The sequence below is a fragment of the Flavobacterium sp. genome, from assembly GCF_036405015.1.
GTDB lineage: Bacteria > Bacteroidota > Bacteroidia > Flavobacteriales > Flavobacteriaceae > Flavobacterium.
Genome location: NZ_DASWYK010000222.1, coordinates 1 through 57671, shown reverse-complemented (window position 1 = coordinate 57671; position 57671 = coordinate 1). Strand labels below are relative to the sequence as shown.

Sequence of the window (57671 nt, the reverse complement as noted above, 5' to 3'; positions counted from 1 at the left end):
CCAGTAGTAAAAGGTTTTAAGACTGAAACTGAACGTTTTGCTGGTGCTGATGAAACTTATTGTATTGAAGCGTTAATGCAGGATGGAAAAGCTTTGCAGGCGGGAACTTCACATTTTTTAGGTCAGAATTTTGCAAAAGCTTTCGATGTTAAGTTTGCTAATGCTGAAGGAAAACAAGAACATGTTTGGGGAACTTCATGGGGAGTTTCGACTCGTTTAATGGGAGCTCTTATTATGACACACTCTGATGATCAGGGGTTGGTGTTGCCTCCAAACTTGGCGCCAATACAAGTCGTTATTGTTCCAATTCATAAAACAGATGAGCAATTGGCTCAAATTACAGCTGCAGTTAATGAATTGACTGCTAAATTGAGAAAATTAAAAATCTCAGTAAAATATGATGACAGAACGACGCAAAAGCCAGGATTTAAATTTGCTGAATGGGAATTAAAAGGTGTTCCTGTGAGAATTGCTGTTGGTCCAAAAGATTTAGAAAATGGAACTTTCGAAGTAGCAAGACGTGATAATTTGACAAAAGAAGTGGTTTCGAATGAAAATATCGTTGATCACATAAATAATCTTTTGGAAAAGATTCAAGCTGATTTATTTGACAAAGCTTTGACTTATCGAAATACTCATATTACAGAAGTGAATAGTTTTGAGGAATTTAAAGAAGTTTTAGAAGGTAAAGGAGGTTTTATTTCTGCTCACTGGGATGGAACTGCTGCTACAGAAGAAAAAATAAAAGACTTGACAAAAGCGACTATTCGTTGCATTCCTTTGGATGCTGTAGAAGAGGCGGGAACCTGCGTGTTTACTGGGAATCCTTCAGCTAAAAGAGTGCTTTTTGCAAAGGCTTATTAAAAAAAATAAAAAAAAATCGCTTGGTCTATTGTGTAACTAAAAATTAGATGTATCTTTGCATCCGCATTAGAGAAGCACGGTCCGTTCGTCTATCGGTTAGGACGCCAGGTTTTCATCCTGGTAAGGGGGGTTCGATTCCCCCACGGACTACAAGTTATATTACATATTGAAAAGTTTCCAAACTTAGGAGAATTTAGGTCCGTTCGTCTAGGGGTTAGGACGCCAGGTTTTCATCCTGGTAACAGGGGTTCGATTCCCCTACGGACTACAAAAAATTAGTTGTGAATAAGTTTTATAAAACAAAAATTGGTGTCTCGGTTTTTGTTTTATTAGTTAAAACCAAAGTGATTATTTTTTATATAATTGTGGGAGGTTTTTCTTTTTTAACTAGTATTTATAATAATTATTACATCTAAAATTAAAAGAAATGGCAAATCATAAGTCAGCATTAAAAAGAATCAGAAGTAACGAAAAGAAAAGAGTTCTTAATAGATACCAACATAAAACTACTCGTAACGCTATTAAAGCATTAAGATTAGCTACTGACAAATCTGATGCAGCTGCAAAATTATCAACTGTAATCTCTATGATTGATAAATTAGCTAAAAAGAATATCATTCATGATAATAAAGCTTCTAACTTGAAGTCTAAATTAACTAAACATGTTGCTAAATTGTAATTAAAACAATTAGCTAAAAATATAAAAGTCCTCTTATGAGGACTTTTTTTGTTTTATCATTTAAGAGACTTTAATTCTGAAAAAAAATCCAAATTCCAAAACTTTAATTGTTTTTGAAATTTGGATTTTTCTTTTCAGAATAGAAATTCTGAAATACAGTGTGTTGAAATTATTGTTCTATCTTTTTTTTAAGATATTCGAGCATGGGCAATGTTATAGGTTTTGATAAAAAATCGATGATAATTGGATATTTTTTCGCCTTTGCTAGATCATCAGGATCAATAGTGGAAGATAAAACAATTACTGGGGCAGAATTAAATTCATTGTAGTCTGAGGAAGTAAAATGATCTAAAAATTCCCAGCCTCCCATTATTGGCATATTTAGGTCTAAAAAAATGAGTTCTGGTTTTCTTTTGTTTTTGTCATTTGTGTATTTTAAGGTGTTGAAATGATGGAGTGCTTCTTCACCGTTTTGAGCTGTAATTACTTCATGAGAAAATGAAGATTTAGAGATTACTTTTTTGCATAACATCAATGTGATGGGGTCATCGTCAATGCATAAAATCTGCTCGAGCATAATAATTAATTTTTAAATGTTATTGTAAATGTAGTTCCTTTGTTGACTTCGCTTTCTATAGAAATTATTCCTCCCATTGTTTCTACTTGCGATTTTACTAGATAAAGTCCTAATCCCTTGCTGTCAGGATAGTTGTGGAATCTTTGGTATAATCCAAATACTTTATCTCTGTTTCTTTCTAAATCAATTCCAATTCCATTGTCTTTGAAAGTTAGTATTGTTTTGTTTTCTATTTTTTCTGCTGTTATGGATATTTTTAATTTTCTATTTTCTGATTTATACTTAATTGAATTGGTCAGTAAGTTCAATAAAATACTTTCAAGATAAGCCTTGTTTGTAATGAGTTCTGGAACTTTGTCAAATTTGAGTTTAATTATAGGTTTGTGTAACTCTATTTGAAAAGAAAGCTGACTGAATACATTTTCAAAAACTTCTTTTAAAGAGACTTCTTCTTTTTGCATGGAAGGGTTGTCTTTGATAATGATGACTTTTACTAAATCGTTGATGGTTTCGTTTAATAAATGTGTTGATTTGGTGAAACCTGTCAGGATTTCCTTGAGTTCGTCGTTTTCTAGTGAAATGTCTTCCATTAAATTTAAAAGACCAATTAAATTAGATAATGGAGCTCTAAGATTGTGCGAGGTAATGTATGAGAATTGCTTTAAATCTTTGTTGTTTTGAGTTAATTCTCGAATAAGATGTTCTTTTTCTGTTTCTAGTTTTTTCTCATCCGTAATATCTCTCTGAATAGAGATCCAATGAGAAATTACTCCTTCATTGCTAAAAATCGGAATCATGGAAAAACGAACCCAGTATTCCTCTTGGTTTTTAGTGTAAGTGATTGTTTCTATTAAACATTCTTCTTCGTTTTTTATGGCTCTCAGTAGTTTTTTCAGTTCCTCAGAATCCGATTTTGGGCCTTTAAATATGTTAGGTGATTTTCCTATTATTTCACCAGATTCATAGCCTGACATTGAAGAAAACGCAGGATTTACATAAACTATTTTTGGAATTTTCCCATCAGATGAATTCGCTTCGGTAATTAAAATTGAATCTTTAGATTGGGTAATTACAGTTTCTAACAGTTTTAAGCGTTGTTCTTCTTCTTTTTGTTTTGTAATATCCTGTATGGCACCAATCATTCTAATGGCTCTTCCTTTTTCATCTTTCAATAGAAAACCTCTGTCCAGAACATATTTGTATGTTCCGTCTGCGCATCTAAAACGGTATTGATCTTGCCATTTTTCCGTTTTTTGTTCAATAAAAGAATATAGTTTTATTGACATTCGGATGCTGTCTTCTGGGTGAATTTTGTCAAACCACCATTTAGAAGTTTTTCCAACTTCTTCACGGTTGTAACCAAAAACACTTTCAATTCCTTTGTTCCAGTTAATGCTGTCTTCTTGAATTTTCCAATCCCAGATAGTATCGCTGGTGGCTTTTGCTACTATGTCGTATTTCTCATTGGATTCTTTTATTTCTTCGTTGGTTTTGTTTAACTTTTCAAAAATTGTAATACTTCTTTTCTCGTTTTTTGAAAGTATAAAACTGAAAACTAAAACCGTAGTCAGAATGAATAAAATGTCTTTAATTAAAGACAATTTTGGGTATTCTGAAGGAGAAAAGTAGGTTGTGAATAATTTATGACATAAGACCGCCATAATTATCGAGATGATTGTATAAATAAGAGTAATTTGGAGAGTTTTACTTTTCATCACTTCAAATATAGTTAATTTAACTATAACTAAACGTATGTTAATATCATTTTGAGGCCTATATTTTGTTGTTTTATATTAACTAATTGATTGTATATACGCAAACTATGACAGAAACATTTTTTTTTAGAAAATAAAGTGTACCTTTGCGCCCATTAAAAATCACAGATGGAATCTATTAGAAACATTGCAATTATTGCCCACGTCGATCACGGTAAAACAACTTTGGTTGATAAAATTATGTATCACTGTCAGTTATTTCGTGAAAATGAAAACACAGGTGATTTAATTCTTGATAATAACGATTTAGAGCGTGAAAGAGGTATTACGATTACTTCTAAAAACGTTTCAGTTCAATATAAAGGAACAAAAATCAATATTATTGACACTCCAGGCCACGCGGATTTTGGAGGTGAAGTAGAGCGTGTATTAAACATGGCCGATGGTGTATGTTTGTTAGTGGATGCTTTTGAAGGACCAATGCCACAAACACGTTTCGTGTTACAAAAAGCTATTGATTTAGGTTTGAAACCTTGTGTAGTTATCAACAAAGTTGATAAAGAAAACTGTACTCCTGAAGAAGTTCACGAGAAAGTTTTTGACTTAATGTTTGAATTAGGTGCTACTGAAGAGCAGTTAGATTTCCCAGCGGTTTACGGTTCTGCTAAAAACAACTGGATGTCTGATGACTGGAAAGTTCAAACACAAAACATTGAGCCATTATTAGACATGGTTATTGCTAATGTGCCGGCTCCAAAAGTATCTGAAGGAACTCCACAAATGTTGATTACTTCTTTAGATTTCTCTTCTTTTACAGGTCGTATCGCTATCGGACGTCTTGAAAGAGGTACTTTAAAAGAAGGAATGCCAATTTCTTTGGTAAAAAGAGATGGAAAAATCATCAAATCTAGAATTAAAGAATTACATACTTTCGAAGGTTTAGGCCGTAGAAAAGTTGAAGAAGTTGTTGCTGGAGATATTTGTGCTGTTGTAGGAATTGAAGGTTTTGAAATTGGTGATACTATCGCTGACTTCGAAAATCCAGAAGCTTTACAAACTATCGCTATTGATGAGCCAACAATGAGTATGTTGTTTACAATTAACGATTCTCCTTTCTTTGGTAAAGAAGGTAAATTTGTTACTTCTAGACACATCCGTGAAAGATTGACAAAAGAGTTGGAGAAAAACTTAGCGATGAAAGTTGGTGAAACTGATTCTGCTGATAAATTCATGGTTTTTGGTCGTGGTGTACTTCACTTGTCAGTTCTTATTGAAACAATGAGAAGAGAAGGGTACGAGCTTCAAATTGGTCAGCCACAAGTTATCATCAAAGAAGTTGATGGTGTGAAATGTGAGCCAATTGAGGAATTAACTATCGACTTACCAGAAAACCTTTCAGGTAGAGCGGTTGAATTCGTAACTATCCGTAAAGGTGAAATGCTTTCTATGGAAGGTAAAGGTGAGCGTATGATTATTAAATTCAACATTCCATCTCGTGGAATTATCGGTTTAAGAAATCAATTGCTTACTGCTACTGCTGGTGAAGCTATTATGGCACACCGTTTCATTGGTTATGAGCCATACAAAGGAGAAATTCCTGGACGTAACAACGGTTCATTAATCTCTATGGAAAACGGAAAAGCAATTCCTTACTCTATCGATAAATTACAAGATCGTGGTAAATTCTTCGTTGATCCTAATGAGGATATCTATGAAGGTCAAGTAATTGGAGAAAATACTCGTAGCGACGATATGACTGTTAACGTTACTAAAACGAAAAAACTTTCTAACGTACGTTCTTCTGGAGCTGATGATAAAGCTAGAATTATTCCAGCTATCAAATTCTCATTAGAGGAAGCTTTAGAGTACATCCAAAAAGACGAGTATGTTGAAGTTACTCCAAAATCTCTTCGTTTAAGAAAGATTTACTTAAGTGAAACTGATAGAAAAAGATACAAAATCTAATTAGTTTAATTTTCAATATAAAAATCCCAAATTCCATATGGAGTTTGGGATTTTTTTTGAGACGTATTTTGAAATTTGGATTTTTAAAAATTGAATTTTGAAAAATGTTATCTTTTCAAACTGAAGTGTCCTTTTACTTCTCGACCATCTTCTAGTTTTATAGTGTACCAATAATCATCTGCAGGCATTGGACTTCCAGTATAAGTTCCGTCCCAGCCATTGCTTGTTGAACTAATTTGCTTGATTAATTTACCAAATCGATCAAAAATAAGGATTTTGGCACCAGAATTTAAGGTTTCATTTGCGCCTTGTATATTCCAATAATCATTGTGACCATCATTATTTGGAGTGAAAAATTTTGGAATTCCAAGTACAGCAATCGTTTTTGAAATTTTTCCACAGTTGTTTTTATCATTCACATAAAGTTCGTGTATACCCGGACGAACATTTTCAAGAAGATTTGAGTCTTGGAAAGGACCATTTGCGTCATCAATACTATATTCATAACTTCCCGTTCCAGAAACATTTACTTCGACAGTGTTGAAATCTGATAAGTCTGAGATAGAAACAGAATTGAGATGGGCAATATCTGAAGCTGATACGTTGATAGTTCTGATTCTGCTACAACTATTTTCTTCTTTGGTAAAAACTTCTACTGTATATTTCCCCTCTTCATTAACTTCTATTGTTTCACTAATTTCTCCAGGAATTACATTTCCATCTTTTGACCAGATGTAAGTGTAGGTATTTGCAGGTATATTTCCAATTCCGGCATCAAGTTTAACAAAAAAGGACGGTAGATTTGAACAAACTAATGCATCAGAACTTTTGTCACTGTTAATATCAATATCGGGTTTTGAATTTACTTTAAGACTAATAAAAGCTCCCAGTCCAAAGCATGCGTTGTCCAAATTGCTATCTACACGTACCCAAATATTTTGTTGTGTTGGAATCGTATTTCTGAAATTGGAAGGATTTGTAATTGTATTTGTTTCTGATAAAGCATCTGCTTCATTGGTATAATATTTTATAGAATAATTTGAGCCTGCTAAAGGAAGCATAGCCTCAATTTCGGTAGAGATACTGCTAAAGTCAAAAGCGGTAAATCCATCAGTATCGCTGCTGATATTTTCTATAAAATCATCGCAAACAGCAAAATTTCGTTTAAAAGATGGATCAATTTGTGTTGTTGAAACAATCAGATTCAACTGGGCAACTGAAAAGCATCCGTTAGCATTTTCAACTCTTGTCCAAATACTTTTATTCCCACTGAAAAAAGCGAGTGGATTTGAAATTAATGTTGTAGCATCTTTCGTATTGGCACCATTCAAAGTTGTGTAGTAGGAGAAAGTCTCATGTATTGAATTTGTCGAAACAAAAGTGTTTTTTTCGGTAAGATTAAAATAAGAAATACCATCAGTATCATCGTCACACTGAACGATTGTGACTGGTGAATTTAAAACTGGCAGAGTTAAAATATTTAAACTTACAGAATTGGCAGAAGTTAATCCACAAGCATTATTGTTTCTGTTTAAGAGTACACGATATTGGTTTCCATTTATGCTATTGCTTGTTTTTTGAATCGTTAAAGCTGTAGTCTTAGTTCCAGAATAAACAGCATTTTCTGGCAATGCATTCCAAATAGTTCCACCATCGTTGGAGAATTGCCATTGAAAACTATCAGCATTAGATTCGACTATGAAAGTTGCTTTTTCCAATTCGCAAACCGTTTGATTTTCGGGTTGTTTGGTAATAATAATTGGAGTTGCAACAATATAATTGCCATTTGGTGTAGTATAACCATCGGTTCGGCTGGTTACAACTCCAAAAGAATTGACAAGTATTGGTAAACCTCCTAATTGACCATCAAAATTCGGGTCAGTAAATCCAGCTTCAATAACATCGTTACAACCATCATCATCACTGTCAATTTCAGTGTAGTTTTTTATGTCATCATTATCTGAATCTAGAACAGTGTATTTTAAAACACCGCTGTCAGGGCTAGTTTCTAAAGAATCTGACAAGCCGTTGATTCCAAAATCTGTTGCGTCAATTATTCCATTTAGATTAATGTCAAGAGCGTTGCTTCCTGATTCGGTCAAATCATATATTCCGTCATTATCACTATCTAAATCAAGATAATTTGGTATACCATCATTATCAGTATCTAAAGGAGTAGCTCCTAAAACAAACATATCATCTAGACCGTCCAGATTAGTATCAGTATTCGATAAGGGTTTTGCTTTTAATTGTGCTTCAATTAAATCCGGAATTCCATCATTATCTGAATCTAAATCTAACTGATCCGGAATCCCGTCGCCATCTGTATCTTTTGGAACGCAGGTCGCAATAAGTTTAAACGTTGATTTGCTTCCAGCAGTATCAAGAAGATTTTTATGAGTAATTTTAAATGATTGTGTTTGATAAGATTGAAACTTGAAAGTCCCAGTTCCAGCTGCTAAAGGAACATTCCCATTCAGTCGAAAACGGATTTCGAAAGAAGAAAATTCAGTAACTCCGCTTTCGTATATTCCGTCGTAATTGGTGTCAATTAATAACTGATTGTCAGGATTTAGAACTGTAAAAGTTTTATTAACATCAGAATTAATAATGTATTCAGCATCTGGATTTAATAATTCATCTGTATTTGCAGCAGCATTATATTCTAAACGAAGATTTATAGGTTTTGCAAAATTTGCAGTATAACTTACCGAAGAAGTTTTTCCAGGCATAATTTCAGTCACAAAACTACCATCTGCTTTTCCTATAAAAGGAGCAGGAGCAGAAAGTGAAGAATTAGTAACGATTGCAGAAAAAGAATTGTTATAAGTTCCAACTTTAACTAAACCTGAAGTTGAATTGGAAAGATTTACAGCCTGATCACCATAAGATTCAGTGCAGTTTGTTATGCCATCATTATCATAATCAATGTCTATATTGTCGTTTACAAGATCATTGTCAAGATTAATCGCGCATTCGCTTACTGGAATTTTGTCTGAAAAAATATTGGTAACACAACCAGAAATACTGCCTCTTACCTGATAAAAACCAGGTTGTGAAGGACTATAATTGTTTTTAGTTTCTCCTGGAATTAGAACATCATCTTTATACCACTGAAAAGTGTCATAAGAAGAAAGAGTATTTATTTTTAAAGATACATTCGGAATGCACGAAGAATTTTCCAGTGTAATTTTACTGCTGACAATTTCTGGTTTTAAATCGAAACCAGAATAATAGCCTCCGTATGTTGCATAACCATTGGTTCCAAAGTATGAAACGTATATTTGTTTAGTAGATTTTACGGCTATATTTCCAGATAAGTCAGGTATCGTATAACGTACAAACTCAGTTGTTCCCTGAATCTCTAAAGGATCTACTTCGACAGGGGCGTTGTTTAATAAGACTGAAGCTCCTTTCTCGGTTACAATGTTTAGAAATCCATTAAAAGTACTGTTCCCAATAGATTGAATCTGAGGAATGTTGTCGACTGTATTCGGTGTTGCACAATTTATTGGAGGTACAAAGAATAAATTTTGATTGGCAGGATTTGTGGTTCCTCCAATACTCTGATAGGCAAAAACATTTGCAGAAGTTTTTACATATAAACTACCATTGCTAAAATTACTCCCATCAAGAGCTATATATTCTCCGCTATTCAATGTTTTGTATGAAACAGAAGAGCCGTTGAGAAAAACTTCTGTATTGTCATAATGAGCTACCAATAAAACACGTTCCAGTTCATCTGTACCAAGTCCTTGTATGAAAATATATTCCTTTCCTGTTTTTTCTAAAGAAACGATTTGGTCAAAACCAACATCCCTTCCTATTGGAGAAACCCCATTTCGTGTAGGTTGTGTTAGTGTACTGTTGCTTCCTCCAAAGGATCCTGAATTAACTACAACTGATTTGTCTGAGGAGACTAAAGCCCCGATCATTTTTGAACTATTTGAAACAAGCTGGCCATCATTGTAATTTTTTAAAGCCAGTACGTAAGATTCATTTTTATTTAGAGTAACTGTTATGGGGCCCGAAACAAGTGTTCCATCTAAAAGTTTTGTATCATTCTGAATATTCGAGATCGTAATTTTTGTTCCGTTTTCTGTAGCCATTATAGAGGCAAAATTTAGCAATGTTTCATCGTAAAGAGGATTTAACATTGCACCCAATCTAAAAATGGTACCAAGAGCGCTGTTTCCTTTAGAAACTAATCCTCCTGACTGATTGAATACTTTATCACTTTTACCTGCATTAACTCGTGCGCTTACATAAATTAAATCTTCGGCTTCGATAATATATCCACGATTCGATACAATTCCAGTTTTGGAAAGCGGTGTGAATAATTGCGTGTCAAGTCCTGTTGCAATGTAAAAGCGATAAGGGTTACTATTATTTACAGTTCCGTTTACAACATTTCCGCCATTGGCTATAATTTTAAAATTTACATCGGTTAGGCTAGGGGTGGAGATGTATAGATATTGATCTTCTGCAAATCCTGCTACAGAAATAAGAGGCGGTATATAATGCGTTTTGCTAAATTGCGAGAAACAATTTAGAGCACAAAAGAGAAAAAAAATAAAGAGTACTATTTTTTTCATTGGCTTGTTAAACGGCTGTTACAGATAAGAATCGTCTAAAACCAAAAATAGGATTATTTTGCGTTACTTTTAAGTTTAATTTTCTTTTCTTCTTAAATATTTGAAGTGTTGTAAATTTTTTCAAGTTTTGCCTATTTAAACTTTAATCGAAATATTGTAGAAAGATATTATCGTTTTAAACTAAAGTGCCCTCTTACTTTTTTTCCATCTGTAAAAATTAAAGTAAACCAATAATCATCTGAAGGTAATTGCTGGCCGTTGAAAGTTCCAGTCCAACCCATACTATTTTGGGTCATTTGTTTTAGCAGCTTTCCATAACGGTCAAAAATACTTATGGTGTAATCTGGAAGTAAGTCAGAATTTTTAATAACCCATAAATCATTGTATCCATCACCATTTGGAGTAAAAAATCTCGGATAATCTAAAACATAAACTAAGAAAACATTAGACAAACCGCAGCCATTTTTATCTCTTGCGACAGCATTGTATGTTCCGCTAGTGACGTTTGTAAATAAAGGATTATCCTGAAAAACAACTCCATCTAATGAGAATTCATAATTTCCTGTTCCTGTATATTCGAGCAAAACAGAGTTATCGTTTCCAGAAAAATCTTTAACAACAGCATTTGTAATTACAGCAGGTTCAGACGAAATTATTTTGAAATTTTTGGTTTTTTCGCATCCATTAGCATCCTTCACGGTTACTGAATAATCTCCCGATGAAGTAATAACAATAGAATTTGTCATTTCTCCCGTACTCCATAAATAGCTGCTAAATTCTGTTGCAACCGATAAAGTTATGGTGCTGTTTTTACATAGATATTCTGATTCGTCTTCAAAGTTTGGCGGATCGAAAGTATTTACAACTAGAGGTACCGGAACAACATCATAACAATCTGGACCGTTAACAACTCTGGCATAAATAGTTTGGTTGTACGGAATTGTATTTTGAAAGATATTCGGCAATACATTTGTTTCTGTAAGAGCATCATTTGCTGTTAAAAAATAATGAACTGTTAATCCATTAGGTAAACCAGCAGTAATTTTTGGAGTAACTTCATCATTCAAATTGAATTGATATAAACCATCTTGGTTTTCATCTCCATCACAAGTAGTTGTTGGTGTTGGATCTGTAATAGATGTTGTTGCAATTTGTAAGGTTACATCAGCTGTTGTAAAACAACGAAATTCATTTTCTAAACGAGCATAAACGATTTGATTGTTAGAAGTATTAATGTAATTCTCTGGTGTGACAATTTTATTGGTTTTAGTCTGAGCATTTCCTAAAGTTAGATAATAACCTTCAGTAGTAATATTTGCAGCATTGTTCTTTACAATGTTATCGGCTTTTGTCAAATTAAAAATAGAGATTCCGTCATTGTTATCATCACATTGTAAAAGAGTTGTATTTGAAGAAAGAATTTCAGAAGCGTAATCAATTTTTATTTCTCCAGATGATTGACAAGTGCCGCCAATAACAGTAGCTTCCACGATATATGTTCCAGCATCTGCGACTGTATAAGTTGAGTTTGTACTTAAGATTACAGTAGGATTGTCTTTTTTAAACCATCTAAAAGTATATTGAGAAGAGGATAAGTTACTGTTTAGCAAGATTGTTTCTCCAAAACACGCCGGATTGTTTGCGGCAATTGTACGATCTTCGCCCAATATAATTTTTGAGGCAAAACTACCAGCCTCAAGAAATATAGCCGATTCCAGATTTCTATTTTTATCATCTGCAATTACCAATTTTACGTGGTATTTTTTTCCGGCAATTACATTAGACTGGGCTGTCATTACAACAGTTTGTCCGGCATAATTTACAGGACTGTTGGTCGTGTTATAACCATTGAAATAAGTAGGATTGGAAGCATTACAACCTGTGTAAGGAAGACCTCCAGGCACCGTACCAGCTTGAATTTGAGGATGAATATTTACAGATGAAACAGCTGTGGTAGTGTTAGGAATGACTGCCAAATTGGTATAAGGATCAGAAGTTCCCGCTTCTTTAATCAAAAAAGCAAAACCATCAGAATACAAACAAGGATAACCATATTGATATTCATTTGATGCAAAAAGATAATTGAAACTTAATGAATTTGCCGAAGCAATAAAATCAAATTCTAGAACTGTTGCATTGACAGATTGCGTTCCAACAGCTTGATCAAGATCGCTGTCTCCTAGCCAGTTTGGACTGTCACTGCTGGTTAATTCACTTACAAAAGGTCCAACAGCAGTTTGCGCTGTTGATGTTGCCAATACAATTCCTTCTGCAAAAGGAAAATTGCTTCCATTTCTGTTAAAATAAGCAAAACTCTGTTTTCCAGGTCTAAAAGTGTCTCCTTTTCCTGTCGCATTTGAACCCACAGCACACGAAGTGTTAATTAGAACATCTTCAATAAGTTGCTGTGGTGTTTTTTGATCGTCAATGGTAATAACTTGTGCATTAACGCTAATAGATGCGTAACTTAAAGATAATAAAATGAAAAGCCTTTTAAAATAAATCATAGTATAACAAATATACTATAAATCTCTATTTTTTAATAGTTTGTAAGAAAAATAAACAAAAAGAAAAGTCCACGTTAAAACGATTAAAATTGCAGTATAACTTACACTGTAATCAATTTCTGTTTGGATTCCAATTTGAGAACCTATGTTTTTAATTACAGATAATCTGGGTGCAGGATTAACAATCAAATTTGACATAGATTCCAAAGGTAAAAACTGTGTTATTTTTTCGTCTGTGTCGCTATCAGGAAAAATTTGAAATGCTAGATAACCTCTTATAAAGCTTTCAATGATAGTCCAAACTAAAAGAAAACCTAAAGCAAATGCTGATCTTTTTACAAAAATTCCTAAAAATAAACACAATGAAAAGAAGCCTGTTAGTTTTACAAAAAAAGCTAAAAGATAATCCAAGTCAGTAAATATAATGCCAATTTCAGTGTATGAAGAAAAGAATAATCCTAAGATAAGACTCATTACAAATACAAAAACCGTTGATAGAAGTGCAAATAACACAACTGTCAAAAACTTAGATAGAATAAATTCTTTTTTACTTAAACCGTCTATTAAATTTTGTTTTAAAGTTCCATAACTATATTCATTAGCCATCATAGAAACAATTACAATGGCAAGGAAAAATTTAAGTATAGCAGCAACATAAGTATTGAAATGCCAGATAAAAGGAAAGTTAAATATTCCCATTTCGGCAAAATGAAGTTTGAAAGGACCAAGGTCAAATTTAATCGAGGCAATAAGCGCAATAAAAGACAGTAAAATAAAATACGTTAAGGTTAAAATACGACTGGCTTTATTCATCCAGATTTTTTGTAATTCTATAGAGATAAGTCTTTTCATGGCTTAGTTGTTTTTTGGATTGGTATTTTGGGTTAATTCTAAAAATTGAGCTTCCAGACTATTTTTACGTTTAACCAAATGACTTAAAACAATATTTTTAGAAAATAAAAACTGGTTTAAATCTGAAGCTGATAAGTCTGATTTTAAATAAACCAAAACTTTTCCGTCTTCTTCTTTAATTTGTTCAACAGCATCATGAATACTTAAAACTGATTTTAGAGCGTTATTATCATTCGAAGAAATTTCAAAGAAACCTTCATTTGCAGACATTCCGTTTACAGAACCAGAATATAAAACTTCTCCTTTTCTTAAAACAATGACCTCAGAACATACTTTTTCAACTTCGTCTAACAAATGAGAAGCCAGCAAAATTGTAGTTCCCTGCGAAGCAATTTTTTTAATGATATCTCGAATCTGGTGAATTCCCTGCGGATCTAAACCATTAGTAGGTTCGTCTAAAATTAAAATTTCAGGATCATTCAAAAGAGCAGATGCAATAGCCAAACGTTGTTTCATTCCTAAAGAAAAAGTACTGAATTTGCTGTCTTTTCTTTCGCTTAAACCAACCAATTCTAATTTTTCATTAACCTTAGCATAGTTAATGTTTTTAATTTTACAAACCAGTTTCAGGTTTTGCTCAGCTGTCATATAAGGATAAAAGTTTGGACGTTCAATAATAGCACCAACTTTTTTTAAGGCTTCATGTGTTTCTACCTTGCCATCAAACCAGCGATAATTACCAGAAGATTTGTTTACAACATTTAGTACAATTCCTAATGTTGTCGATTTTCCGCTGCCGTTTGGGCCAAGAATGCCATAAACTCGACCTTTTTGTATACTGAAAGATACATTTTTTAAAGCCTGAATCCGGCCGTATCTTTTGTTTAGATTCTCAATGGTTAATATGGTTTCCAAATTTTTCTGGTTTTAGTTTTAAGTATGACGAATCAATTTGATTTTTGTTACTTTAATTTCTAACATTAAATCGTATTGACGTAAATTTGTAATAAAGATATTTAAAATGAGCGAGCCTTTAATGGTTTTAAAAAAACCTTCTTATCCTTTAACACAACCACTTTTAAGTTATTTGGAGCGATACGAACGTATTTCTAAAGTTTCCGTGTTTTATGATGACTTGCTTCGTTTTTCAGGTTCCATAAATGTTTATGATAAACATGATAATGATACTCTTTGGATTCGGGTTTATTACAGCGAATTTGAAAGAAATGAAATTGATTTAAATTTAAAAAGAATTTATTCTCTTTTGCATTCTGATGGTAACAGCGAGATTATCCAATTTCTAAATATCGACGCCATTGATTATTGTACTTTCGGAAATTCAAAACCGTTCAGAATCAAAGTTCGAAATATTCTGAATGATAATTACGTTCACTTTTATATCAAAAAAGCCGATGCATCACGAATTTACGGATTGGAACTAGAAGATATTTTATCACCAGATAAAATCAATTTTTTGGTTTATAATGATACTTTGATCGAAGAACATATTATCGGAATTCCAGGCGATGTTTTTATGGATACTTTGTTAGAAAGTTGTTCTGAAATGGAAAAAGCACAGATTGCGAAAGAATTTGTTAAGTTTAACGAACGCTGTATGATTCGTCTTTTAGGAGATATGAGAGCGTACAATTATGTAATTGTCCCAATTCACGATTTTGATCAGGTGGTTTATAAAATTCGCCCAATCGATTTTGATCAGCAATGTTATGAAGGTAATTTTAAAGTGTATCGTCCGCAGTTTTTCAAGGAAAATTTCCCAATGATCAAGCTCATAAAAGAAAAACTAGAAGAACGTTCTATTATTCAGTATAAAGATGAAGAAAGAGCGATTCTAGCTAAACGTATCCATTCTGCAGAAAACAGAATTAAAAAGCTTTTGAATATCATGTGCCACGATACCATTTCAACAGAAGAACATCTAAATCAACTGAAAATGGAATTGTACCGATATACCAATGATATGAAATTTAAAAACGCCAAATCAATGGGACATATTATGCACGCGGCATTTGAGTTTATTACCCGTAATTTTAAAAACACAAACCTAGTTTAAAAAACACTTTCACTATATAAGTCATATAAGATTATTTAAGGAAAACTTCTTAAATTTACTTACATGACTTATATGGTTTTAAAAAAAGAACAATCTATGAAAAAATTTTTCTTAGTAGCAGTTTCTATAGTTTTATTAGCTTGTCAGAAACAATCGGGTTCTGATCTAAAGGAACTTTATTCACTTCCAAAGAAATTAAAAGAAGTTTCGGGAATAACCTATTTTCCTGAAAACAATTTGCTTTATACTTTAGAAGATAGTGGAAATAAAAATGCGATTTACGCTATTGATTCAAAAGGAAAACTTGCGAAAACAATTACGATATCGAATGCTACAAATGTAGATTGGGAAGACATCACAAAAGATAAAGCGGGAAATATTTATATTGGTGATTTTGGAAACAATGATAACAAAAGAAGAGATTTATGTATTTATAAAGTCGCCAAAAATCAGTTGAATAATGATTTGGCTAAAGCCGAGTATAAAATCTCATTTTCTTATCCAGAACAGAAAGAATTTCCTCCAAAGAAAAAAGAATTGTTTTTTGATGTCGAAAGTTTCTTCGAAATGAACGGTTATTTTTATCTTTTTACAAAAAACAGAAGTAAAGGTTTTGATGGAACAGTTTTTATCTACAAAATAAAAAATGCTGCCGGTACTCAAAAAGCAGTAAAAATTGGAGAATTCAAAACATGCAACAATTACAATCATTGTGTACTGACAAGCGCTTCCTTAAGTCCTGACGGTAAAAAAGTAGCTTTATTAAGTCATGATAAAGTGCTGCTATTTAAAGATTTTAAAGGAGATTTATTTCATAAAGGAACTCAAACCGAAATAAACTTGAATCATTTTTCTCAAAAAGAATCGATCGTTTTTAAAGACAACAACACTTTACTGATTGCCGATGAAAAAACAAATAAAATAGGAGGAAAGGTTTATGAATTTAAGCTTTAATTAGAGGTTTTAAGATGCTAAGTTACTAAGGTTCTAAGTTTTTGAACAAGTTGAAAATAATAGCCACGAATTAGAATTTAAGTTTTTTGTAAAAAATAATTCGTGAATTCGTGGCTGAAAAAAAACTTAGAATCTTAGTCCCTCAGAATCTTTAAAAACTGTAAGCCGCTCCAAAAATCACCCTTCCAATTTCGTCAGGAGATTTAAAATAGGAGATTCTGGCAGTTAAAACATTTACAGCATTTAACCAAAGTCCTCCACCATAATCGTGGTGCCATTTTCTTGAATTTTCTCCGTCAAGCCAAATTCTTCCATAATCGAAACCTCCTAAAATACCATAAGTAAAAGGAGCAATCGTTTTTCTGATTCTGCCAAGACTTAAACGTAAATCTGAACTTTGTGAGAAATAGGAGTTTCCTAAAAATCTTTCGTTTCTAAAACCACGCAAATCAGTATCACCTCCTAAAGAAGAACCCTGATAGAATTCATAATTATTGTTTAGAATAGTTTTTCCTTTAAGATAAGTTGCCAAAACCAATTTACCTTCTTTATCAATTCGATGTGTAAAACCTAAAATACTTTCAAGAGTCGGGAAGTTTTTATTGGTTTCATCCAAATTTGTTGTCCAAGTTCCAGCCAGCATAAAATACATTCCTAGAGTTGGTTTTGCAGCAAAATCTGAATTTTTGAAAACATACTTCACTTTTAAACTTCCATAATTCTGGCTATTAAATACATCAGGATTTACAATGTTTGGAGTGTCAATAAATCGATTATCTGTTTCTTCAACTGTCATTCTCTGGAAAATTGGCTGAATGCTAAATTCACTTCCATATCTTCCAACATGTCGAATAGCTCCAGAAGCATTGAATTTTCTAATTCGAACACGATTGTAATCCATGCTAAGATCATCATCATATTGAGATTCATTTCCATAACCAAAATAATTCATGGCAAAGTTTGGAGTAGTATAAAGTGATTCAACATCAATAACCCATCTACCAAGTAAACCTGGGAAATGTGCAGCATAATTAAATTCTAAACCACCAGTAGCAAAATAATAAAAAGCATTAAAAATATGTCTTTGCGTGTACGGATTCTGTTTGAAATTATTTACTGTATAATTTAAATTGACTCCCATTTTGACACCATCATCAGGATTAAAACCAATGTCTGGAAGACCTGAAATGACATTGTATTTAGGTTTTTCATAATTGTACGTGTTAACATCATAATCATCCGTTAACTGCGTCTGAGTTTTAGAATCTAAATTATAAGTGTTTTCTTTTGATTTAAAATCGTACACAATAACCTTTCTTCCGTTTTCAATATTATAAGTGTCATTATTCTGACCACCAATTAAACGAACTTTAATTCTTGATTTCTGATTGCCTTTTACTTCAAAAGTATCATTATCGTCTAAACCATAAATCCATAAATTTCTAGTTTTTGCATCGGTGACCGTTTTGGTATATAGTAATTCATCACCTTCTTTTTTAGATCTGAATACCTGAATTTCAATGCTCTTTTTCGCATTATGGTTTAGAACAAATTTGTCTTTCTTGTCTGTTCCTGCAATCATTACCGTTTTGCTTAAAACATCAGCATAAATAGCGGCATATTTTTGAAGTTCTTTTTTTCTGTTTTTTAATTTTCGAATGATTTCCTGAACCGTTTCGTCCTGAACTTCTTTAGGCATATTCTTGAAAGAATTTTCAATATCGCTGTCAGATAAATTCTCCTGAATGTATTTTGCTTGTTCAATCCAGTCTTTTTGATCGGTAGTTTTTAAGAAAGCCAAATCCTGAGGATAAGGTTCTCTGCTCAGCCATTTTACATTGCCAATTTTATCTTTAAAAGTTCTCATATGACGCAATGCTGGAATATTCATTAAAATAGAAAGCAAAGCACCATCATATTTTACAAAGGCCTGATCTCTGTCGCGCGGAATCGGTTTGTAGATTACTTTTCCGTCCTTTTTAAATTCGGCCCAGCGCCATTGATCACTATGTCTATCCCAATCTCCAATTAAGATATCAAACAAACGGGCTTTTATATATTCTTTTTCGTCAATCGAGTATTTTTCGTCTTTATGAAGATTAAGCATCACATCGTCTGTACCAATAATATTACTTGGATTACCAAAGTTTTTTCCATCTAAATGATTGTCAGCAGGTCTTTCCTCAATCATATACAATTGATCTCCAAATCCCGCATTAAATTCGCCTAAACCATTTTGTTTCGGAATGTAATATAAAATCGGATTGGTATGCAACAATCCAATTTTGTTAGACATACCGTCGATTGCATACGGTGCATATGGGTGAGAAGTAGTATAAAAGTCAAACAAGAAACTTTCAGCATACGTATCTTCAAAATCATTCACAACATATTGATCTTTAAATGCAACAGATTGTAAAAAGACGGTTGCACTTTTTTTCATACCACGCATTACAAATTCGCGACCTTTTGGATCAGACATTCTTAAAGAAACAGATTGATGTCCGCCACCTCCACGAATTGGAGTTAGACCACCTTTTAAAGTATCGATAGTGGCTACAGTAGCTTCAATTGGCATGCTGTAATATTTTCGGTAATGTTTACCGAATAAAAAACTATGAAGCCAGCTTTTATCTGTCATTTTTGGTGAATAGATAGAAGTTGTAATTTTTGATGGAAATTTATTCGGAATATCAGATGCCCAGTTAATTTCTTTGGCTTTTATAATTTCACGTTCAAAAAGAAGTTTCTCTTTATTGTTTTCATTTCCATAGAATGAAACTTTAGCATCACCGCTTTTAAATAAAGTTAAAGTAGCATAACCATTTCCTCCGTATGAAAAGTCATTTTCGTTTACAGCTCTTGCCGCTTCAGATTTAGAGCCTGCGCCACTGATAATCTGTTGAATATTTTCATTGCTGATGTACTGTAGATTATGATCATGTCCAGAAACGACAATGACATTTTTCTGCTTTTGCAAAAGCGTTTTAATTCGCTTAGCATAAATGGTGTATTGTTTATTCTGAATATCCTGCGGACTTACACCAGATGTTTTTCTCAATAAATTGATAAAAGAACCAATTATCGGAAGAGGAATTTTCTTTTCCAACGGAAATAATTGTTTCTCTAACGAAAATTGTCCGCCATGAGTTCCGTTGCTTAATAAAGGATGATGTATAGCAAGAATAACTGTTTTTTCCTGATTTTTGTTTAAAAGTCCTTCTAGTTCTTCAAAGAAAGCTTCCCTGCTTTTAATCTCACAATTATCGTTGATTGTTGGGTGATCATCCCAATTTTCAAGAAACCATTCACTATCAACCGTTATTAACGTTGTAATACTATCAATTTTAACATCTTCTATCGGACAAGATTTTCTTGGTAAAAAAGCTTTTTTATCATTTAAATGTTTGGTTACAAAATCAGCCTGACGCTCAAGACCTTTAATGCCGCTGTACCAATCGTGATTTCCAGGAATAAAAATCGTTTTTCCTTTATAGCCGTCTGCCAGTTTTAATTGATTTTTCAGTTTTGTTTCTGCTAGTCCTCTATCTTCAGCATTTTTATCAGCAGGAAAACCTTTAGGATAAATATTATCTCCTAAGAAAAGTAGCGTAGATTTTTTACTGGCTTTTTTTAGTCTTTGATGTAAAAGTTCTAGAGTTTGTTCTGCTTGAGTTTCGTCAGCATTTCCAGCATCTCCGACCAGATAAAAAGTGTGATCAACTTTTATAGAGTCAGTTGCGTTTTCATTCTCAATCGAACTTACATTTTTTCCGTATTGGGGCTTGTGTGTTGCACAAGAATAAACCAGAAAAAGTATAGCTAAAGCAATAGTTCCCGTTTTAATTTTTGCAATAAAATGATTATCCAAAAACAATTTCATAATTTAGTGGTATAAAAATATTCTTTATGAATCTAATAGAACAATCCGAGGATTTTGTCGGTAATTTACTCAAAGATAAACTTTCTAATCTATATTCTTATCATAATTTTAACCATACTTTCACAGTAGTTACAGCGGTAAAAGAACTCTGTAAAAAAGAAGATGTAGAAGGTGATGATAAAGAGGCGCTTCTGGTTGCAGCATGGTTTCATGACACAGGATATGTTGAAGGATATGAAAACCATGAAAAAGCAAGTACAAAAATTGCAGCTGATTTTTTAAGAGAAAAAGGAAAATCGGAAGATTTTATTGCTCTTGTTTCGAGCTTAATTCTGGCAACAGTTAAAGAATATGTACCAAGAACGCATTTAGAAAAAATTATTAGAGATGCAGATTATGCACATTTAATGGGTGAAGAATATGCGACAACTTGTGAATTATTACGTTTGGAACTAAAAAATACCGGAATTGTAAGTTTCTCTAATTCGGAATGGACGAGAGAAAACTTGAATTTTTTAATGAACAAACATAGATTCTACACCGATTACGCTTTGAGAAAATGGCAACCTTTGAAAGAAAAAAATCTACTATTAATTCAGAAAAAAATCAATAAACAAGAATTGAAAGCTGCAGCTGCACTTGAAGAAGAAAATAAAAAGAAAGACAAAGCAGAAAAACCAGATCGTGGAATTGATACTTTGTTTCGTGTAACACTCGGAAACCATACTCGTTTAAGTGGTATTGCTGATAGTAAAGCCAATATTTTATTGTCTGTAAACGCAATTATTATTTCGATTGCTTTATCGTCTATTATTCCAAAATTGGATAGTCCGAAAAATGCTCACTTGGTTGTTCCGACATTTATCATGCTGATGTCGAGCGTAATTACAATTATTTTTGCAATTCTTTCGACTAGACCAAAAGTAACTTCTGGATTTTTTACACGAGATGATGTCGAAGCCAAAAAGGTCAATTTGATGTTTTTCGGAAATTTCTATAAAATGCCTCTTGAAGATTACGATTGGGCAATGAACGAAATGATGAAAGACAGAGATTATCTGTATTCAACAATGATTAAAGATTTGTATTATCTGGGATTGGTTTTGCAACGGAAATATAATTTACTGAGAATTGCGTACAACTTTTTCATGTTTGGACTTATTATCACAGTAATTTCATTTGTAATCGCTTTTAAATCTATTTAATTTACGATTGAAAACTTTGTCAAAGTTTCAAGCTTTGACAAAGTTTTTCGTAAACTTTAAAGATAAAAGCTCAACTTTTAGTTGAGCTCATCTAATAAATCTTGATAAGTTATCTTTTTAGTGTCCGAATTGGAGATATTGTTAATCACCTTAACTCGAATCGCTCGCAGACCAGAAACACCTTGAAGATCTTCTACTTCAAATTGTTCTATGGCAGGTTCCAAGATTTTCTTGTGTTGAAGATATTTAATGTATTTTAAATATTCTGCTTCTTCACTGTTTTGAGAATATACGATTGTAATTTTCTCTTTTTCGGTAATTCTTTCGTTTGTTCCTTTAATGTTCGATTTGTCAATTCGTTTCTTAACGACTTCGTATCTTGCATTGTAAGTTCCATCAACATCAAAACGTTTTTCATCCATTCTAAAACGAATAGAAAGCGGAGAACTGAAAACTAAAATTAAAGAAGTAACATCCAATTCATAAGGAAGTGATTCTTTAAGTTCATGATGTTCCAATTCCATTTCGCATAAAGTCTGCAATTGCCACAAACGAAGATTATGCAAGTACATAATGTCGAACGGTTTAGTTGGTGAAATTGAAGCTCCGATATACAAATTGTGTTCTACACCATCGGTTTTAAAACGCTCGTAATAATGCGGATAAATCTGCTGCGCTTCAATTTGTTTTTTATCTAAAACAGTTGCGAGTCTTTTATTGATAATGGACATCGCATTGTCGAATTTCTTTCTTTCGTGATAAAACATTCCTGTTTTCTCATCCAATTTTTCGAAATACAATTCTGCTAATTTTTCATCTTTTGCATTTCCTTTTGTATTCTTTAATATTGGATGGATTTCTTCTTCAATATAACGTTGAATGTGCTGTTCAGTATCTGCTTTTAAAGGAAAATCCAATTCATCTCTTAACGATTCCAATTCAAATTTTCTTTGTTCCAAAAGAACGAGATTAGAGTTTGGTTTCTGATTGTCAAAGATTTCCAAAAGTGCTGTCAATTGACTTTTTAAATCAATTTTTACCGTTTCATTTCTATGTTCTGATGAACTTTTAATATCAATTTGTCCATACAATGGAAATACATTTTTAAAAACAATTTCTTTAAAAATATAATCTTTGGTATGATTCAGATTTTGAAAATAATTCTGTGATTCCTTTTTAAACTTCCAATATACGCTCGGGTGAATTGTAGTGTATTCTCGCTGAATAATCGCTTCAACTTGATGCTGCATGTCGGTATTATAACGATCAATTGTATCGGTTAAATACGGCAGAACCAAATCAAGTTTTGTAGCATTTACACTATTTAAATCTCTCGGATTTTCAGAAACTAATTCTACAACTCCTAATAAATGATCGTCTTTGATGACTGGAGCAAAAATGCAACTTTGAATATTTTGCTTTAACAAATGCTCGCCCAATCTTTTATTTGTTGATTCTTCTGTGAATTTTTTGACATTAGAAATTACAAAAGGTTCGTTCTTGTCCAATAAATTTTCAAAAGAGCAACCAAAGAAAGCATTTTTACAATCTACTTCCTGTTCGGTAGAAAGTAAAAAACTTCTAAGTTGTGTATCGTATTTTTCAGGTCTGAGAAATTTTTCTTCTTCTGGATTATAGATAATAAAACCGACCTTTAAATCCGCAAGATTAAAAATAGATTGAAAAATATTAGAAATTTCTTCGCCAGACGTCGCAGTTGTTGCTCCAGGCTTTAGTAAATTACTTTTTAAGGTAGAAATAGCACTTTCTGTTGTTGCATCAAACAAAGAAACAATTCCAAAACCTTTTAAAATCCAGCTTCCTTTTGGGAATTTAGATTTCCACAAATCAATATCATTGTAGTTGTCAATAAGTTGGTCAATGTCTTCTTGAGTTAAAGGAACAACGTTTTCTGTTGGAATAATTTCCATGAAATCAGCATTGTATAAAATACGATAATGTCTTTCTACACCATTTTCATCTGGAATATCATAGAAAAAAGGCTGATTAAAATCGATATGTTGATTGTAATAATAACTTAAAATCAAACAACAATTATTGATATAGAATTGATGTTCACTAAAATCACGAATTTCCATATAAAACTCGTCTCCTGCATTTTTCAGAATCTTTTTAAAACGTTCTGTATAATTAAAGGAGATGTTTTGAAATGGAATGGTAACCGCTTTTATTTCGTTTTGTGTTAATGCAGTCGGGAATAAATCGGCTAATATGTTTTTGATTAAAGGCTCATTTTCTTTTATAAGAGAATAATCCGTAATTCCTGTTCTTAATTCAGGAATCAAATCAATCTGCTTCAAAATTGCTTTTGCATAATCTGATCTGTAATCAACATCAGACAAAGCAATTTCCTCGAAGGATTCGATTAGCTTTTGGAATGAAATTATAGTGGTAAAAGGACTTTCTTTAAAAAATTGAATATCCATCTGAGTTATTTTTTAATGCAAAATTAAGGATAAATTAAGAATGTACGACATTTTTCGATTTCTTTCCTCTATGGTTAAATAGTTGTTTTCCTTATAATTAAGGGCTTTCGAGATGGAGTTTTTTATTTTAACTAAAAATTAACATTAATAATAACGGAACGATCGTTCCGTTATTATATCTTTGTACCATAATAATTGAATAATCAATAACTTAAATAGTAAATAAAATGAAAAATTTAGAAAACAAAGTTGCAATCGTAACAGGCGGAAACAGTGGAATTGGATATGCAGCTGCAGCAGACTTAGTAGCAAAAGGTGCTAAAGTAATCGTAACAGGAAGAAACAAAGAAGCTTTAGCAAAAGCAGAAACAGAATTGAAAGTTACTGGAATTGTGGCAGATCAATCAGACTTAAAATCAATTGATAATTTAGTTGAAGAAGTAAAAGCAAAATTCGGAAAAGTAGATATTCTATTTTTGAATGCTGGAATTGCCGCTTTCGCTCCAGTTGACTCAGCTTCAGAGGAACATTATGACAGTATTATGAATGTGAACGTAAAAGGAGTTTATTTTACCGTTCAAAAAGTATTACCGATTTTAAATGATGGAGGTTCTATTATTTTCAATACTTCTGTAAACGCCCATGTTGGAATGCCAAACTCTAGTGTTTATGCTGCAAGTAAAGCTGCTGTATTATCATTAAACAAAGTTTTTGCAGTAGAATTGGCATCAAGAAAAATTAGAGTAAATGCTGTTTCGCCTGGTCCTGTTGAAACTCCGCTTTACGGAAAAGTTGGTTTAGAAAAAGAAGATGTTGAAGGTTTGGGTGCAGCTTTAAGTCAGAAGATTTTGTTGAAACGTTTTGCTCAGGCTTCAGAAGTTGCAAAAACGGTAAGTTTCCTAGCTTCAGATGATGCTTCGTTTATTAACGGAACTGAAATTGTGGTTGATGGTGGACTTATTGTAAACACAGTACTATAATTTTTTTTGACTAATTCAGGAACGATTGTTCCGTATTTTTGATATCTTTGTGAATGAATTTAATTTTGAAGCGATGGCTAGAACAAAAGAATTTAATGAGGATCAGGCTTTAGAAAAAGCAATTGAAATTTTCTGGCACAAAGGCTACAACGGAACTTCTGCGCAGGATTTGGTAACTCATTTGGGATTAAGCCGATCTAGTTTGTATGATACTTTTGGAGATAAACAAAAATTGTTTTCGAAATCTTTACAACGTTATCAGCAACAAGCTCAGGACACTGTAAAAGATCTTTTAGAAAAATCTGAGAATGTCAAAGAAACGTTACGCGATATTTTTAAGCAAGCCGTACTGGAGAGTTTGGAAGACCGAATTACAAAAGGTTGTTTTATGGTTAATTCTTCTGTTGAGCTGGCGATGCATGACGAAGAGATTGCGAATATTGTAAAAAATAACACTCAGATCATGGAAGAGGTTTTTACAAATGCTGTTAAAAAAGGGCAGGAGGTAGGACATATTTCTACTCTGTTGGAGGCAAAAGTTCTAGCTCGATTTATCTTCAATAATTATTCTGGAATTAGGGTTTTGGCTCGTGCAGGCGAAAGAAACAAACAAGTTTATGATGATATTGTAAAAGCAGTATTTTCTGTTTTATAGTATAGAATAGTGGCAATAAAAAACGGCAGTTACATTTGTAACTGCCGTTTTCTGTATTAAGTAAGTAATAGAAAATGAAAACTTCTTAGCTTTTCTCTTCTTTGTTGAAGTAAACTAAGTAGTAATACATTTGTTTTTCTTCATCCCAGCCTTTTTCAACAAATTTTTCTGCACTTTCAGGATTGATAAAATCCATTTTAATCTGAATGTGAGTATCCAAATTAATTACGTTTTTAATCGATTTTCTAGCGTCAGAAACTGCTGCGTTGGCAATAGGGAATGAGGTAACATCTTCGATGCTGTATTTTTCTCCTTTATCAACTTTATAGTTTTTAAATTCAGGAATCAAATCAGGATTGTCTAGTACTTCATTCAAGAAATTCTGCTCTTCAAACTGATCATTTTTAGCGAAATAATTCACAGATCGGTTCATAAACATTACTTCCTCTTTCTTGTCTTCTGCTGGCAAAACCACGTCTTTTGCGAAGTTTTGACAGAACTTTAAATATTTTTTAGTGATGAAATTTTCATCTTCAAAGGCATCAACAGATAAAAAGTGCTCTAACCAGTAACGAGCATCATAACGGTTGCTGTCTACAGTCAGGATTTTGTATCCTTCTTCTTTTTTAAAGTTGAAGATCAAACAACCTTTATCCAGTTTGTTCAAATTGATTCCTTGTTGAAGAATCATTTCAAGGTTGCTGTTTTTTTCTTCAAATTGTAAAAAGTCTGCTTGTAATTCGCTTTTAAAAATTCCGATTGCATCTACAACATTGTTGTCAATACTAAGATTAGTCAAATACGTTACATAAACCTCTCCGTTTTTAATATGCGGATGATTTGACTGCTCGTACAAATGTTTGGTGATGTTTTTAGAAACCTCGTGAACATTTGCTGGATTAGCGAAAATCTCAGTTGCATATTTAAACATGTCGTTGTAGTCCAAATCTACTTCGTGTGCAAACTGATAATAGTTTTCTTCTTTTTCTCTAAATGGCTTAAAAAAGAATTCTTTTATCAAAGGAACAATTTCATCATTTAAGTTAAATGGTTGCTCTGATAAAAAAATCGGTTCGTTACGACTTTTATTTCCTACGCGATGTATCGCAAGCGTTTCGATGTGGGTGTTGAATAAGTTGATCATATTTTGCTAGGTTCAGAGGTGCAAAGGTTCAGAGGAACAAAGGTTATTTTCGATCTTTTATTTTTCGTATAAAAGAACTCAACATTCGTTCTATTTCTCTACTGTCACCAAATATTTTATTAAATTGATTTTCAGTTAAAAATTTTAAATTAAAAGAAATTTCTAGTTGTGTTTGTATTTCAAATAAGGATGACATAGAGATATTTAAAAAGCGTAAATAATCACTGTCTCCATCTCTTCCATAACCTTCAGCAATATTGCTGGGAATTGAAACTGAACTTCTTCTAATTTGTGAAGTCAATCCGTAGATTTCTTCTTTAGGGAATGATGCTGTTAATTGGTAAATTTCTGTAACAAAGGCCATGGATTTTTGCCAGACAAAAAGACTTCTAAAAGTATTCATATTTTATATTCAAAAGTAAATTAAAATATAAAAGTAAGAAAAATATTAATTTTAAAATCGTCAGATTTTAAAAACCTCTGAGCCTTTGTACCTATGCAGCTTTGAGCCTTTGACTAATTCCAATTCTCCTCAAATCCATAATCTTCGAAGCTGTCATCTCCTTCGAACATATCAAGATCGTCTTCGTCTAAATCGTCTTCAAATTCTCCGTAGATATCGTCGTGCATGTCGTCGGCTTCGAAGTTTTTTTCGATAGCGTCAGCTGGCATTTCGCCGTGAGAGAATAAAGTTTCTGGGTAAGTTACTCCAACTTGTTCGTCTTCGATAGCAGCCAATTCTACAAGGAAAGTCCACATGCTGATGAAATCATAAACGTAGATAATCTTTGTATTTTCTTTGTCTAAAATACTAGATAACGGATAATCGTTCATCGTTCTCATTTCGCCAGGAATATCTCCAGTATCAAAAAGCGGAATTTCATCTTCTTGATTCCAAGTATCATCACAAGTATAAAATGAAGCCACTTCTGATCCGTCAAAGCCAAAAGCGTTGAAGATGGCATTGTGTAAATCTTCAAGAGTATCATCTTCAAGAATAGCAATGTCTCTGAAAATATCTTCTTCGGCGTCTAGAATAACTCTAAATTTATAAACCATAATCTTTGTTTTTATTGAGAGGTCAAAGGTAAAATATAAAAAATGAAATACGAATCAGGAATTGCGATTTGTTGAAAAGATTTTAAACTCTTGTTTTTCTGTGTTTTAATTCCTTTACTTATCCTGCAAGATTTTCAAAACCTTGTAGGTTTGTTTTGTATTTAAAGTAATACCTACAAGGTTTTGAAAACCTGGCAGGAAGAAAATGAAAAACTATTTTCTCGCCAATCTTTTTCGAATCTTATGATAATGTTTGTGATAGTTGTTCGGATAACTTCTGCTTGAAGTCATATTATTAAAAATCAAAGCCGTTAAAAATAAAATCAGAACGCCTACTAAAACTGGAGAAAGTACATACATATAACCCAATGCTTTTACTTTTTCGGTTCCAATAACAGCGATTAAAGCTGTTGCACCTCCAGGTGGGTGAAGCGTTTTGGTAATCTGCATCAAAATAATGGCAAGAGAAACTGCCAAAGGTGCGGCAATATACATAACATCAGGAACTAATTTGTGAACTGTTACGCCAACAATAGCAGAAACTAAGTGGCCACCAATCAAATTTCGAGGCTGAGAAAATGGACTCTGAATAATTCCGTAAACCAAAACACTCGATGCTCCAAAAGAACCAATTAAATAGACGGCATCAGGACCAGAAAAATGTATCGATTGTACGTAAGCCAAAATTCCGATTCCGACGAATGAACCTAAAAAAGACCAAAAGTGTTCTTTAGAATCAATTAAGGTTTCTTTATAAAGAATATAACGTGTTTTGCGGTAGCTTCTTCTTATTTTTTCAGTTGGCATTATGTGTGGATTTATTTTACTCGTTATGCTTTTAAATATACTTTGCTGTATGTTTTTAATCTTAAAACCTGCAGATTATTACGCTGAGATTATTTAATTAAACTTGGCGAATAACTGTAAACGGTATACGGATAAATTGTTTTCGCAGTGTATTTTGAAATCAAACAAACTACTAAAATTGGGAAAAACAAAGTATAGTCGTTTGTTAAACCACAAACCAAGAAAATAGCTGTAAATGGAGCATGAATACTAGCACTTAAAACCGCTGCCATTCCGATAATCATAAAGTTAACCGGAATTACATTTACATGGAAAAAGCTGTTTAGAATAGAAGCTAATAATAATCCTAAAAATGCTCCTATGAATAAACTTGGTGCAAAAACTCCTCCGTCACCGCCAGAAGCCAATGTTATAGAAGTAACAATTGGTTTTAGAATTAAAATTGCAATAAAAGTCAAGGCTAAAGTTATTGTTAAAGGAAGCTGCGCCGAGTTTCCAAAAATTCCTTTTATAGCATGATAACCTTCTCCATACAATTGTGGAAAAAAGAATAAAGAAAGACTTAAAACCGCTGATCCTAAAATGATTTTGTAATAATGTGTATTGATTTTTCCGAATTGTGATTTGAAAAACAAGACACATTTTGTTAGATAAACCGAATTCATTCCCGCCAAAATTCCTAAAAGAATAAAGTATGGAATTGCTTTTAAATTCCATGTTGCGATTGAAACTGCAAACAATGGTTCTTCTTTTAAAATGGTCAATAAACCAAATGCGATAGAAACTGCAATTACATTTGAAATGATAAAAGCTCGGGTAACTTTTCTAGAAATCACTTCGAAAGCAAATAAAACTCCCGCAATCGGACTGCTGAAAAGTGCTGTAACACCTGCTGCAACTCCCGCACAGATTAATTCTGTTTTGTATTGACGGAAAACATTTTCTTTTTCGTGAGCAACAGAACCAATAGTTGCCGTTGCGACAACAGTTGAAACTTCAATTCCTGTTGACCCTCCGAAAATAACCGTTAATAATCCGTTGATGAAGTGAGATGGAATTTTATAAGATGGAAGATTTTTAGATTTTGATGCTGTACTTTCAAAAACTTCTTTAATTCCTTTGTTTTCTTTTTTCTTAAAAAGATATTGTCTTAAGAAATAAATTACCGACAATCCAAAAACTGGAAATACGATATAAAATACTGGGTGAACCGATACTTCGTGAAAGAAGATTTCTTCGTAATATTCGGTTATTTTTTTAAGTGAAATTCCGAGAAAGGCTGATAAGAAGCCAATTAAAATAGAAACAATAACTAATTTTCGGAGTTTGATTAATTGATGATTTTTTTTGATTTGCGCCGTTTTGTTCATCACTATAAATTTGAAGATCCGCAATTTTTTTTCTGCGGGTTACAAATTTAAGCATGAAATTCGGTTTTTTCTAGTAAATCTTGATTTTAGTGTGTTAAAACTCATATAAACAAGAAAAATCTTTCTTTTTAAGAGGCGGAGTTGCAAAGCTACAAAGCGACAAAGTTTTGCATTGCGTCCAGCTTTAGCTGGATGTAGAAAGTAAGACAAGATAAGGGCTTTAGCCAAACAATTCGTTGTTTGGCTAAAGCCTATTTGAGACTATAAATTTATTCATCCAGCTAAAGCTGGACGCAATTCAAAAAACTGTTGGCAAAACCTTTGTTCCTTTGTAACTTTGAACCTTTGTCCCTCTGAAAGACCTATCTTTCATAAAACTCAATCGGCAACAAATCAGGATCGGCTATAAATGTAAAACGTTTTTCAGTCGTTTCATCAATTCTGATGGGTTCTGATTCTATGTTCTTGGAAGTTAAAAAAGCAATTGTTTCTTCGAGATTAATCACTTCAAAAGCCAAATGTCTTAAACCAACAGCTTCAGGTCTTGAAGGTCTTTGTGGCGGATTTGGAAAGGAAAATAATTCCACAACATAAGAGCCATTCAAAGCCAAATCTAATTTATAAGATTGACGTTCTTCGCGATAAATTTCTCTAATAATGGTTAAACCTAAAATTTGGGTATAAAAGTGTTTCGACTTTTCGTAATCGGAACATAAAATGGCAATATGATGAACTTTATTAAGGGTAAGCATTATTTTTTGGATTCAGGTTCTTGATTCAATTTTCGAATAACTTTCGCAGGATTTCCAACTGCCAGCGAATTGTCCGGAATATTTTTTGTAACAACAGATCCGGCGCCAATAACACAACCTTTTCCGATTGTGACTCCTGGACAGATAACCGAATTACCACCAATCCAGCAATCGTCTCCAATGGTAACAGGATAAGCATTTTCTAAGGTTTTTCTTAATTCAGCGTCAAGCGGATGCGAAGCTGTATAGATTTGAACATTTGGCGCAATAAATACATTTGAACCAATATTTACAGGCGCACAGTCCAAAACAACGCAATTCACATTGAAATAAACGTTGTCTCCGCAGAAAATATTATAACCATAATCGCAGTGAAAGGGAGGTTCTATATAAAAGCCTTCACCTGTATTTGGAATTAATTCTTTTAGAATTTCTTTTGCTTTTTTGGTCACTCTGTATTCTTTTACATTCAAACTATGTAAAAGATTTTTGGCTGTTCGACGGCCTTTTACTAATTCGGGATCAAAAGCGTTATAATATTCGCCAGAGATCATTTTTTCTTTTTCTGTTTTCATATTCTACATTTTCGTCTTGGCAATTTTATCATGCATTTTTGGAATTTCCTGTAATGCGGCAGTGCAATACCAAGGCGTTAATTCGGCTTCGAGTAAATTGGCTTTTATTGCGGGATCAGTGGCAACAAGAGCTTTGGCTTCGTCTATAGTTTCGACATTAAAAATATAAATGCCTCGATAGTTTCTGTCATTTTTCATGAAAGGTCCAGCTACAACCAGTTTTCCTTCTTTAGCTAATTTCCCAATGTTTGCCATGTGACCTTCAAAGAGTTTTTTACTTTCTTCTTTTGATGTTGTTGTATTGCTTCCAGATTTCAAAAGGCAAAAAACATATTTCTTCATTCCGTATTCGTCGGCATGAAGTGATTTTGCTAATGCTTCATCATATTTTACTTCGGTTTCTTGAGAAAATCCGATTGTGGAAAAAAGTAAAAATGCTAGGATAAAAATAAAGGTTTTCATATAAATGTTTTTTATTTTAACACATAGAAACATAGTTGTAAAACGTGCTGAAGGCATTTCATTTGCATACACATAGCTATGTGTAAAATCTAGATTTTCTAAACATTCTTTTCTAGAAATAAAAAATCTATGTTTCTATGTGTTTAAATTCAATTAAAGCATTTTCTTCAAAATAACAATTTGCCCCAAATGATACACATCATGCTGAATAATTCCGTGAATGTGCTCATAATAAGTATGGCCATTATTAGCGTAGATTTTTGCTAAATCTTCATCATTAAAACTTTCAAAAAAAGCAGTCCATGAATCTTGAGATTTTGCCAATGTTTGAAGCGATTGTTCCCAAGCTACTTCAGAAGGATCTAAAACTGGCACAAAATAATTATGATCGGGTGTTGCGATAACTTCTCCCTGCATGCGTTCTAAAATGTTTCTTCTCCATTGAATCAAATGGTTTACAATTTCCCAAATCGTATTGAGATTCGGATTTGCTTTTCTGTACGCCTGTTCTGCTGTGACATTTTTTAAGGTATTGGCAAGATTTACTTCAAGCCACGGATTTCCATTATAAATGGATTGATATAGATTTGAAATTCGTTTACTTTCTGACATAAAAGATGATTTTGGTTTTCCTAGCTAAAGATACAAATAAGTATTTTACAACTCATCCTCGAAAATCTACAATTGGGTTATTATATATTTTTTAACAGGAATTGTTAAAATACATTTGCCTCATCAAAAACCAATAATCATGAAAACCAGAATTACTTTTATTTTATTATTGTTAAGTGCTTTTACTTTTGCCCAGAATATTATTTCAGGAAAAGTAACAGATCCAAAAGGTAAACCAGTTGTAGGAGCTAACATTTATATTGACGGAACTTATGATGGAGCTACAAGTTCTGAAACAGGAGAGTTTTCTTTTGAAACTACTGAAGCTGGAAATAAATTTTTAGTAGTAAGCTTTCTAATTTTCGAAACTTTCAAAACCGAAATAGATGTTACCAATTATAAAAATCAAACTATAAAACTCAGAGAGAACATGAATTCTCTTGATGCAGTTGTCATTACAGCAGGAACTTTAGAATCCGGAGACAAGGCAAGAGTTTCTGTTTTAAAACCTTTAGATATTGTTACAACGGCAGGTTCTGCAGGAAATATTGTTGCGGCATTGCAGACTTTGCCAGGAACACAAAGTGTAGGTGAAGACGGACGTTTGTTCGTGCGTGGAGGTGAAGCAAACGAAACGCAAACTTTTGTGGACGGAATTCGCGTTGCGCAACCATACGGTGCTACAACTAATAATTTACCAACAAGAAGCCGATTTTCTCCTTTCTTATTTAGTGGAATCGCTTTTTCTACGGGAGGTTATTCTGCTGAATACGGTGAAGCATTATCAAGTGTTTTGCTTTTGAATACTCAGGACGAAGAAGATCACGAAAAAACAGATATCGGATTTATGACGGTTGGTTTGAGTTTAGGGAATACACAAAAATGGAATAAAAGTTCTTTGAGTGTGAATATGATGTATGTTAATCTAGCACCTTATCAGGCGGTTATTCCTCAAAATGTAGATTGGAACAATCCGTATCAATCTTTAGGAGGTGAAACAGTTTACAGATATAAGTTTACAAACGGAATATTCAAATTATATGCTTCTTTCGATTCGGAAAGATTCGATTTAAATCAGAAAAATGTCAATTTTGAAAATCCTATAAGAACAGATATGAATAATAATAATTTCTATCTGAATTCATCTTACAAAGGAAGCATTGGATCAGGTTGGCAGTTAACATCTGGAATTAGTTATGGTTACAGTAAAAACAAACTGAAATACGATATTACTGGAATTAATAGTGAGGAAAATGCTGCGCAACTAAAACTAAAATTATCTAAAAAAGTTTCCAATCATTTTAGATTGTCTTTTGGATCTGATTATTTTATTACAAAATATAATGAAGATATTGCTAGTACCACAGCTGTTCAAAACGGTTACGATTCTAATATTTTTGCATCTTACGCTGAAGGAGATATTTCATTTTCTACAAAACTGGCTTTAAAAGTAGGTTTAAGATATTCGAATAATAGTTTATTAAATGAAAACGAAATTGCTCCAAGAGCTTCATTAGGATATAAACTTTCAAAAAGCAGTCAGTTTTCTTTCGCTTATGGAGATTTTACTCAGACGCCAGTTGTAGATTATATCAAATATTCAAAATACCATCAGTTTGAAAGTGAAAAAGCAAGACATTATATTTTAAATTATACGTTTTCAAAACCAGGGCAATTGCTTAGAACAGAGTTGTATTATAAAGATTACAACAATTTAGTTCAATACGATACAAGAGATATTCAATACAATTCGGTTTTCAATAATAACGGATCGGGTTATGCAAAAGGATTTGATTTGCTTTGGAGAGACAGTAATTTGTACAAGAACTTAGAATATTGGATTTCGTATTCTTACATCGATTCAGAGAGACAGTATAAAAACTTTCCAAGTATGGTAACGCCAAGTTTTGTAGCCAATCATAATTTATCTGTTGTCACAAAATATTTCATAACAGACTGGAAATCGCAAATTGGTTTTACAAACAGTTTTAGTTCAGGACGTCCGTATAACGATCCAAATCAGACACAGTTTATGAACGGAAAAACAAAATCATATAATAGTTTGAGTTTTAACTGGGCATATTTACTAACAACACAAAAAATCCTTTATTTCTCTGTTTCGAACATTTTAGGAACAAAAAATGTTTTCGGATACGATTATGCGAGAAATCCAGATCCAAGTGGAGTTTATCAAAGACAAGCTGTAATTCCAACTGCAGACAGATTTTTCTTCGTAGGTTTCTTCTGGACTATCAGCCAGAATAAAAATGAGAATCAGTTGAAGAACTTGTAGTTTAGGTACAAAGTGACAAAGTTTCTTTAGAAGATTTGCAAAGAGCCCTTTGTCACTTTGTCTCTCTGAACCTTTGTCTCTTTAAAAAAAAACAATTCATCATCAAAAATCAACAACTCAGTATCATTTAATTTTAAAAGACTAAAAACCAACATACTTTTGAAGTGTAAATTAAAAGTGACAAAGAAACAAAGTGACAAAGGTTCAAAGTTTTAGAATCTTGATAATTAGAAAATCAAACTTTGAACCTTTGTAGCTCTGAACCTTTGAACCTTAAAAAAAAGAACCTTTAAAAAAAAAAATCATGACCAAAATTATTACCATCACTATTTTATTTATCTGCAGTTTAATGTCTGCTCAAAATGTGAAATTAACTGTTGCTGTTTCAGGTATAAAAAACAATACAGGAGTTGTCAAAGTTGGATTATATAATTCAGACGGAACGTTTCTTAAAACAACTTACAAAAGCCTTGCTTCTGAAATTAAAAACAACAAAGCAGTGGTGACATTTGAAAATCTTCCTGCGGGTGAATATGCGATTTCAACCTATCACGATGAAAACAACAACGGGAAACTGGACAGAAACGCAATGGGAATTCCATCAGAAGATTATGCCGCTTCAAACAATGCAAAGGGATTTATGGGACCGCCGTCGTATAAAGATGCTAAATTTGATGTCAGCAAAGATTCTAAAATTGAAATTGTATTCTAAACAACTAATCCATATAAACAAACCATTAAATAACTTATAAAATGAAAAAGATCATCACATTAATCGCATTATTTGTAGTTGTAATTACTTCAGCTCAAACTCAATTTGAACAAGGAATGACAAAAGCTTTTGGGCTTTGGAAAGAAGGCAAAAATACAGAAGCTTCACAATTATTTGAAAGAATTGCAGCTGCAGAAAAAAACAGTTATTTACCAAATTATTATATTGCTTTAATTAATACTACAGCAGTATTTACAGAAAAAGATAAAACAAAAATCGATTTGTTATTGACAAAAGCGCAAGATGCCTTAGATGTAGAATTGATAAAAGATCAAACCAATTCAGAATTATATGTTATGCAGGCTTTGATTTACACAGGATATGTTGTGGCTGACCCAATGACAAACGGAATGAAATATTCTGGAAAAGTGATGGAAGCTTATGCAAAAGCTAAAGCATTAGATCCAAACAATCCTAGAGCCGTTTTTGGTGAAGCAGATTACCAATTGGGAGGCGCAAAATGGACAGGTGTTGACACAAAACCTTTATGCGCACAAGTTGATAAATCTATTGAACTTTTTAATAATTTTAAACCAGCAACACCTTTTTCTCCAAAATGGGGATTAGAAAGAGCTTTGGAAATCCAAAAAACTTGTAAATAATAAAATTTTATAAAAAGCATATAATGAAAGAAAGAACATTTACTGATCTAAAAAGTGGAACAATAGTTTGTTTAAAGATTTCTATGGTCTTTGCCATAATATTTTCAGCTTCTTTAGGAGATGACTTAAATGTTAGAAATGTTCTTTTAACTTTTTTTATAAGCTGTCTTTATTCTTTCGGATTAGGCTTTGGTAACGGTTTTCTGAATGTGCTGTTAGACAGAAAATGGGATTGGCTGGAGCAAACAAATCTTAGAGTTTATTACGGAATTTTAGTAACCGTTTTATACACAGTTCCTGTAGTTTTAGCCATCAACTATTTCATTTTTGTGGTCTTGCAGGATGTAACTTTAGAGGTGTTTTTTGGAGCAAGAATGATTTGGGTTCACCTTTTTTATATCATTTTATCTCTTGGAGTTTCGACTTTTATGCAAGCCAGAAGTTTCATGGTTAAATGGAAAAAGGCTTCAAAATTTGAAATTACACAACAAAAAATTATTGCAGGAACAGCAAGCGCAAAATTTGAAAGTTTAAAAAATCAAATAGATCCGCATTTCTTGTTTAATAGTTTGAATGTTTTAAGTTCTTTGATTGAAGAAAATCCGGATAATGCACAGCGTTTTACGACTTCTTTGTCTAAAGTTTATCGATATGTTTTAGAACAAAAAGACAAAGAATTGGTTTCTGTTGAAGATGAGTTGTCATTCGCAAAAACCTACATGAATCTGCTGAAAATGCGTTTCGAAAATAGTTTGTTTTACGAATTGCCAAGCGATAACATCAATCCAGAAGCGAAGGTTGTGCCGCTTTCTTTGCAACTTTTATTAGAGAATACAGTAAAACACAATATAGTAAGCGAGCAAAAACCGCTACACATTAGAATATTTATTGATGGAGATTATTTGGCGATTCAAAATGATTTTCAGAAAAAAGAAGTTTTGCAGGACAGACAAGGTGTTGGATTGCAGAATATTGTAAATCGATACGGAATTATAACCGACCGAAAAGTGAAAATTGAACAAGATGAAAAGAATTTCACGGTGAAGATTCCAATTTTAACGAAACAAATTGCGGTTATGGAAATGAGTACAGAATATACCGACGAAGCAAAAGCCTATTATAGAGCCAAAAAAAGAGTGCAAGAATTGAAAGGATTTTATGGAAATGTAATTTCATATTGTTGTGTGATTCCGTTTCTGGTTTTTATTAATTTAAGATTCTCGCCAGGATTTCAATGGTTTTGGTTTTCTGCTTTAGGCTGGGGATTTGGAGTTGCAATGCATGCTTTTAAAGTTTTTGGATACAGCTCAGATTGGGAAGAAAGAAAAATTCGAGAAATTTTAGAAAGAGATAACAAACAAAAAACATGGAAATAATGACTGAAAAAGATTTTACTGAAGCGGATCGTTATTATGATGCTCAGAAAAAAGTAAAAGAATTAAGAGGATTTTACGAGCATCTTACCGTTTATGTTTTGTGTAATCCGATTGTAATTGTAGTTAATTATATGGTTTCTCCAGAATATCTTTGGTGGATTTGGTCGGTGATGGGATGGGGAATAGCGATAGTTTTACATGGATTAAAAGCGTTTGAATTTCCACCTTTTTTTAATAAAAAATGGGAAGCTAAAAAAATCCAGGAACTTTTAGATAAAGAAGATAAACGTAGACTCGAAAGCAATGGAAACAAATTTGACTAATGATCAGGAACAAGCTATTCTCAAAGAATTAGCCAGTAAAAAAGTGCATCAGCTAAAGTCATTTTACAATCATTTAGCGGTTTATGTAATTGTAATGATTGTATTTCTTCTGAAAGAATATACCAATCTGCCACTTCATTTTATTCCAATAAAATATATCAATTGGGTGGTAATGATTATTTGGTCGGCGGTAATATTGGGTTCGGCAATTGACTTGTTTACGTCTTATAAAATTTTTGGACAGCAATGGGAGGAACGAAAATTACGAAGCATCTTAGAAAAAAAATATAAAAAACAAAAATGGGAATAATCATGGAAAGGAATTTAAGTGAAGAGGAAAGATATATTGCGGCTAAAAAGAAAGTCGAAAATATTAAAGGGTTTTATGGAAATTTGGTTTCTTACGTATTAGTAAATGCTATTTTGATTTTCATTAACTTATATACATCACCACAATATTTATGGTTTTTCTGGCCGCTTTTATGGTGGGGAGTTGGAGTAGTTTTTCACGGACTGAAAGTTTTTGAAGTTTTTCCGGGAATGGGTAAAGAATGGGAAGAAAGAAAGATCCAGGAATTTATGGAGAAGGAGAAAGAGAATAAAAATAAGTGGAAATAATTTTTGTAAAAGATACTATGGGACGTTTTAGAAGACAATTCTATGATGAATTAGAAAGAGAATATGATAAGCATTATGAAAACGATTTTCATGAAGATGAAAATTATAGAGCAGCTTACAAAAAAGTAAAAAAAATTAAGGGTTTTTACTCACATTTGAAAGTGTACATTATCGTAAATTTGATCATTATTGTATCGAGTTTAACCAGAGATAATTTGCACGGAGGAGTTGATTTTAGTGGTTTGTCTCAATGGCATACCTATTCGACTGCATTCTTTTGGGGAATTGGATTAGTTGCACACGGATTGTCTGTTTTTGGATCGGATTTGTTTTTTAGTTCTGATTGGGAGCAAAGAAAAATTCAAAAATATATGGATAAAGACAATTCAAATAAAAATAAATGGGAGTAACTTTGAATTAATATTTTTTCAAATTTTACAATTTAATAAATGGTCACATTAATTATAGAAGACGAAAAACCAGCTGCAAGATTGCTGCAAAGAAAACTTGAAAAGTTGGATGTAAAGGTAGAAACAATGCTTCATTCTGTTGAAGAATCTATCGAATGGTTTGAGAATAACTCGCATCCCGATTTAATTTTTCTAGACATTCAATTATCTGATGGTTTGTCGTTTGAGATTTTTGAAAAAATTGATATTAAAAGTGCGATCATTTTCACAACAGCTTATGATGAATACGCATTAAAAGCTTTTAAATTAAACAGTATTGATTATCTTTTAAAACCAATTGATGAAGATGATTTAGAAACAGCGGTTTCAAAATATAAATCTAGAATTCCGCAAGCAATAGCAGAGACTTCAAACCTGCAATTAGATTTTGAACAAATTCGTCAAATGCTTTCAAATCCTTTTGAGAAAACGTATAAAAAACGATTTACGGTTAAAATCGGACAACATTTAAAAGTCATTACAACTGAAGAAATTGAATGTTTTTTTAGTGAAAACAAAGGAACTTACATTCATACTTACGAAAATCGTGATTATTTAATCGATTCGACTTTAGAGATTTTAGAACAAGAATTAGACAAGAAAGATTTCTTTCGCGTAAGCAGAAAATTTATTGTTCCATTAAAAGCGATTAAAGAAATTCAAGTGTATACCAATTCACGATTAAAAGTGATTTTACCAAGTTATAAAGAAGATGAGGTAATTGTAAGCCGCGAAAAAGTGCAGGATTTTAAATCTTGGCTTGGGTAAAACTAAAATAGAAAATTACAGGTTTTATTTCTTTAGAAGTAAAATTGATTCCATAAAAAAGAGCCTTAATTTTAAGGCTCTTTTTGTATTTTATGATTCTTTTATTTGCTTAACCTGTGCAAAGTAAATGTCATCGCACTCAAAAGGAAAAACGCCATAATTTGGTGAATTAATCCTAAAGCCAAAGGTACGCTGTATAATAAAGTGAAAACTCCAAGTAAAAATTGAATGAAAACAAAAACAACTAATAAGTTAATTCCATTTGCCTGAGTTGTCGTAAGAGAATATTTTTTGCTTTTGAAGAAAAGGAAAAGAATAATCGCAACTACTACATAAGCAAAAGTTCTGTGCACAAATTGAACCCCACTTTTTCCTTCAATTAAATTTTTGATTAAAGAAGATTGCTCAATAAAAACCGATTCGTGAATAAATTCTCCGTCGCTCATTAAAGGCCAGTGGTTGTGAATTAATCCTGCATTTAAACCTGCTACAAATCCGCCGTAAATAATTTGGATTAATAAAGCAACTAAAGCAAAACGAGCAATTTTACGAAGTGGTAAAATTTTATTGATATTTCTTTCCGGATAAATTAAATCCAATGCAACCCAAAGCGTATAAGCAAAAGTGATAAAGGCAAAAGTTAAGTGTAATGAAAGTCTAAAATGGCTCACATCTGGATTGTCAATTAAACCGCTTCTAACCATAAACCATCCTAAAAATCCTTGGAAACCTCCCATTGCCAAAAGCACGATACATTTTTTGATCGTGTCTGTATCTAATTTCTTTTTAGCTAAAAAGTAAACAAAGGGTACGAAGAAAACCAATCCAATGATACGACCGATAAAACGGTGGAACCATTCCCAGAAGTAAATAAACTTATAATCTGCTAATTGAAAATCGTTGTGAATATTGATTTTTTGATATTCTGGAAACTTCTTGTACTCGTCAAAAGCAGCTTGCCATTTGGCTTCTGTTAAAGGAGGAAAGGTGTCGGTTACCAAATGCCAGTCGGTCATAGATAAACCTGAATTAGTTAAACGTGTGATGCCACCTACGACAACCATTAAAAATAATAAAACACAACCCGATAGTAACCAAATGATTACTGATTTATTCTCTTTTTTCATTCTTTTCCGATTAATTCGATTTCGTTTTTGTTTTTTGTTTTGGAAATTCTTTTTAAATAGAATTTAGCAAAATAGTAGTTTGTGATAATATTTAAAGTGAATGCTATAATTGATTTAATAATTCGACTAACATAACCATGATTGATTTCAATTTTGAAAGTATTTATTAATAAATTTTGCTCAAGTGCATAAATTAAAATGCCAGAAACAAAAAATGAAACAATGCAGAAAAGGAAAAATATAAAAATATATTTAAAACGCTTCTGATTGTTTTTGAGTCTTTTTAAAAAAAGAATATTTGATGAAATTATTATAATTACGATAGTCAGTAATAAAATAAAGCCTATAGTATCCATTACCTCTTAAGAGTTAGATTTAACTTTTCAGCTCTTTTAATCACAAAATCATAAGCAGCTTGATATTCATTTGGAATATCTCCTTCTAGAATAGCTTCTTTTACGGCTTCTTTTAAAATTCCGATTTCACGTGAAGGTTTCAAATCGAACATTTCCATAATTTCTTCACCAGAAATTGGCGGCTGAAAATTACGAACATGATCGCGTTCTTCTACTTCAACAATTTTCTTGCGGACAACTTCGAAGTTTTTATGATATTTCTTGAATTTCGCTGGATTTTTGGTTGTGATATCGGCCTCACACAAAGTCATTAAACTTTCAACGTCTTCGCCAGCATCAAAAACCAAACGGCGAACCGCACTGTCCGTCACAATGTCTTGCGCCAAAACAATCGGACGCGAACTCATGATAACCATTTTTTGAACGAATTTCATTTTATGGTTCAAAGGCATATGTAAACGTTCGAAGATTTTCTTCGCCATTTTTCCGCCAAGAAATTCATGACCGTGAAAAGTCCATCCTTGTTTTTTTGTGAAACGTTTGGTTGGAGCCTTACCAATATCATGTAATAATGCCGACCAACGCAACCAAACATCATCTGTATTTGGACAAATATTATCGACAACTTCTAGTGTATGGTAAAAATTGTTTTTATGCGTATGGCCTTCAATTTCTTCTACTTGATTCAAAGCGGTTAATTCAGGCAAAATAATGTCCAAAAGTCCAGTTTTATATAAAAGTAAAAATCCGATTGAAGGTTTGTCTGTCGAAAGAATTTTATTCAATTCATCAACGATTCTTTCGCCAGAAATAATTTTAAGGCGATCTGCATTTTTTGTGATGGCATTCAGTGAATTTTCTTCGATTTCAAAATTCAATTGCGTTGCAAAACGAATCGCACGAAGCATTCGCAAAGGATCATCAGAATAGGTAATATCTGGATCCAAAGGCGTTTTTATTGTTTTGTTTTCTAAATCGGTTAAACCATCAAAAGGGTCTAGCAGCTCTCCGAAATTATTTTGATTCAAAGACAAAGCAAAAGCATTGATCGTAAAATCACGACGATTTTGATCATCTTGTAAAGTTCCGTTTTCTACAATCGGATTTCGGCTGTCACGGCTATAAGATTCTTTTCTTGCACCTACAAATTCAATATCAGTATCTTCAAAACGAAGCATTGCCGTTCCGTAGGATTTAAAAACCTGAACTTTTGGTTTGTTCGGAAGTAAATCAGAAACTTTAAGCGCTAATTCAATTCCGCTTCCAACTGCTACAACGTCGATATCTTTTTTTGAACCTCTTTGTAAAAGCAAGTCACGAACAAATCCGCCGATCACATACGAGTCAACGTTCAATTCCTGAGAAGCTTTCGAAATGATATCGAAGATTTTGTTTTTTAAAGCAGATTTATAGTTTGTTTGTATAGCCACGAATTCACTAATTTTTGAGTAAAAATGCAATTTGAATTTCAGTCGAAATAAATTGCACGCAAATTTACAACATAGAAAATGCCTATAATAATCTATCGATCACTTTTTTGAAGAATTTAATAGTTTTTGATGTTGATTTTTACCAAAATGAGAAAAGGATTGCCACGAATTACACTAATTGCTTGAATTTGTTTTTTTCTGCCACAGATTTAAGGATTAAAAAGGATTTTAGATTCTTAGAAAAAGGTTTGCCACGAATTGCACTAATTGCTCGAATTTATTTTTTTCTGCCACAGATTTAAAGGATTAGAAAGGATTTTAAATTCTTAGAAAAAGGTTTGCTATGAATTGCACGAATGAACACTAATTTTTTATTTAATTGAAAAAAAGAAATCCTTTTTAATCCTGAAATCTGTGGCTAGAAAAATTCGTGAATTCGTGGCGAAAAAAAATATACACACATAGAACAAATCAATTATGATAATCTGTTTTTAGAATTTCAATTTGTATTTTTGGATCATAGAAAAACGCGCAAATGAAAATTGTTATATCTCCAGCGAAATCATTGAATTTCGAAAAAGAATTACCAACATCTCAATATACAGAACCTTCATTCTTAAAAGAAGCGAGAGTGGTTCATAAAGTAGTAAAACAAAAAAAGCCAGCTGAATTATCAGAATTAATGTCTATTTCAGACAAATTAGCCGATTTAAACTGGAAAAGAAATCAGGATTGGAAAACGCCTTTTACGCCAGAAAATGCACGTCCGGCAGTTTATACTTTCGATGGTGATGTTTATACAGGTTTAGATGCTTATTCAATTCCGTTGGATAAATTAGATGTTTTACAAGATAAACTTCGAATTTTATCAGGTCTTTATGGACTTTTAAAACCTTTAGATTTAATGCAGGCGTACCGTTTAGAAATGGGGACTAAAATGCCGGTTGCAGAATCTAAAAACCTTCATGAATTCTGGAAACCAACCGTAACAAAAGCTTTAAACAAAGAATTGAAAAAAGACGAATTATTTGTGAATTTAGCCAGTAACGAATATTTCTCTGCTGTTGATGAGAAAGCGTTGAAAGTTCCTGTAATTACTCCTGATTTTAAAGATTACAAAGACGGAAAACTAAAAATGATCAGTTTCTTTGCTAAAAAGGCGAGAGGTATGATGGTTCGTTATATTATCGATACCAATGCAGAAACTATAGAGGATTTAAAAGGTTTCGACTACGAAGGATATAAGTTTGATGCGAATCTTTCGAAAGGGAATCATTTGGTTTTTACGAGATAGGTTTTTAAGTTTTCTAAATTTTTAAATTTTCAATGAAATTATATTTTATCTTTTTTATTAATATCCTTTTTGTCTCCAATTTATTTAGTCAAAACAATGTTGATGGCTTAACAATTAAATTTAAAAAAATATCAGAAGATTACATTATTCCTGGGCAGGCAAATGGCCCTCTTGGAGCTTCTTTGATTGAGGCAAGAGAAGGAATGAAATTTGTAAAACTTAAAGTAACTCTGAAAAATGAGGGAACCAAAAATTGTGTTTTCAATTTTGAGGATGTTTATATTTCGACTGAACAAGACAGTTTATATCGATTTCATAGTTTTCAAGGATATTTTGCAAGCGTTGCGACAAAAATTAAACCTCAAAAAGAAATAGATCGTATTTTAATATTTGAGTTTGATGATAAGATGACACCGAAAGAGTTATTTATAGAAGATAAAAGGTATAGGATTATTCAAGAGAAAAAATAAAACAAATAAAAAGCCGAGTTACAGGAAAGTGAACTCGGCTTTTTCGTATTATAAATAATTATTAAAATATTAATGCATCGCATCTGCGGGATTAACCTTGTTTTTTCCTTTTTTAATGAAAAGGATAATTGGAATACAACATAAAAACATAATTCCAAGATACAGGAAGATATCCATATAAGCCATTACAGTACTCTGTTTCATTACAGAAAGTTCGATAGCTTGATAGGCTTTTTTCAAAGCTACATCGGCGCTATATCCTTTTGCCATAAAAGCATGTTGCATTCCTGCAATTCGTTGCTGCACTTCGAATTTTGCTGGATCTAAATTGTTGATTAAATCCACTCGGTGTGACTGACTGAAACGTGTGATGAAAGTCGTAATAATTGCAATACCAAATGAACCACCTAACTGACGCATCATTCCAGTAAATGCTGCTCCTTCACCAATTTGTTTTCCTTTTAAAGTAGAAAGAGAAAGTGTTGTAATTGGAACGAAAAGTAATCCTAGACCAATTCCTCTTAAAATTAAAGGCCAGTACATATGCTCAACTCCGGTGTCTGGAGTCATTCGGCTGTACATCATAAAGGTGAAGAAGAAGAAAACTAAAAATCCAACTCCAACCATATATCCTTGCGGAACACCTTTCTGAATCATATTTCCAACAAACGGCATCATGATCGCTGTTGTAATAGATCCTGGAATCAATAATAAACCAGCATCAGTTGCAGTCCATCCTAAAATTGACTGCGTATAAATTGGAATAATCAATGTTGATCCGTATAAACCAAAACCAAGAATAAAACACATTATGGTTCCAATTCTTAAATTTCCGTCTTTTAAAACACTTAAGTTTACAATTGGATGTTTATAAGTAAGCTCTCTCCAAATAAATAAAACCAATCCAAGAACAGTAATAACACTCAAGGTTACAATTAAAGAATCATTAAACCAGTCGTCTTGTTGTCCGTGTTCTAGTACGAATTGTAAAGAACCAATAAAAGTACTCAATAAGATAATTCCCCACCAGTCAACCTGATTGGCTTTTAATTTTTCTCCATATTTTGGACTTCTAACAAAAGTTAAAGCCAAAACAGTAGCAATAATTCCTAAAGGAATATTGATATAGAAAATATAAGGCCAAGAATAGTTATCTACTAAATAACCTCCCAAAGGTGGTCCAAGAGTTGGACCAACAATTACACCCATTCCGTAAATAGCCTGTGCCATACCACGTTTTGCCACGGGATAACTTTCTGTAATAATCGTTTGGGCTGTTACAAGTAGCGCTCCACCACCCATACCTTGTACGAATCGGAAGGCTACAAGTTCCCAAATATTTGTGGCGTTACCACACAAAAAAGAACAGACTGTAAATATTATAATGGAAGCCACAAAATAATTACGTCTTCCAAATTGCTGTGATAGCCAGCTCGTCATCGGAATTACAATAACATTCGCAATTGCGTATGCTGTAATTACCCATGCCACATCGGTCAAGGTAGCTCCAAGACTTCCGCGCATGTCTGTCAGCGCTACGTTTACAATCGTCGTATCTACAATTTCCAACAGTGCACAAAGCACTGCTGTAATCGTAATGATAACACGTCTGAAACCGTATTCTACTAAATCGTCGTCTTGTACTGCTGTTGCCATTTATATTATTTCAAATGTACATCAACGTCAACGTTCATACCTGGTCTTAAAAGTTTTACTTTTTCAGGATCGTTTGATTGGTCGATACTAATTTTTACTGGTAATCTCTGAATTGTTTTTACAAAGTTTCCTGTTGCATTGTCAGGAGGTAATAATGAAAAACGAGATCCTGTAGCAGGTGAAAATGAAGTTACAGTTCCTTTAAACTCATAGTTTGGATAAGCATCTACTTTTAAGCTTACTTTTTGTCCAATAACCATTTTGTTTAACTGTGTTTCTTTAAAGTTAGCTACAACCCAAGCTTCGCTATTGTTAATGATGTAGAATAAAGATTGTCCTGGCTGAACTAATTGTCCTGGCTGAATATCAACTTTAGAAACCTGACCATCAATTGCAGCTGTAACTACTGTGTAGCTTAAGTTTAAATGTGCAACATCAAGCATTGTTTTTGCTTTTTTGATGTTTGCAGCAGCAACTTCTGTTTGTTTGTCAGAAACTTTAGATTTTGACTGAATAACTGATTTCTGGTAAGAAGTAGCTTTTTGTTGTTGTTCTAAAACACGTACTTGGTTTTCAGCCTCATCTTTTGCTGCCTGAGCCTGCTCGAATTGTTGCTTTGTAATAGTATGTGTTTTGTACAGATTGTTGTAACGATTAAAGTCGTTTGTAAGCTGTCTCAATCTAATTCTTGCGCTTTCGATAGAACCACTTGCAGATCTCATTTGAGCATCTGAAACAGAAATACTTGCATAAGCACTTCCAATATCAGCTTTTGCAGCCTCAAACTGACCTTCAGCTCCTAATAAAGCAGCATTAGCTTCATCAATTTTTAATTGGTAATCTCTTTTATCGATAGTAAATAAAGTATCTCCCTTTTTTACATAATCATTATCTTTCACGTAAACCTTGCTGATATATCCTGAAACTCTCGGAATAATCGGATTCATTCTTTTCTCAATTTGAGCATCATCCGTTTCTTCGTGTCCTTGAGCGTGTAAGTATTTAGATATTCCGTAAGTTCCTCCCCCTAAAACCAAAACGGCTAGTATGATGATGAATTTTTTATTTGTCTTTTTCTTTTCCATGAGAGCTATCGATTATATTTTAGAAAGATTGAATGATTGTGATAATTGTCCTGATACTGAAAGTAATTCGTAATACTTCTGAATTATTGTAGCTTTAGATACAGCTGTATTGATTTTTGCACTTAAATGTTCAACATCTGCTTCAACCAAATCATTGGTGTCAGCCAGACCATTGTCGAATTTATCTTTTACAAGTCTGTAATTTTCAGCAGCCTGTTGAAGCGCTTCATTGTAAACCACACTTTGGTTGATCGCTAAGTCATAATCTTCAAGAGATTTTTGAACTTCAACTTTAATACGGTCTGTCATGATAGCTTCAGTGTTTTTTACTTCCAAAGCTCTACTTTCAGCTTCTTTTACGTGAGCGCTGTTTTTTAGAATTCCAGATAAATCATAAGATAAACCTAAACCAAAATTCATCGCATATTTTACAGTAATAATGTCTTTAAGATCTAAAGCAGTATATCCTCCAAGCAATGAAAGCGTTGGGTAATAAGCTGCTTTTGCAATTCTAATATTTGCTTCAGAAGCTTTAGATTGCAAACGAATCGCTTCTAAATCTTTTCTGCTTTCAAGTGCCAATGCATCTGTTGTTGGAGCATTATTTGTTTTTAAATTAAAGAAATCATCTTCATTAACCTGAAGTTTTGTTTCTGGAGCTAATTTAAGTAAAGTCGTTAAATAAAAATTGATGTTGTTTAAGTTGTTAGTAGCTTCATCAATAGATAATTGTGTTTTCGAAACTAATAATTGCGCTTTCAACAAATCGTTTCTCGGAATAATTCCGTTTTTCTCCAATTCTGTAAAATCAGTTACACGTTGTTTAGCACTTTTTTGGTTTTCGTTTAAAACATCCAAAGTTTTTTGCGCTTTGTATAAAGCAGTGTAATACGTAATTACTCTTAAAGCAACATCCTCTTTAGTTTTTGCAGCCGTAGCAGTTTCAGCTTCATACATGCTGTCATAAGCATCTATACTGCTTTGAATTTTAAATCCTGCAAAAATGGGTAAACTTAAATTTGCCATTCCCAACATTGCACGATCTGGAGAAGCAAGAGTAGCAGCACTTTCACCTTCGTTGTGCATGTCAATAGAAGCTTTTGTAAGGCGCTGATATTGTCCGGAAATTTTAAGATCCGGATACTGATTGTTTTTCACGGCTGTTAACTCGTGTTTTTTGGTGTTTACCTTAGTATTGGCAAGCGTAACTTCGTTACTCTTTTCCCAAGCCATTTTTACGGCTTCGTCTAAGGTTAAACTTGTTTTTTCTTGTGCTTCTATTGAAGATATCCCGATAAAGAATACTCCAAAGAGCATTAATTGACTAATTTTCATAAACAAGTAGCGCTTTTATAGTTTGTTGAATGTGCTTTGTAAGATCGTTTTTAATGTAATTGTTAAACATTTCTTCTGTTTTTAAATCCAGTAATTCTTCGAAGAAAGAGCGATTCATGTGAAAGTGAAAAAAGGTTCCAATAATTGTCGGAGTAATCAGCTGGATATTAATATCTTTCCTGAAAACACCTTCAGCTTGGCCTTGTTTGATAATGCTTTCAACAGACTTTAAATTTCCTTTTTTAAGATCTGTGAATGCCTGAAGGCTTTTTTCTCTTTTTTTATTGTTTAATTCAAAATGTAAAACCCTGTAAATCCCTTTGTTAAGGCAAATTCTGTTAATGTAAATTTCGATTAATTTATTGACTTTTTCAAGGGGTTCTAGATTTTCCTTTAATAAATTTTCGAGTTGCAGTTTTAAATCAACAGTTTTGTGAAAGATCAAGGCTTCTAAAAGCTTTTCTTTTGAACCAAAATAATACGAAACCATGGCAATATTAATTTTTGCCTCTTTGGAAATGTCCCGTATCGATGTACCCTCAAATCCTTTCTCAGAAAACAGCGTCTCAGCTACGTTAAGAATCTGAATTTTTTTATCGTTTAATTCGATGTTTGACATAGTAGTGTTTCTAATCGGATGCAAAATTAAACACTTGTTTAATTTAAACACTTGTTTAATTTTATTTTAACATAATATTAACATAAAACGGTTTCGATAATTTGGAACAAAAAAAAGCTGAAATACTTGGTATTTCAGCTCTTAACGAATTTATTTGTCTAATTTTATTTTGATAGGATTTTGTCTGGTATCAAATACGTTGGTGACATAAACAACATTTTTGTATTCATCAATCCAGTAGATTATTTTGTAATTTTTAAAAACTAAATACCTAAAATCCTGAATTCTTTCTGATAAAAGTTCTTCTTTTTGACCTCCATATGCATTATACTCAAGTGAAAGCGAAGAATCTACTAAACCATTTATTAATGCTTTTGCGACTTTTATTCCTGCTTTGTATTTATAATATTCAAAAATATCTGTGAGCTTATCTTCGGCAAATTGAGTCCAGTAAACAGTTAATCCCATTTTTGAATTCTCAATTTTAAATCTTTACCGGAGGTAATTCGACCATGAGCAACATCATTTATAGATTGATCAATTTCAGTATTAAATTGATCTAAACTCATAGGTTTCATTTCCAAATCTAGTAATTGTACTTTTTGCTCATGAAGCAATTTTTCGAGCTGATGGACTATTTCTTCATTTTGCAATCTCAGAAATTCTTGTACAAATGATATTTTACGAGCTTCTAAATCCATAATAATTGATTTTATTCAAAGGTATAAAATATTTGAAAAGGTTATGTTTACAGATTCCTAAAAATAAAATACGGTATTTAAATTTATTTTTAAATACCGTATTCAATTATTTTCTATGAATTGATTATCGAATTTCCCCAACAAACTCAGCAATTTTTCCGCTTCCGTTTTCACTTAAATGTTTAATAAAAGCACTTCCGATAATAGCACCTTTTGCATATTTAGTTGCTTGATTGAAAGTTTCTTTATTTGAAATTCCGAAACCAACAATTTGAGGATTTTTTAAATTCAGATTTGAGATTCTTTCAAAATATTCTTCCTGAACATTTCCGAAACCGCTTTGAGATCCTGTAACACTTGCAGAACTTACCATATAGATAAATCCGTTTGAAACGCCGTCAATAAAACGGATTCTTTCGTCTGAAGTTTGAGGCGTAATCAAAAATACATTGATTAAACCATATTTTTCAAAAATAGCTTTGTATTCGTCTGCGTAAACGTCAACTGGAAGATCTGGAATAATTAAACCGTCAATTCCAATTTCAGCACATTTTTGGCAGAAAGCTTCAACGCCGTATTGCAACATCGGGTTAAAATATCCCATAATAATCAATGGAATTTTGACGCTTTCGCGGATGTTTTTCAGCTGATCGAATAGGATTTGAGTAGTCATTCCGTTATGCAATGCCTGCGTAGAGCTCGCCTGAATTGTAGGACCATCTGCCAAAGGATCACTGAAAGGAAGTCCAATTTCAATTAAATCTACTCCGTTTTTTTCCAAATCCTGAATAATCTGCACGGTATCATTTAAATTCGGATATCCTGCAGAAAAATAGATGGATAATATTTTTTTATCTTCTTGTAATTTCTGAGTTATTCTGTTCATTAGTATGTATTTTTATCCTGACCGATTTTAAAAATCGGTCAGGTATTTTTATCGTAATATATTTTCGATTATTTATTTTCAGTGTAAACCCAAGCCGTTCTTCCTGATTGAAGTTTGACTTGAACCCTCTTGTATGAATTAGACTCGAATTGATCTACTTTTAATAATTCCGGATTTGAAACTTCAAAAACAACACCGTGAATAATGTCATCCAGACTTTCACTTGGTACAGCTACAACGTAATCTGCCATTCCAAATTCTTCTTCAATTTGTAAACTTTTAAGTTTGAATCCCAGTATGTGATCTGGAGAACCAACTAAAACTTTATTAAAAATCTGCATTTGAATTTGTTTCGATCTTAATGTTCCGTATGAGAATAATAGTTCCATAATTATGATTTTCTCTTAATTTGTTAGCGTTCGTAATTGCTTGATCCGAACGTCCAAATTACAATTTTTATTACAATTTAAAGTAATCTATATAATTATCTAAATCTTTATCACCACGACCAGAAAGACTGATTACCACAACATCTGTCGGTTTAAATTTTTTCTGATCTAAAACTGCAAAGGCATGAGCGCTTTCAATTGCTGGAATAATTCCTTCTAATTTTGTCAATTGTAAACCTGCATTCATAGCATCATCATCAGTTACAGAGAAAAATTCCCCGCGTCCGCTTTGCGCCAAATGCGCGTGTAAAGGTCCAACTCCAGGATAATCTAAACCTGCAGAAATAGAGTATGGTTCTGTAATTTGTCCGTCTGGAGTTTGCATTAAAAGCGTTTTACAACCGTGAATAACACCAACTTTTCCTAATTTACTTGTTGCTGCACTATGTCCGCTGTGAACACCTTTTCCGGCTGCTTCAACAGCGATAATTCCAACTTCTGGTTCGTGCAAGAAATGGTAATATGTTCCAGCAGCATTACTTCCTCCACCAATACAAGCGACTACATAATCAGGATTTTCGCGTCCTTCTTTTTCTTTCAATTGCCATTTGATTTCCTCAGAGATAATACTCTGAAAACGTGTTACCATATCCGGATAAGGATGTGGCCCAATCGCCGATCCAATAATATAATGTGTGTCAACAGGATTATTAATCCAATCGCGAATTGCCTCGTTTGTCGCATCTTTTAAAGTTCTTGAACCCGAAAGCGCCGGACGAACTTCTGCGCCTAACATTTTCATACGAGCCACGTTTGGCGCTTGACGTGCAATGTCGATTTCGCCCATGTACACGATGCATTCAATTCCCATTAAGGCACAAACTGTTGCTGTTGCTACACCGTGTTGTCCAGCTCCAGTTTCGGCAATAATTCTCTTTTTGCCTAAACGTTTTGCTAGCAAAATCTGTCCAATGGTGTTGTTTACTTTGTGTGCTCCAGTATGGTTTAAGTCTTCTCTTTTTAAATATACTTTAGTGTTGTATTTTTCAGACAAACGTTTTGCAAAATATAATGGACTAGGGCGTCCAACGTAATCTTTAAGCAATTGATTGAACTCAGCTTTAAAATCTGGTTCGTCCATTATGCTTAGGTATTTTTGGCGTAGTTCTTCTACATTTGGATATAACATTTCTGGAATATAAGCTCCTCCAAATTCTCCGTAATATCCTTTTTCGTTAACGTTAAAACTCATTTTATTTAAATTTTAAAAGTTGGCAACATCAAATTTACGTTTGAAATTGCTAAATAGGTTTTTATTTTTCAGCCCTGGTTCGATTTCAAATTTACTATTTACATCGACAGCATAAATAGGTAATTTGGTTTTTGAAATTTCTTCAATGGCTTTTAATTCATTCATTCCAATTCCACCACTCAAAAAGAAAGGCTTTTTCGAATTGTATTTTTTTAAGATTGTCCAGTCGAAAGTTGTTCCGTTTCCGCCTGGAAGTTTTCCTTTTGTATCAAACAGAAAATAATCGGCGATTTCTTCAAAAGGTTTTATGACTTCAAAATCGAAATTTTCATCTGCTGAAAATACTTTAATGATTTCGATTTTCTTTGGTAATTGTTTTTTTAATTCTGATATAAATTCAACCGATTCATTTCCGTGTAATTGAACGGCTTGTAAATTGTAATTTTCAACTTTTTCAAGAATTTCTTCTTGACTTTGATCGACAAAAACGCCTACTTTTTTGATTGTTTTTATCAATTCGGGAACATTCCCGTTGCAATATCTAGCGGACTTTTCCCAGAAAATAAATCCCATATAATCGGGTAGGAGCGCGCCTACTTCGAGGATATTTTCTGGATATTTCATGCCGCATATTTTGAGTTTCATTTTTATTTTGTTTTTGCCACGAAGGCGCTAAGACACTAAGTTTTTTTTTAACCGCAAAGTGCGCTAAGGTTTTTTGCTTTTGATTATGCTTAAAAACGCTAAGTTCGCAAAGCTTTGTGTTGATTTTTTCGCCACAAATTAACGAATGATATGAAAAAATTAAATTCGTGAATTCGTGGCTAATTTTATTCGTTTAAATTTTTAATAAATTCTGTTGCTGCTTTTCCAGCATTATCTGTTTTCATGAAGTTTTCTCCGATTAGGAAACCTTTGTATCCGTAAGGTTTTAGTTCTTGGATTGCTTCTACTGATGAAATTCCGCTTTCTGAAACTTTTACAAAATCATTTGGAATTTGCGATGCCAATTCTTTACTGAAATCAAGACTTACCTCAAATGTTTTCAAGTTTCTGTTATTCACGCCAATCATGTCTAAAGTCGGCATAATTGATTTTTCCAATTCTTCTTGATTGTGAACTTCTAACAAAACTTCTAAACCTAAACCTTTTGCAAATTCAGATAATGATTTAATTTCTTCACGTGTTAAAACCGCTGCGATTAACAGAATCAAATCGGCTCCGTGTGCTTTTGCTTCTAAAATCTGATATTCGTCTACAATAAATTCTTTTCGCAAAAGCGGAATATTTACCGAAGCTCTTGCTAAAAGTAAATCGTCTAAAGATCCACCGAAATATTTTCCATCTGTTAAAACTGAAATTCCGCAAGCACCAGCATTTTCGTAACCTTTTACTACTTCTTCAACTGTAAAATTATTGTTGATGATTGATTTTGAAGGAGAACGACGTTTGTGTTCTGCGATTATTCCAGAATTGCTTTCTCTTAATTTCTGACTAAGAGAAATCGTCTGCTTTCCAAAAAACACAGAAGCTTCCAATTGAGAAACCGGAATAATCGATTTCTTCAAAATCACTTCTTGTTTTTTGTCAATTATTATTTTATCTAAAATGTTCATTGTTGTTGTTTTGCCACGAAGTCACAAAGACGCAAATTTTATTAGTGCTAATTCGTGAAATTTGTGTTTGTTTTTTATTTACTTAATTCTTGTAATTTCTGTAATGCTTTCAATCCTTTTCCTGATAAAAGACTTTCTTTGGCTAATTCAAATCCTTCTTGTGGAGTACATTTTGTAACGGTCGAAATCGCCATTGCTGCGTTGGCACAAACTACATTATTCTGAGCTTCGTTTCCTTTTCCTGAAATAATATTTGTGAAAATTTCTGCAGATTCTTCAATGGTTTTTCCGCCTTCGATTTCGGTTTGTGATAAAAGACGAACGCCAAAATCTTCTGGATTCAACATTCCTTCCATATGATTTGTAATTGTTTTGGTTGGACCTGTTAACGAAATTTCATCATAGCCGTCAAGCGAATGTAAGATCGTGAAATTTGTATTGGTATTTTGGTATAAGTAAGCATACATTCTAGCCAATTCTAAGTTGAAAACGCCAACCAATTGATTCTGTGGAAATGCAGGATTTACCATTGGCCCCAACATATTAAAGAAAGTTTTTACAGCCAATTCTTTTCTAATTGGCCCAACATTTTTCATAGCTGGATGAAATAGGGGAGCGTGCAAAACGCAGATTCCAGCCTGATCGATACATTTTTCTAAAAATGAAGGATCATTGCTGAATTTAATTCCCATTTTTTCCATCACGTTGCTTGATCCAGAAATAGACGAAACTCCGTAATTTCCATGTTTTGCTACTTTTATTTCAGCTCCAGCTGAAACAAATGAGGCTAAAGTCGAAATATTGAAAGTGTCTTTTCCATCACCACCTGTTCCGCATAAATCGATGGTGTTGTAAGCTGATAAATCGACACGAATGCATAATTCTAATAAAGCTTCGCGAAAGCCAGAAAGTTCATCAATGGTAATGCTTCGCATCATAAAAACAGTCAAAAATGCCGAAATCTGACTTGGATTATAGTGACCGCTTGAAATATTAATCAATACTTGTTTTGCTTCTTCTTTGGTAAGCACTTCGTGGTTGATTAATTTGTTTAATATAGTTTTCATTTTTTTTAAGATTCTAAGTTGCTGAGGTGCTAAGGTTCTAAGGTTTTACTGTAACTGTAAAATGAGACTGGATATTAGCTATTAATCCAATTCTCTAAAATCCTTTTCCCGTTTGGTGTTAAAACGCTTTCTGGGTGAAATTGAACGCCTCTTACATCGTAATTTTTGTGTCTTAAAGACATAATTTGACCATTTTCGTCAACAGAAGTTGCCTCTAAATCTTCAGGTAAATTAGCGTCTACAACCCAAGAATGATATCTTCCAACTTCAAATTCGTTTCCTAAACCTTCAAACAAAATTTCGTCTGAAACTAATGTTTTTACGTTTGTTGCAACGCCGTGATATACTTTATCAAGGTTTGAAAGTGTTCCGCCAAAAACTTCTCCAATTGCTTGTTGTCCTAAACAAACTCCCAAAATACTTTTTGTCGGACTGTATTTTTCGATTACTGCTTTTAATAAACCTGCTTCATCTGGAATTCCAGGCCCTGGAGAAAGTAAAATTTTCTCAAAAGAAGCAATTTCATCAATATCAAATTCATCGTTTCTGTAAACGGTAACTTCGCAGTTTAAATCTTCTAAATAGTGCACTAAATTGTAAGTGAAACTATCGTAATTGTCTATAACTAAAATCTTTTTCATTTTTTTAAGGTGCTAAGTTGCTAAGGTTCTGAGATGCTAAGTTTCTTACTGAAAACTTAGACTGAGACTTGCAACTAATTTTTTATTATTATTTCTCTCGAACGTATTTTTCTACAATAACTCGATCTACGCCTAATTTTTCTACTTTTTCTATTCCTGTTTGAATTAAAGTGTCATTTTGAACTTTCACTACAAATTCAAATTTGTTGTTTTCCCAGTCACGGTTATTGAAAAACTCCAGATTTTCAGTATAAATACTATCTTTCAAAGTATATTTTCCGCCTCCTGCAAAATACAATGCTGTTGTTGAATCTTTTCCGTTTTTTAAATCATGGTTCAAAAAAGCAAAATGTGAATCATTTATAATTTTAATCATTTTTGTTTTTGAATTGAAAGTCGAAAACGTCGTATCTTTCTCTGTCGTTTCAGCCGAAATGAGACGCCAAGTTCCTTCAATCGGATTTTTCTTTTCAGAAGTGCAAGATGTCAAGCCAATAATTAAAACTAAAATAGATACTGCTTTTTTCATATTTTTTTAAGTTGCTAAGGTTCTAAGTGACTAAGATTCTAAGGTTTTTGTTTCACAATTTGAAACTAAATTTTCTCCGCCATTTCCAGCGCTGTATTCAAAGCTCTTAATTTATTGTAAACCTCTTGCATTTCGCTTTCTTCGTCAGAACTTGCGACGATTCCAGCTCCTGCTTGACAATGCAATTGGTGATTTTTAGAAAGGAAAGTTCGAATCATAATCGCATGATTAAAGTTTCCATCAAAATCCATAACTCCGATGGCACCTCCGTAGAAATTACGATTTGTTTTTTCGCAGTCTTCAATTAATTGCATCGCTCTGTGTTTTGGCGCACCACTCAAAGTTCCTGCTGGAAAAGTATCTGCAACAACTTGCATCGTAGTGGCTTTTTCGTGTAAATGTCCAGTAACTTTCGAAACCAAGTGAATTACGTGAGAGAAAAACTGAACTTCTCTGTATTTTTCTACATTTACATCATGTCCGTTTCTGCTCAAATCATTTCTTGCTAAATCAACCAACATTACGTGCTCGCTGTTTTCTTTTTTATCTTCTGAAAGTTCTTTTGCTAAAAGCGCATCACGTTCGTCATTTCCAGTTCTTTTGAAAGTTCCAGCAATTGGATGAATTTCAGCTTTTCTATCTTTTACGATAATTTGTGCTTCTGGAGAAGAACCGAATATTTTGAAATCTCCATAATCAAAAAAGAATAAATACGGAGAAGGATTAATGCTTCTTAAAGCTCGGTAAACGTTAAATTCATCTCCTTTAAATCCTTGAGTAAATCTTCGAGAAAGTACTAATTGGAAAACGTCTCCGCGGTAACAGTGTTTTTTGGCTAAAGCTACATTTGCTTTAAATTCTTCATCGGTTAAGTTTGAGAAACCTTCGCCTTCTTTAGAGAATTTATAAGAAGCAATATTTCTAGATTGTAATAATTGCTCGATTTCTGAGATATTGTTTTTTCCGTCTAAACTATGGCAGAAAATATAAGCCTCATTTTTAAAGTGATTGATGGCAATAATGTTTTGGTAAACAGCATAAAAAACATCTGGAATTGAAGTAGCATTGTCTTTTTTTGCAATTGAAACTTTTTCGAAATAACGAACAGCATCATAAGAAATGTAACCGAATAAACCGTTGTTGATGAATTTAAAATCGTTTTTTTCTGATTTAAACTGACTTGAAAATTCCTGTATTACCTGTGGAATATTAGTTGAAGCATCAATCGTAGTTTTTTCTGAAGTTCCATCAGGGAAAGTTTTAGAAATGACTTCATTTTCGATT

53 protein-coding genes and 2 tRNA genes (1 of these 55 running past the window's edge) are annotated in these 57671 nt (G+C 32.7%); 21 read left to right on the top strand and 34 right to left on the bottom strand.

What is annotated here, in order from left to right:
• The 4 genes from proS to rpsT form a co-directional block, all read left to right on the top strand.
• Positions 1 to 864 carry the 3' portion of a proline--tRNA ligase gene (proS, locus tag VGE71_RS19310; RefSeq protein ID WP_331139765.1) on the top strand. Its footprint begins 615 nt before the window's first position, so only the last 864 of its 1479 coding nucleotides appear in the window; its start codon lies off the left edge, out of view; its stop codon occupies positions 862 to 864.
• 78 nt (positions 865 to 942) lie between these two features.
• Positions 943 to 1014 (top strand) — tRNA-Glu (locus VGE71_RS19305).
• 46 nt (positions 1015 to 1060) lie between these two features.
• Positions 1061 to 1132 (top strand) — tRNA-Glu (locus tag VGE71_RS19300).
• A gap of 159 nt (positions 1133 to 1291) precedes the next feature.
• Positions 1292 to 1543 carry a 30S ribosomal protein S20 gene (gene rpsT / locus VGE71_RS19295; RefSeq protein ID WP_091492106.1) on the top strand — a complete coding sequence of 84 codons (252 nt, stop codon included), beginning with the start codon at positions 1292 to 1294 and terminating at the stop codon, positions 1541 to 1543.
• A gap of 169 nt (positions 1544 to 1712) precedes the next feature.
• On the opposite strand, the gene VGE71_RS19290 is transcribed toward rpsT, so the two are convergent.
• Both VGE71_RS19290 and VGE71_RS19285 read right to left on the bottom strand, forming a co-directional pair.
• Positions 1713 to 2120 (bottom strand): response regulator, encoded by a 408-nt coding sequence (locus VGE71_RS19290; RefSeq protein ID WP_331139764.1) that lies wholly within the window; start codon positions 2118 to 2120, stop codon positions 1713 to 1715.
• A gap of 5 nt (positions 2121 to 2125) precedes the next feature.
• Positions 2126 to 3835, bottom strand: coding sequence for a PAS domain-containing sensor histidine kinase (locus VGE71_RS19285; RefSeq protein WP_331139763.1), 1710 nt, complete (start codon positions 3833 to 3835; stop codon positions 2126 to 2128).
• 168 nt (positions 3836 to 4003) lie between these two features.
• On the opposite strand from VGE71_RS19285, the gene typA reads away from it, so the two are divergent.
• Positions 4004 to 5800, top strand: coding sequence for a translational GTPase TypA (gene typA, locus VGE71_RS19280; RefSeq protein ID WP_091492101.1), 1797 nt, complete (start codon positions 4004 to 4006; stop codon positions 5798 to 5800).
• A gap of 107 nt (positions 5801 to 5907) precedes the next feature.
• Here the strand turns inward: typA and VGE71_RS19275 are convergent, their stop codons facing one another.
• The 4 genes from VGE71_RS19275 to VGE71_RS19260 all read right to left on the bottom strand — a co-directional run bounded on the left by VGE71_RS19275 (position 5908) and on the right by VGE71_RS19260 (position 14669).
• Entirely contained in the window at positions 5908 to 10395 is a 4488-nt protein-coding gene (locus VGE71_RS19275) for a T9SS type B sorting domain-containing protein (protein ID WP_331139762.1), read from the bottom strand.
• Between the two features lie 167 nt (positions 10396 to 10562).
• Positions 10563 to 12902, bottom strand: coding sequence for a choice-of-anchor L domain-containing protein (locus VGE71_RS19270; RefSeq protein ID WP_331139761.1), 2340 nt, complete (start codon positions 12900 to 12902; stop codon positions 10563 to 10565).
• 15 nt (positions 12903 to 12917) lie between these two features.
• Positions 12918 to 13754, bottom strand: coding sequence for an ABC transporter permease (locus VGE71_RS19265; protein WP_331139760.1), 837 nt, complete (start codon positions 13752 to 13754; stop codon positions 12918 to 12920).
• Positions 13755 to 13757: 3 nt separating this feature from the next.
• Complete coding sequence (locus VGE71_RS19260) at positions 13758 to 14669, bottom strand: ABC transporter ATP-binding protein (RefSeq protein WP_331139759.1); 912 nt, start codon at positions 14667 to 14669, stop codon at positions 13758 to 13760.
• A 106-nt stretch (positions 14670 to 14775) separates the two neighbouring features.
• On the opposite strand from VGE71_RS19260, the gene VGE71_RS19255 reads away from it, so the two are divergent.
• Together VGE71_RS19255 and VGE71_RS19250 are read left to right on the top strand one after the other, a co-directional pair.
• On the top strand, positions 14776 to 15828 hold the full coding sequence (locus VGE71_RS19255) for a hypothetical protein (protein WP_144218471.1): 1053 nt from the start codon (positions 14776 to 14778) through the stop codon (positions 15826 to 15828).
• A gap of 96 nt (positions 15829 to 15924) precedes the next feature.
• Positions 15925 to 16782 carry a hypothetical protein gene (locus tag VGE71_RS19250; RefSeq protein WP_331139758.1) on the top strand — a complete coding sequence of 286 codons (858 nt, stop codon included), beginning with the start codon at positions 15925 to 15927 and terminating at the stop codon, positions 16780 to 16782.
• A gap of 151 nt (positions 16783 to 16933) precedes the next feature.
• Here VGE71_RS19250 and VGE71_RS19245 read toward each other — a convergent pair whose 3' ends face one another.
• Entirely contained in the window at positions 16934 to 20665 is a 3732-nt protein-coding gene (locus VGE71_RS19245) for a metallophosphoesterase (RefSeq protein WP_331139757.1), read from the bottom strand.
• Positions 20666 to 20691: 26 nt separating this feature from the next.
• Between VGE71_RS19245 and VGE71_RS19240 the strand changes: the two genes are divergently transcribed.
• Entirely contained in the window at positions 20692 to 21870 is a 1179-nt protein-coding gene (locus VGE71_RS19240; protein WP_331139756.1) for a Pycsar system effector family protein, read from the top strand.
• A 77-nt stretch (positions 21871 to 21947) separates the two neighbouring features.
• Here VGE71_RS19240 and VGE71_RS19235 read toward each other — a convergent pair whose 3' ends face one another.
• A complete protein-coding gene (locus VGE71_RS19235; protein ID WP_331139755.1) occupies positions 21948 to 24317 on the bottom strand; it encodes a GAF domain-containing protein in 2370 nt (789 codons plus the stop codon).
• 227 nt (positions 24318 to 24544) lie between these two features.
• On the opposite strand from VGE71_RS19235, the gene VGE71_RS19230 reads away from it, so the two are divergent.
• Both VGE71_RS19230 and VGE71_RS19225 read left to right on the top strand, forming a co-directional pair.
• Complete coding sequence (locus VGE71_RS19230) at positions 24545 to 25297, top strand: glucose 1-dehydrogenase (RefSeq protein ID WP_331139754.1); 753 nt, start codon at positions 24545 to 24547, stop codon at positions 25295 to 25297.
• Between the two features lie 73 nt (positions 25298 to 25370).
• A complete protein-coding gene (locus tag VGE71_RS19225) occupies positions 25371 to 25952 on the top strand; it encodes a TetR/AcrR family transcriptional regulator (protein WP_331139753.1) in 582 nt (193 codons plus the stop codon).
• 85 nt (positions 25953 to 26037) lie between these two features.
• Here VGE71_RS19225 and VGE71_RS19220 read toward each other — a convergent pair whose 3' ends face one another.
• From VGE71_RS19220 to VGE71_RS19180, 9 genes are all read right to left on the bottom strand, one after another.
• Positions 26038 to 27096 carry a nucleoid-associated protein gene (locus VGE71_RS19220; protein ID WP_331139752.1) on the bottom strand — a complete coding sequence of 353 codons (1059 nt, stop codon included), beginning with the start codon at positions 27094 to 27096 and terminating at the stop codon, positions 26038 to 26040.
• Positions 27097 to 27139: 43 nt separating this feature from the next.
• Positions 27140 to 27499, bottom strand: a complete 360-nt coding sequence (locus VGE71_RS19215) for a four helix bundle protein (protein ID WP_331139751.1) — start codon at positions 27497 to 27499, stop codon at positions 27140 to 27142.
• A 113-nt stretch (positions 27500 to 27612) separates the two neighbouring features.
• Entirely contained in the window at positions 27613 to 28155 is a 543-nt protein-coding gene (locus VGE71_RS19210; protein ID WP_331139750.1) for an IS1096 element passenger TnpR family protein, read from the bottom strand.
• A 213-nt stretch (positions 28156 to 28368) separates the two neighbouring features.
• Positions 28369 to 28962: an HPP family protein gene (locus tag VGE71_RS19205; protein WP_331139749.1), complete on the bottom strand. Its 594-nt coding sequence runs from the start codon at positions 28960 to 28962 to the stop codon at positions 28369 to 28371.
• Positions 28963 to 29051: 89 nt separating this feature from the next.
• A complete protein-coding gene (locus tag VGE71_RS19200) occupies positions 29052 to 30332 on the bottom strand; it encodes a chloride channel protein (RefSeq protein ID WP_331139748.1) in 1281 nt (426 codons plus the stop codon).
• Between the two features lie 362 nt (positions 30333 to 30694).
• On the bottom strand, positions 30695 to 31084 hold the full coding sequence (locus tag VGE71_RS19195; RefSeq protein ID WP_095931000.1) for a VOC family protein: 390 nt from the start codon (positions 31082 to 31084) through the stop codon (positions 30695 to 30697).
• Positions 31084 to 31659 carry a sugar O-acetyltransferase gene (locus tag VGE71_RS19190; protein WP_331139747.1) on the bottom strand — a complete coding sequence of 192 codons (576 nt, stop codon included), beginning with the start codon at positions 31657 to 31659 and terminating at the stop codon, positions 31084 to 31086. The genes VGE71_RS19195 and VGE71_RS19190 overlap by 1 nt, the downstream gene beginning before the upstream one ends.
• Positions 31660 to 31662: 3 nt before the next feature.
• Complete coding sequence (locus tag VGE71_RS19185) at positions 31663 to 32121, bottom strand: YciI family protein (RefSeq protein WP_331139746.1); 459 nt, start codon at positions 32119 to 32121, stop codon at positions 31663 to 31665.
• A 153-nt stretch (positions 32122 to 32274) separates the two neighbouring features.
• Positions 32275 to 32733, bottom strand: a complete 459-nt coding sequence (locus tag VGE71_RS19180; RefSeq protein ID WP_331139745.1) for a DinB family protein — start codon at positions 32731 to 32733, stop codon at positions 32275 to 32277.
• A gap of 139 nt (positions 32734 to 32872) precedes the next feature.
• On the opposite strand from VGE71_RS19180, the gene VGE71_RS19175 reads away from it, so the two are divergent.
• From VGE71_RS19175 to VGE71_RS19135, 9 genes are all read left to right on the top strand, one after another.
• Positions 32873 to 35026 carry a TonB-dependent receptor gene (locus tag VGE71_RS19175; protein ID WP_331139744.1) on the top strand — a complete coding sequence of 718 codons (2154 nt, stop codon included), beginning with the start codon at positions 32873 to 32875 and terminating at the stop codon, positions 35024 to 35026.
• Between the two features lie 304 nt (positions 35027 to 35330).
• Positions 35331 to 35738: a DUF2141 domain-containing protein gene (locus tag VGE71_RS19170; RefSeq protein WP_331139743.1), complete on the top strand. Its 408-nt coding sequence runs from the start codon at positions 35331 to 35333 to the stop codon at positions 35736 to 35738.
• Positions 35739 to 35779: 41 nt separating this feature from the next.
• Entirely contained in the window at positions 35780 to 36400 is a 621-nt protein-coding gene (locus VGE71_RS19165; RefSeq protein ID WP_331139742.1) for a hypothetical protein, read from the top strand.
• A 23-nt stretch (positions 36401 to 36423) separates the two neighbouring features.
• The gene (locus tag VGE71_RS19160; protein ID WP_331139741.1) at positions 36424 to 37776 is read left to right on the top strand and encodes a 2TM domain-containing protein; all 1353 of its coding nucleotides are present in this window, start codon (positions 36424 to 36426) and stop codon (positions 37774 to 37776) included.
• Positions 37776 to 38099: a 2TM domain-containing protein gene (locus VGE71_RS19155; protein WP_331139740.1), complete on the top strand. Its 324-nt coding sequence runs from the start codon at positions 37776 to 37778 to the stop codon at positions 38097 to 38099. The genes VGE71_RS19160 and VGE71_RS19155 overlap by 1 nt, the downstream gene beginning before the upstream one ends.
• Positions 38080 to 38409, top strand: a complete 330-nt coding sequence (locus VGE71_RS19150; RefSeq protein ID WP_331139739.1) for a 2TM domain-containing protein — start codon at positions 38080 to 38082, stop codon at positions 38407 to 38409. Before VGE71_RS19155 ends, VGE71_RS19150 begins: the two co-directional genes overlap by 20 nt.
• A gap of 2 nt (positions 38410 to 38411) precedes the next feature.
• Complete coding sequence (locus VGE71_RS19145; RefSeq protein ID WP_331139738.1) at positions 38412 to 38717, top strand: 2TM domain-containing protein; 306 nt, start codon at positions 38412 to 38414, stop codon at positions 38715 to 38717.
• Complete coding sequence (locus tag VGE71_RS19140; protein WP_331139737.1) at positions 38708 to 39127, top strand: 2TM domain-containing protein; 420 nt, start codon at positions 38708 to 38710, stop codon at positions 39125 to 39127. Before VGE71_RS19145 ends, VGE71_RS19140 begins: the two co-directional genes overlap by 10 nt.
• A 39-nt stretch (positions 39128 to 39166) precedes the next feature.
• Positions 39167 to 39934 carry a LytTR family DNA-binding domain-containing protein gene (locus tag VGE71_RS19135; protein ID WP_331139736.1) on the top strand — a complete coding sequence of 256 codons (768 nt, stop codon included), beginning with the start codon at positions 39167 to 39169 and terminating at the stop codon, positions 39932 to 39934.
• A 101-nt stretch (positions 39935 to 40035) separates the two neighbouring features.
• Here VGE71_RS19135 and VGE71_RS19130 read toward each other — a convergent pair whose 3' ends face one another.
• Both VGE71_RS19130 and VGE71_RS19125 read right to left on the bottom strand, forming a co-directional pair.
• Positions 40036 to 41061: a COX15/CtaA family protein gene (locus VGE71_RS19130; protein WP_331139735.1), complete on the bottom strand. Its 1026-nt coding sequence runs from the start codon at positions 41059 to 41061 to the stop codon at positions 40036 to 40038.
• A 355-nt stretch (positions 41062 to 41416) separates the two neighbouring features.
• The gene (locus VGE71_RS19125; protein ID WP_331139734.1) at positions 41417 to 42847 is read right to left on the bottom strand and encodes a CCA tRNA nucleotidyltransferase; all 1431 of its coding nucleotides are present in this window, start codon (positions 42845 to 42847) and stop codon (positions 41417 to 41419) included.
• A gap of 535 nt (positions 42848 to 43382) precedes the next feature.
• Between VGE71_RS19125 and yaaA the strand changes: the two genes are divergently transcribed.
• Both yaaA and VGE71_RS19115 read left to right on the top strand, forming a co-directional pair.
• Complete coding sequence (gene yaaA / locus VGE71_RS19120; protein ID WP_331139733.1) at positions 43383 to 44141, top strand: peroxide stress protein YaaA; 759 nt, start codon at positions 43383 to 43385, stop codon at positions 44139 to 44141.
• Positions 44142 to 44173: 32 nt separating this feature from the next.
• Complete coding sequence (locus VGE71_RS19115) at positions 44174 to 44611, top strand: hypothetical protein (RefSeq protein ID WP_331139732.1); 438 nt, start codon at positions 44174 to 44176, stop codon at positions 44609 to 44611.
• A gap of 69 nt (positions 44612 to 44680) precedes the next feature.
• Here the strand turns inward: VGE71_RS19115 and VGE71_RS19110 are convergent, their stop codons facing one another.
• From VGE71_RS19110 to VGE71_RS19040, 15 genes are all read right to left on the bottom strand, one after another.
• Positions 44681 to 46267, bottom strand: coding sequence for an MDR family MFS transporter (locus tag VGE71_RS19110; protein WP_331139731.1), 1587 nt, complete (start codon positions 46265 to 46267; stop codon positions 44681 to 44683).
• 5 nt (positions 46268 to 46272) lie between these two features.
• Complete coding sequence (locus VGE71_RS19105) at positions 46273 to 47352, bottom strand: HlyD family secretion protein (RefSeq protein WP_331139730.1); 1080 nt, start codon at positions 47350 to 47352, stop codon at positions 46273 to 46275.
• Positions 47353 to 47364: 12 nt separating this feature from the next.
• The gene (locus tag VGE71_RS19100) at positions 47365 to 48687 is read right to left on the bottom strand and encodes a TolC family protein (RefSeq protein ID WP_331139729.1); all 1323 of its coding nucleotides are present in this window, start codon (positions 48685 to 48687) and stop codon (positions 47365 to 47367) included.
• Positions 48677 to 49306, bottom strand: coding sequence for a TetR/AcrR family transcriptional regulator (locus tag VGE71_RS19095; RefSeq protein WP_331139728.1), 630 nt, complete (start codon positions 49304 to 49306; stop codon positions 48677 to 48679). The genes VGE71_RS19100 and VGE71_RS19095 overlap by 11 nt, the downstream gene beginning before the upstream one ends.
• Before the next feature lie 150 nt (positions 49307 to 49456).
• Positions 49457 to 49774 carry a type II toxin-antitoxin system RelE/ParE family toxin gene (locus VGE71_RS19090; RefSeq protein ID WP_331139727.1) on the bottom strand — a complete coding sequence of 106 codons (318 nt, stop codon included), beginning with the start codon at positions 49772 to 49774 and terminating at the stop codon, positions 49457 to 49459.
• On the bottom strand, positions 49765 to 50007 hold the full coding sequence (locus VGE71_RS19085; RefSeq protein WP_331139726.1) for a hypothetical protein: 243 nt from the start codon (positions 50005 to 50007) through the stop codon (positions 49765 to 49767). The genes VGE71_RS19090 and VGE71_RS19085 overlap by 10 nt, the downstream gene beginning before the upstream one ends.
• A 124-nt stretch (positions 50008 to 50131) precedes the next feature.
• Positions 50132 to 50893, bottom strand: coding sequence for a tryptophan synthase subunit alpha (gene trpA / locus VGE71_RS19080; RefSeq protein WP_331139725.1), 762 nt, complete (start codon positions 50891 to 50893; stop codon positions 50132 to 50134).
• 68 nt (positions 50894 to 50961) lie between these two features.
• Positions 50962 to 51282, bottom strand: a complete 321-nt coding sequence (locus VGE71_RS19075) for a gamma-glutamylcyclotransferase family protein (RefSeq protein WP_331139724.1) — start codon at positions 51280 to 51282, stop codon at positions 50962 to 50964.
• Between the two features lie 70 nt (positions 51283 to 51352).
• Complete coding sequence (trpB, locus tag VGE71_RS19070; protein WP_331139723.1) at positions 51353 to 52534, bottom strand: tryptophan synthase subunit beta; 1182 nt, start codon at positions 52532 to 52534, stop codon at positions 51353 to 51355.
• Between the two features lie 12 nt (positions 52535 to 52546).
• Positions 52547 to 53179 carry a phosphoribosylanthranilate isomerase gene (locus VGE71_RS19065; protein WP_331139722.1) on the bottom strand — a complete coding sequence of 211 codons (633 nt, stop codon included), beginning with the start codon at positions 53177 to 53179 and terminating at the stop codon, positions 52547 to 52549.
• 185 nt (positions 53180 to 53364) lie between these two features.
• Positions 53365 to 54150, bottom strand: coding sequence for an indole-3-glycerol phosphate synthase TrpC (gene trpC, locus VGE71_RS19060; protein ID WP_331139721.1), 786 nt, complete (start codon positions 54148 to 54150; stop codon positions 53365 to 53367).
• Between the two features lie 74 nt (positions 54151 to 54224).
• Positions 54225 to 55217 carry an anthranilate phosphoribosyltransferase gene (gene trpD, locus VGE71_RS19055; RefSeq protein ID WP_331139720.1) on the bottom strand — a complete coding sequence of 331 codons (993 nt, stop codon included), beginning with the start codon at positions 55215 to 55217 and terminating at the stop codon, positions 54225 to 54227.
• A gap of 74 nt (positions 55218 to 55291) precedes the next feature.
• Positions 55292 to 55858, bottom strand: a complete 567-nt coding sequence (locus VGE71_RS19050) for an aminodeoxychorismate/anthranilate synthase component II (RefSeq protein ID WP_331139719.1) — start codon at positions 55856 to 55858, stop codon at positions 55292 to 55294.
• An 88-nt stretch (positions 55859 to 55946) separates the two neighbouring features.
• Positions 55947 to 56387, bottom strand: coding sequence for a hypothetical protein (locus VGE71_RS19045; protein WP_331139718.1), 441 nt, complete (start codon positions 56385 to 56387; stop codon positions 55947 to 55949).
• A gap of 65 nt (positions 56388 to 56452) precedes the next feature.
• The coding region (locus VGE71_RS19040) for an anthranilate synthase component I family protein (protein WP_331139717.1) at positions 56453 to 57671 on the bottom strand (1219 nt) is incomplete at its 5' end.

Excerpts from the sequence above, each read along its gene's own strand:
- rpsT (WP_091492106.1), top strand. The coding sequence starts at position 1,292 with ATGGCAAATCATAAGTCAGCATTAAAAAGAATCAGAAGTAACGAAAAG.
- VGE71_RS19290 (WP_331139764.1), bottom strand. The coding sequence starts at position 2,120 with ATGCTCGAGCAGATTTTATGCATTGACGATGACCCCATCACATTGATG.
- VGE71_RS19285 (WP_331139763.1), bottom strand. The coding sequence starts at position 3,835 with ATGAAAAGTAAAACTCTCCAAATTACTCTTATTTATACAATCATCTCG.
- typA (WP_091492101.1), top strand. The coding sequence starts at position 4,004 with ATGGAATCTATTAGAAACATTGCAATTATTGCCCACGTCGATCACGGT.
- VGE71_RS19275 (WP_331139762.1), bottom strand. The coding sequence starts at position 10,395 with ATGAAAAAAATAGTACTCTTTATTTTTTTTCTCTTTTGTGCTCTAAAT.
- VGE71_RS19270 (WP_331139761.1), bottom strand. The coding sequence starts at position 12,902 with ATGATTTATTTTAAAAGGCTTTTCATTTTATTATCTTTAAGTTACGCA.
- VGE71_RS19265 (WP_331139760.1), bottom strand. The coding sequence starts at position 13,754 with ATGAAAAGACTTATCTCTATAGAATTACAAAAAATCTGGATGAATAAA.
- VGE71_RS19255 (WP_144218471.1), top strand. The coding sequence starts at position 14,776 with ATGAGCGAGCCTTTAATGGTTTTAAAAAAACCTTCTTATCCTTTAACA.
- VGE71_RS19250 (WP_331139758.1), top strand. The coding sequence starts at position 15,925 with ATGAAAAAATTTTTCTTAGTAGCAGTTTCTATAGTTTTATTAGCTTGT.
- VGE71_RS19245 (WP_331139757.1), bottom strand. The coding sequence starts at position 20,665 with ATGAAATTGTTTTTGGATAATCATTTTATTGCAAAAATTAAAACGGGA.
- VGE71_RS19240 (WP_331139756.1), top strand. The coding sequence starts at position 20,692 with ATGAATCTAATAGAACAATCCGAGGATTTTGTCGGTAATTTACTCAAA.
- VGE71_RS19235 (WP_331139755.1), bottom strand. The coding sequence starts at position 24,317 with ATGGATATTCAATTTTTTAAAGAAAGTCCTTTTACCACTATAATTTCA.
- VGE71_RS19230 (WP_331139754.1), top strand. The coding sequence starts at position 24,545 with ATGAAAAATTTAGAAAACAAAGTTGCAATCGTAACAGGCGGAAACAGT.
- VGE71_RS19225 (WP_331139753.1), top strand. The coding sequence starts at position 25,371 with ATGGCTAGAACAAAAGAATTTAATGAGGATCAGGCTTTAGAAAAAGCA.
- VGE71_RS19220 (WP_331139752.1), bottom strand. The coding sequence starts at position 27,096 with ATGATCAACTTATTCAACACCCACATCGAAACGCTTGCGATACATCGC.
- VGE71_RS19215 (WP_331139751.1), bottom strand. The coding sequence starts at position 27,499 with ATGAATACTTTTAGAAGTCTTTTTGTCTGGCAAAAATCCATGGCCTTT.
- VGE71_RS19210 (WP_331139750.1), bottom strand. The coding sequence starts at position 28,155 with ATGGTTTATAAATTTAGAGTTATTCTAGACGCCGAAGAAGATATTTTC.
- VGE71_RS19205 (WP_331139749.1), bottom strand. The coding sequence starts at position 28,962 with ATGCCAACTGAAAAAATAAGAAGAAGCTACCGCAAAACACGTTATATT.
- VGE71_RS19200 (WP_331139748.1), bottom strand. The coding sequence starts at position 30,332 with ATGAACAAAACGGCGCAAATCAAAAAAAATCATCAATTAATCAAACTC.
- VGE71_RS19195 (WP_095931000.1), bottom strand. The coding sequence starts at position 31,084 with ATGCTTACCCTTAATAAAGTTCATCATATTGCCATTTTATGTTCCGAT.
- VGE71_RS19190 (WP_331139747.1), bottom strand. The coding sequence starts at position 31,659 with ATGAAAACAGAAAAAGAAAAAATGATCTCTGGCGAATATTATAACGCT.
- VGE71_RS19185 (WP_331139746.1), bottom strand. The coding sequence starts at position 32,121 with ATGAAAACCTTTATTTTTATCCTAGCATTTTTACTTTTTTCCACAATC.
- VGE71_RS19180 (WP_331139745.1), bottom strand. The coding sequence starts at position 32,733 with ATGTCAGAAAGTAAACGAATTTCAAATCTATATCAATCCATTTATAAT.
- VGE71_RS19175 (WP_331139744.1), top strand. The coding sequence starts at position 32,873 with ATGAAAACCAGAATTACTTTTATTTTATTATTGTTAAGTGCTTTTACT.
- VGE71_RS19170 (WP_331139743.1), top strand. The coding sequence starts at position 35,331 with ATGACCAAAATTATTACCATCACTATTTTATTTATCTGCAGTTTAATG.
- VGE71_RS19165 (WP_331139742.1), top strand. The coding sequence starts at position 35,780 with ATGAAAAAGATCATCACATTAATCGCATTATTTGTAGTTGTAATTACT.
- VGE71_RS19160 (WP_331139741.1), top strand. The coding sequence starts at position 36,424 with ATGAAAGAAAGAACATTTACTGATCTAAAAAGTGGAACAATAGTTTGT.
- VGE71_RS19155 (WP_331139740.1), top strand. The coding sequence starts at position 37,776 with ATGACTGAAAAAGATTTTACTGAAGCGGATCGTTATTATGATGCTCAG.
- VGE71_RS19150 (WP_331139739.1), top strand. The coding sequence starts at position 38,080 with ATGGAAACAAATTTGACTAATGATCAGGAACAAGCTATTCTCAAAGAA.
- VGE71_RS19145 (WP_331139738.1), top strand. The coding sequence starts at position 38,412 with ATGGAAAGGAATTTAAGTGAAGAGGAAAGATATATTGCGGCTAAAAAG.
- VGE71_RS19135 (WP_331139736.1), top strand. The coding sequence starts at position 39,167 with ATGGTCACATTAATTATAGAAGACGAAAAACCAGCTGCAAGATTGCTG.
- VGE71_RS19130 (WP_331139735.1), bottom strand. The coding sequence starts at position 41,061 with ATGAAAAAAGAGAATAAATCAGTAATCATTTGGTTACTATCGGGTTGT.
- yaaA (WP_331139733.1), top strand. The coding sequence starts at position 43,383 with ATGAAAATTGTTATATCTCCAGCGAAATCATTGAATTTCGAAAAAGAA.
- VGE71_RS19115 (WP_331139732.1), top strand. The coding sequence starts at position 44,174 with ATGAAATTATATTTTATCTTTTTTATTAATATCCTTTTTGTCTCCAAT.
- VGE71_RS19110 (WP_331139731.1), bottom strand. The coding sequence starts at position 46,267 with ATGGCAACAGCAGTACAAGACGACGATTTAGTAGAATACGGTTTCAGA.
- VGE71_RS19105 (WP_331139730.1), bottom strand. The coding sequence starts at position 47,352 with ATGGAAAAGAAAAAGACAAATAAAAAATTCATCATCATACTAGCCGTT.
- VGE71_RS19100 (WP_331139729.1), bottom strand. The coding sequence starts at position 48,687 with ATGAAAATTAGTCAATTAATGCTCTTTGGAGTATTCTTTATCGGGATA.
- VGE71_RS19095 (WP_331139728.1), bottom strand. The coding sequence starts at position 49,306 with ATGTCAAACATCGAATTAAACGATAAAAAAATTCAGATTCTTAACGTA.
- VGE71_RS19090 (WP_331139727.1), bottom strand. The coding sequence starts at position 49,774 with ATGGGATTAACTGTTTACTGGACTCAATTTGCCGAAGATAAGCTCACA.
- VGE71_RS19085 (WP_331139726.1), bottom strand. The coding sequence starts at position 50,007 with ATGGATTTAGAAGCTCGTAAAATATCATTTGTACAAGAATTTCTGAGA.
- trpA (WP_331139725.1), bottom strand. The coding sequence starts at position 50,893 with ATGAACAGAATAACTCAGAAATTACAAGAAGATAAAAAAATATTATCC.
- VGE71_RS19075 (WP_331139724.1), bottom strand. The coding sequence starts at position 51,282 with ATGGAACTATTATTCTCATACGGAACATTAAGATCGAAACAAATTCAA.
- trpB (WP_331139723.1), bottom strand. The coding sequence starts at position 52,534 with ATGAGTTTTAACGTTAACGAAAAAGGATATTACGGAGAATTTGGAGGA.
- VGE71_RS19065 (WP_331139722.1), bottom strand. The coding sequence starts at position 53,179 with ATGAAACTCAAAATATGCGGCATGAAATATCCAGAAAATATCCTCGAA.
- trpC (WP_331139721.1), bottom strand. The coding sequence starts at position 54,150 with ATGAACATTTTAGATAAAATAATAATTGACAAAAAACAAGAAGTGATT.
- trpD (WP_331139720.1), bottom strand. The coding sequence starts at position 55,217 with ATGAAAACTATATTAAACAAATTAATCAACCACGAAGTGCTTACCAAA.
- VGE71_RS19050 (WP_331139719.1), bottom strand. The coding sequence starts at position 55,858 with ATGAAAAAGATTTTAGTTATAGACAATTACGATAGTTTCACTTACAAT.
- VGE71_RS19045 (WP_331139718.1), bottom strand. The coding sequence starts at position 56,387 with ATGAAAAAAGCAGTATCTATTTTAGTTTTAATTATTGGCTTGACATCT.